Source organism: Kribbella yunnanensis, from assembly GCF_039529655.1.
GTDB classification, from domain to species: domain Bacteria; phylum Actinomycetota; class Actinomycetes; order Propionibacteriales; family Kribbellaceae; genus Kribbella; species Kribbella yunnanensis.
In genome coordinates this window covers 1-57,671 of sequence record NZ_BAAANF010000031.1, presented here as the reverse complement: position 1 = coordinate 57,671, position 57,671 = coordinate 1, and the positions used below count along the sequence as shown (strand labels likewise).

The window sequence follows — 57,671 nt, the reverse complement described above, 5'->3', positions numbered from 1 at the left end:
GCGACCCTGCTCAACAGACCAGCGAAGCACCACGCGCGACCGCTCGCAGACCTCATGATCGCGTGGAAGAAGCGAGCCGCTCAGGCGGTCGGAAGCGAAGTCCTCGCGACGATCCAGCAGTCACTCGACCACGAGAGCCAACGGCCTCTCGCAGCATCCGACCTGAGTCCGGAAACCATCGACGCGTACGGCGCCGCGACCGTCCTGACCCTGCAGAACAAGCGCGCGACCTGGACCCGGTGGAACCTCGTGGCCGAGGCAGCGCGGCAAACCCGCCTGCTGCGGATCGTGTCCTCTGACGAACGCTTCGCCCTACTCCAGTCGATCGTCGAAGCCGCCGAACAGCACTCGATCAGCCTGGCCGCACCAGATCTCGTCACCATCCCAGTGACCCGCAGCGCAGGCCAAAGCATCTTCACGATCCACAACGGACAGATCTACACCTCGCCCGTCATCCTCGGCGCAGAATCAGTTCTCCTCGACCTGGCGCGCGATCCATCGGGACCGAAGCTGAACCGCCCAAGAGTGCACGCGGACGATCTCAGCGCGGACAAGCGTCGCGCCATCCATCGGATAACGACCAGCGGACAGAAGGTCGAAGCCCTGATTGGCCCCGCCGGCACGGGCAAGACCAGCCTCCTGTCCGCCGTTGCCGCCGCCTGGCAAACCGCCCACGGCCCCGGATCGATCATCGCGCTCGCCCCGTCGTCAGCAGCCTCTGGAGTTCTCGCCGACGCGATCGGCACCCCCACCGAAAACATTGCCAAATGGATCTACGAATCAGCCGGCCTCGGTGCCGAGACACGCCGCCAGCACATCCAACAGACCGAGTACGCCGCCCAACTCGCCCACCGAAGCCGACGGCGACTCCGCCACCAACGCCTCGCCAGCCAGCTCGCCGCCCTCCGCGCCGAAGACGACCGCTGGCGCTTCCACAGAAACCAACTGGTCATCGTCGACGAAGCCTCCATGGCCAGCACCATGGAACTCGCCACCCTCTCCCGAGCCATCGACACAGCCGGCGCCAAACTCCTCCTCGTCGGCGACGACGCACAACTCAGCGCCGCCGACACCGGCGGCGCCTTCCGCCTCATCGCCAAAGACACCAACGCCGCCGAACTCAGCGACGTCTGGCGCTTCACGAACCCCTGGGAACGCGACGCCAGCCTCGCCCTCCGAGCCGGAGAGTTGAGTGTCATCGATGCCTACGACAACCACGACCGACTCGCGGCCGGTGCCGCGGACCAGATGGAAGACGCCGCGTACCAAGCCTGGCTAGCTGACACAAAGACCGGCAAGGCGAGCCTCCTGATTGCTGCCGACAACGCCACTGTCGCCCGCCTCAACGCCCGAGCCCGCCTCGACCGCATCACCACCGGCGAAGTCGAACCCGACGGCATCGAACTCCACGACAGCACCCACGTCGGCCTCGGCGACCACATCGTCACCCGCCTAAACAACCGCCGCCTCCGCTACGGCAAAACCAGCTTCGTCCAAAACGGCGACCACTGGACAGTCATCCACCGCTGGCCCGACGACTCCCTCACCGTCCAAAACCACAACAACGAAACCGTCACCCTCCCCACCACCTACGTCCAAGAATCCGTCGAACTCGCCTACGCCACCACAGCCCACCGAGCCCAAGGCGCCACCGTCCACACCGCCCACCTCGTCGTCACCGACCACCTCACCCGAGCCCTCCTCTACGTAGGCCTAACCCGCGGCCGCCACTCCAACCACGCCTACATAGCCACCCACCAACCCACCCCAGACCTCCACGAACCCCACCCCGAACAAACCATGCAAGACGTCCTCGAAACAGTCATCACCAACCCCGGCGTCGAACTCTCCGCCCACGAAATCATGCGCCAAGAACTAGACAACGCCACCCGCCTCGACCGCCTCATCCCCATCCACGAGCATCTGTGCCAGCTGGACGCCCGCACACGCTTCAGCAACGCCGTCACATCAAGCGGACTCGACGCCACTAGTCAGGCAGACCTGCTCTCTTCTCCTGGCTGCGGCGCACTTGTCACCAAGCTGCGCCACGCTGAGAGCCTCGGCCTGACCATGCCAGACCTGCTACGCCAAGCCGCCGGTCAATCATCCATAGCCGATGCCCATGACCTAGCCGCGGTCCTCCACGCCAGAGTCGAACGCCTACTCCAGAGGTCACAACGCCAAACCGGTGACCATCCCCCAACGATCGCTGGCCTCCTAGTCCCAGCGCACCAAGTAAGTGACCCGACTCTGCTCCCGCCGCTGCGCGAGATCGAGGCCCAGGTAGCCCAACGCATCGACTGGCTTGTCTCCTCGGCACTACGCGACAAGCCAACCTGGTACCACGAACTCGCGAAACTGACGGCCGGCACCTCCGACTCGGCGTGGCCCACTCTCCTCCGGCAGGTCGCCGCCTACCGCGATCGCTATGGAATCAGCGGTACGTCGCCTTTAGGTCCCGCGCCATCGAGAAACGCGATGGTACGGAGCAGCCATTACATGCGACTCCTATCGGAGTTCAGGCAAACCACAAGTGACTATCGGCCGGAAGCCGGCACCGACCTCCCTGCTACACAGAGCCGTCACACGCCGAGCATCTAGCCGTGGACCGACTTCCCACGGACTACGAGTGCTTGTCGAGGATCCGTTGCGCAGTGCGGCGTAGCTGCGAGTCCGGGTGCTCCAACGCCACGGGCCTCAATAGTCCGGCATCGGCTGGTTGCCAGGCTTTGCCGACGATGGGCACAGCGGAGTACGTGCGTGAGTCGGTCCAGCGACCGGTGTCTTCTGCGATGATGCCCCTGCAGAAGTCGGTGGCGCGAGGATCCTTGATCTTGGCAAGCGATTCGAACCAGTAGCTCTGGAAGTCCTCGCCTCCGTCCCAGTCTTCGACGAGGCTCGGCTCGTCACAGAACTGGAGTAGGAGATCTAGGTCTTCGGCTCCCGCACCGTGCCGATATGCCTGCGATACGTCGCGTAGCAACTCACGCTGGTCCGGGCTCCGGTCGCCAGCTACCCAGCGAGCGACCGTCAGGCATCCGATCTCGGAGAGTAGGTGGTGGACTGGCTTGCGGTGATACGACTGCCGAAGTGCAGTCACCAGCAACCCGAGTACGACAGGCGCAGGTTTGCCGTCGATCACGCCCTGGCAGCGCGCGATCATCCCGTCCTCGGGCGTTAGCACCCAGTCGTCACCGAAGTGCTCGCCCGGGTCGAGCTCAACGCCTAGGTCGGCAGCGAGCTGAGCCTCGACTTTGACGAACTCGGGATCAGGTTCGCCCGACATCGCGAGAAAGGCCTGGCGGTGGCCCTCATCAATACCGCGAGATTTTGACATCGCCGTCCCTTGCCATCTGTCTGAGGGTCCTACTGAGCTTGACACCATGGTTGACCCTGATGACGAACTTGTACCCGTTCTGCTTCGCCCACTTTGCCATACCTCTGATCTGACGGGTCGCCGACAGCGTCTTGCCGACCTCAAAGTGCTTGACCTCGCCGATGACCTTGGTTCTGCCACTCTTGCTCCAGAAGTCAGGCTTGAAGTTGCGCCACTTGCCATCGATCCTGACCTTGATCTTCTGATAGGCCTGCTGCTTGACGTTGGCAAGCTCCATGCCTTTCTTGCCCTTCTTGGCAGCTGCCTTTCCCCGTGCGCTCTTCTCGAGCCGATCCATCACCCGGTTGAGATGCTTGAGCCCGTAGCGATGGCCGCCTGACCGCGCCGGGGGCCCAGTTCCGGCACTTCGTCCCGCCCGTCCCCGCAAGCCGCTGGACCGGCTGGTGCCTCCGCCGATTCCGCCTCGGGATCCGACGCCACCACACATGCATCGCGCCCGTCCGTCGAGGTCGGACTGGTTGACTGGGTCGGTCGGATAGACGTAGTCGTTGCTGTTGCCGTCGGCAATCGGGTCGACCGAGGTGAAGAGGCCGGTGGCCGAGTTGTAAAGCCGGGCTCCCATGAGTTGCAGGCCTGCACCCGAGGTCGCCCGTTGCTGGGCTCCGTGCCAGCCATACTGGATCGGACCGGTGGTGGCAGTGTTTGCGGTCGAGGCAATGCCGTACTCGTCGAAGTTGCTCCAGCCGGCTATGCCCGAGGCAGTGCTAGTGGAGCTGGAGAGGTCCACGGTGGTGACGATGTCGCCGTGTGGGTTGCTCAGGGTCAATCTGCCGGTGCCATCCTGGGCAACAGTGAGGGCCAGATCGCCGATGAGCTCCGTGTATCGGTGGGTGGTAGCACCTTGAGTGATCCAGGTCGGACTGTCCGACGAGTCGGTGTAGTGCCGTGTTAGCTGGGTGGCGACACCTGCTGTCGTCTCCGTTTCGGTGATACGTCGGTCGAACGCGTCCAGAGTGAAGGCTGTGGTCTTGGCGCCTTGGGTGATCGACTGGGCGGCGTCGTTGTCGTAATACGTGATGGTGACGTCCCCGTCCTGCGGACGGGGTGCGTCTGCGGCGGGAATCGCGAGCGAGCGTCCGAGAGCGTCGTAGGCATAGTTGCCCTGGCCATTTGCGCCCGTGGTGGGTCGGTCGGCGGTGTCGAAGGCTCTGGTGAGAGTCGTGGGCTGACCAGTGGTGCAACTGCCGGTCTCGTCGGAGGTTGCGGTTGCCTTGGATACTCGGTTGTCGTTGGCGTCGAAACCATACGTCCGGGTGACACAAGCGGTCTGGCTTGGGTCGAGGATGTCGACACCGGGCGCGCCGGTGCGGTCCTGAACCTGGATAAGACGACCGCCAGCATCGTAGCTGTAAGCACGATCGTACGGGAGCGCATCGCCGACGTCGGTCGGGCCGACATCGGTGGCAGAGCCGGTGAAGGCCGCACCGTCAGGTGTCCATTCGCGTGCGAGTCTGCCGTTGACGTCGTTGTCGCGTGACCAGGCCAGCCATTTGCCATCAGGATCGACTGTGGTGGAACCGTCATCGTTGATGACAGAGGTTGGCCCGCGGTACTCAAGCCCGATCATCTCGCCTGTGTTGTCGACGTTGGTGATCTCGGAGACGCCTCCGGGCAACTTCTGCAAGATCATGTCACCGTCGACGTCATAGGCAGCGGTGGAGGTCCAGGTTCCGCCTGCCGTGTTCACGTCGACTTTGGTTACGAGTCCTCGGGTTTCTTGCTGACCCAGCGCATCAGGACCGTCGTAGGTGTATGTGGTGGTGCCGTTGCCATCCGTGATCTCCGAAACGTCCCCTGCGGCGTTGTATCGGGTAGTGCTGACGGTGTCACCCGACGCCTGGTAGCTGATCGGGCGTCCCCAGGTGTCATAACCGGTGGTGACCGTTCCTGCTGTGCTGCCGTCGCCATTCAATGCGGTGGCGACTGTGGCAGCGCCAGTGGCCGAATCGTAAGTGGTCTCTTTGTGAGTTGTCGGTGTCGAACTTGCTAGCCCAGCGACCGCGGTTGTCGCGCCCTTGATACGACCGTCCGGCAGGAAGGTTGTCGTGGTGGTGCGCGTGGCTGCGCCCGAGGTCTCCGAGACTTCGGCCGGGGCAAGTAGGTAGGTGTATCCGGTGATGGAGGTGGTCGGCATCGTGGGCGTTGTCGGCTCACCGGCGGCTGAGGTCGGCGCCCCTCCCGGAGAGGTCCTGCAGACCAGGCCGGCCCATTCGGGCTTCTGGCCGCACTGGGGAAAAGCCGCATTCGCTGCTGAGCTGTAGTAGACAGTCTTGGTCGTTCCGGCGTCGTTGCCGGTGCCGGAAGCAGACTTGGCTTGGCGAACCTCGACCGATCGTCCCTCAGCGTCGTAACGCGTGATGTAGGTCTGGTCGCCCGCGCTCAGCGTCCCGTCCAGGTCGATATCGGTGCTCGATCGGGTCTCCAGGCCGAGCGCCCAGCCATCAACGTCACCACTGAACGCCGGTGCGTACCCGGTCACGGAGCCGGCGATCCTTTCAACATCCTCACCGGTACCAGGGTCTTGCGCGGTCCCAACCTCGCTGGTCTCAAGCCGGTACGGCAACCCGGTGGCAGGGTTGATTCCGTTGTTCGGAGCAAGTTGGTCGTACGCGGTGTGGGTGTGGCTGCGCAGCCACCGAACCGTCCCGTCCTTCAGCGCGGCGAACTTAGCCGGGCCATAGGTGTCTGTTGGCAGCGTGCCAGCCGGCGTGACCACCTGGCCGGCAGCGTCATTGATGTCCTCGTTGTACTTGGTCTGCGTAGACAACTGGTCGGCCATGCCCGCCGGTAACTGTTCGTCGATCACCTTGCGAAGCGCCCGCTGATCAAGTTCGCGGATGATGTTGCCTGTGTCGTCATAGTCCGTCGATGTGTACTGCCAGCCACCTACGCCGAACCCGGCGCTGTTGACGGTGTAGCCTGCCGCGTCAGCGTAGAGCAGGTCGGCGTACCGCCAGTCAGCCTCACCCGGAGCACCATTCAACGGATGGTCGGGTCCAAACACCGCGTATCCCCGGACAGGCATCGATCTTTGGCCCCAGCGGTTCACAGAGGTGGCAGTCAGATCTGGGAGACCGGTACCGGACAGCGGCAGGTCATACACGATCTTGGCCAACGTCGCGGTGCCGCCAGTTGGGTCACCAGCTGGGCGGTCGCGCTTGACCATGTCGAGTTTCGCCTGCTGGTTGACGGTGACGTAATTCAGCTGGAATGGGATCTGGCCAGCTGGCTTTACCGACGTCAGAAGGTGTGCTGCGTTGTAGTCGTACTCGGTCGACAAGTTCGACCGAGGATCGGTGACCTTGGCCAAGCGGGCGGCTTCGTCGTAGGTGTAAGCGGCGATCTTGATGGAATCCATCGCCGCGCCGCCGGTCTTGGCCGGGTTGTAGATGTCCAACCAGGTCTCGCTCAACCGGACCTGGGCGCCGTTGACCGTTGCGTAGGTGAACCGCAACGCGCGACAACCTGGGTTCAGCGGGCCGGTGGCAGGGCAAGTCACGCCGGGTGGAGCTTCAGCCAGGATGCGCGTCACGCGCCCTGAGGCGTCGTAGGAGTAGGCGGTGCCGGACGCTGTTCCGGGCTCCGAGACGCCGGTGGGCCGGAATGTTGCCGCCGTGGCGGTCGACGGTGCTGCAGCGATGCTGAAGGTCGTCACGACCCCGTCTGCACTGGTGTGAGTGAGCCGTGTCGCTGTACCCGACCCGGTGACAACCAGTTTGCCGCCGTCGAGGGCGGTGTCCTCCTCGGCGGCGATCCAAGAGCCAGCTGAGAATTCGGCGGTGGTGCGGCGTTGCCCGTTTGGGGCTTGGAAGATTAGACCTGTCCCGTCACCAGCCAGCAAGGCGATGGTGCCATCGAGCAAGGTGGAATCGACTACCTCAAGTCCCGCAGCTCCCCCTTCATCGCTGCCGTCGAACTGCGCGACCCAACCGGGCCCAAACACGGAGTTCATGACGGTCGGTGGTCCCGCGTAGGTCGAGTGTGATCGTGAAACTGTCAGGTTTCCGGCGTAGCCGGGAACGTCGGCATCGGTCGCCGTCGTACTGAACTCTCCCGTCCACAGTGCAACCGTTCCCACTGCGGTATCGGCAGTCGGGAACCCCGCGCCGAATGCGTGCGGGACGCGCTGGATGGTGGTATCGGGGGTCTGGGACCAGGTGCACTGTGGGGTGGTGCCGTAGGTAAAGCAGACCTGGAGGTCAAGCTTCACCGGAACGCGGGGATTCAGTGCTGTGGGCTCGACAACTCCGGTGCTGGGGTCGGCGTCCAGGTTGACGTCGGTCTCAGCCCTCATCGTGTCCCACAGCGCGTCGACCGTGACGCCTGCTGCCCCGTTGTCGACGACCGGCAGCTCGATGGCGTCTTCATTCCAGCCGACGGTGTCTTGGCTGCCGCCGTAGCCTGCAACCCGCCAGCGCACCTTCGCAGTCACGGCCGATGCAACGCCTTTCGGCGGACCCGAGGCGGCGATTCTGATCACGCCGGTCGTCGTGACCCGTGGGTCGGCGGTTGGTGACGTCAGGGCCGTACCGCCCCATCCGAGTCGCTGAGTCGCCGTCGACGAGAATCTGCCCGCGGGGCTCTCGGCTTGGGCAACGATGGTGTGCAGACCCGGAGTTCCCTTGGGGATAGTCACGGTCTCCTTGGCCACGGCGGGATCGTCCGAGGGAACGATCTTGATCTGACCCGCAGCGCCGCCAGTGAAGTTCGTCGGCGGCCGCTTGCCGTCAACGATGAGGCGCAGATAACCCGGCGCGTTAAAGCCGGAGCCCACGGCGGTGACCGTGCACACCACGTCAGCAGCTGGAGCCGTGTCGTGCCAGGTGTTGTTCACGTCGAACGGTGTCGGACACGAGACGCTTGGCGCAGCCGGAGTCGCTGCGGCAATACGGAGCCGGGTGTTGTAGCTCGTCCAGGGGCCATCACGACGTCCGTCATTGGCCTTGGCACGGATGTAGAGCAGAGTGTTGTCGGGCAGGTTGTTAGCCGGCCTGCACCCCGCCGTCGTCCCCGAGGCGTACGCGGAAGAAGTACACGTGCCCTTCAAGCTGAAGGTCTCGCCTGAGCCTGTATAGAACTCAAAGATGTACTTGACCGTGTTCCCGTCCGGGTCTGTGGCCTTGGTCGTCACCCATGGCCGCTGCCCCGCCGAGTACAACGCCGACACAGATTCACCGGGTGCGGCGTAAGAAACAGCCTCAGTGGGCTGGACTGTCGCAGGCGCTTTCGGCGGCCGGTTCCATGTGAAGGACACGAACGGGTCGGTCGCCGACTCCATCGACCTGAACCGCTTCCAGTAGCTCACGTCCGACTCGCTGGCAGCCTTCAGCGCGACACCGACCGTCCCTGCCTGTGTCGTCGACCAGTACTGCGCCAGACTCGTCATCGGGATCCCCACCCGGCCTGCCGCGCACGAACTCGAGAACCCCTTCGCGAACGACGCCGTCCCCGATGCCGTCGCAGAGATCGTCGGCTGATTCGTCCATGTTGTCGGGGACGTCGGGGATGTCGAGGCGACACCAGCGCCATACAGGCTGACTGCCGTGGGCGTACATGTCATCGCGCCGTCCTGATACAGCGACAATGTCGCTGACACGATGTCCTTGCCCTGGAACGGACCCGTACCGAAGTTGAAGAAGGTTCGCTCCTGATGCGTCCCGTTCTTCCCCACCCGCAGATCTGTCGTCGACGACAGATCCGTGCCCACACTGGTCTGCACGAACGTGTCGAACGACGGCGACGCCGTACCCGCAACATATGTCGGATCCACGGTCACCGGGAACTCGCGGGCCGGGTTCATGAACCATTCGGCATCCGGCGATACAACCAACGTTGCCTTGCCTGGAGAGACCTGCTCCACTGCGACGTCGACTACTGTCTTGCTGACCGGCTCCCCCGTCACCGGGTTCGTTGCCGCGTCCCACATGTAGGCCACCGGGATCCGTGAGCGAACGACGTTCTTCGCATCTACGAACTCAATGCCTCCCGGCTTCGCCGTACGGGCGGTCAGCCCTTTTGTCCGCAAGGGGAATCGCCAGACCGGCGCAGACTCCGGTCGCGTCTTCACGACGAAGTCTGCCTCGAAGCCGGTACGCCGCGCGTCCAACGCCAGATTGACCCCCGGCTGCACCTCCGCGTACGTCGCCTTCGTGCCGTTGATAGATGGCTCCGGCAGGCGGAACGGCGCCAGCCACTCCATCAACCCGCCGTTGGCCGACGCGGCCGACGCAAACACCCCGCCCGTCCCCGCCGTACGCTTCCCCAGGCGCAGTCCCAACTTGTGTCCCTTGGGAGCGACCGTCCCGTCAGTGCCTTTAGCCAACTCCAGATCGACCGACCGCCACTGCCCGGACGCATTCCTGAAACGCACCGGTGCCATGTGCGCCTCAGTCGTCATCGTGCCGTCCGGGTTCGCCCACGTCGTCGCCGTCTCGGTGCGCATCGACTCGACTTCAACCTTGGAGCCCTGGGACCGAGCAGTCACCGCCGCAGACACAACGTCCGGCCGCGACACCACCTTCGCCGCCGACGGCACCGGACCTGCCACTGGGCCGGCCTGGGCGGACAGCTCACCTTCCAAGCCAGTCACCAACAGCGAAAGCGCCACAAAAGCAGCGATAAGGCGCGGGAAACGCTGAACGCGGGCGCGCTGAGAGCGATCCAGGACATACATGGGCAGACCCACCTCACGCTGGCCGAGGAGGGACTGACACCGGCGGAGGGACAACCGCCGGGCCGGCCAGCACCCGCAACATCGCGTCGCAGCCCTGTCGCGTTACGAAAATTGCATCAAGCTGCAACCGCGACTGGGAAAGTCAGCTCATTGCCAAGCGCAACTACATCAGCCACCAATCGACCTCGCCAATCCGTCAGATAGGCACTACCCACGGTGCACAGTTCGTGTGCAGCCAAGCATGGAGGTCCAGTCACGCAGGCGTCGCAACGCGCGTCCATACGACTTTGCAGTGGCAGGTGGAAGTACATCTCGTTGATGCCCAGTACCGGCCGCAGCGAGCGCGCCCGACAAACCCGACCGACTCGAAGTCGATGTTCTGAAGTCCGCGACTGTTCGACAGCTCCCGGATCCCGACGTGGCCAGCCGCTCCGACCCTGCCCTCGTGGGCACCAGGAGCCGGCCTACGGTCAGCCTGGATCAGCGACTAGGCAGCTGTGGAACGCCACCCCTCAGGAGGCCCAACGCTCTGAGGTCACTACACAGCCAACCTGCGGCGGTGAGGCTGGCGGGCCGGTCGTGGGCACATTCGATCACCGTCGAGACGCTCAAGCCAAAGGTGGCAAACGGTGAGGCCGAGCCACTTCGACGAATCCAATCGGATACATCTGCCCGAATCTCACCGAGCGACCTGAGTCGCGATTCACTGGAATCCCTCTCGAAGGCCACCCGGATCGCGCTTCGCCCATTTTCGGACCACACCCATCCCGAGCGCTCGCTTGCATACTTCTCGAGAACCGGCAGGGGAACGACTACGTACTCGAACCCCGGCTCTCCGTACTCGGTAAAACCCTCGTCGTAGTAGAGCTCACCGATCACCCCGAACGGCCCAGACGCATACAGGACCAGCGACCAGGTGAACTTCGAGAACAGCGTCCGGCATAGATCCTCGTACACAGCGCTCGCACAGCCGAGCATCTCTGCGCAAAACTGAGCGAGCCGGACATGCGAGTAGAGTCCCGTTACCCAGTTGGTCTCAGGCGACTCAATGTCTGGCGCCGGTAAGGGATGTACGACCTCGTCGACTTCTTGCTGTACAAGCCAGGCAACCAGGTCCTTGATCTGAAGGCTGTCAACGACGCCAGCGCTCGTCTGCCAGCCCGCTCGAACGGATCCCTCCGCCTGCTTGAGGCGAGCCTCAGCCAACTCGACAACAAAATCCCGCGCGAGTGGCGGCCGGCGAATGGCCGACGTGTTGGCCATAACACGAGCAGTCAGATAGCTCCGCTCTGCATGCCATACTCCGCCAGACGATCCGAGCAGATGCCCTCTGTTGAACATCGGCAGGGTCGATGCCGCGATCATGTCTCGCAGGTACTTCCACGGCCAGTGCTGACTTGGGATCCCGAGGCCCCAGGCTATCTGCCTCCATTCGTCCCCATGAGCTCTCCAATCCGCCTCGACAGGCAGCTCCGCTACTTCATCCGACTGCGGAACCTCCTTTGACCATCCAACAGCGACGCGCTCTTGAACAATCCGGGTGCCGATCCGCACGGGAGATTCAGCGTCTTGGACGGGGAGTACCCAGCCGGCCAGTGGGCCTAGGGCACCAGCCCATGCCCGGACTGCGCGAAGCAGTCTGCTGGAGACAGCCTCGAGATCGATCGGCCCCTCCTCGGGAGCATCCCAGGAGCGCCGGTCGACAATCTGGTCGATGAGCCAGGCGCCCGCACCGGGGTTCAGGCGGACGCACGCCGCTATGAAGTCGTCAGACCGATCGACCGGCCCGTCAAGGGCGGCGACAGCGATGGCCCATCTCCAGCGGTCGAAGGTTGCTGCACTGGACGCTGCGTCTCCGATTGAATACTGGTTGGTTCGCAATGCCTCGGCTGCGAACCACTGCTCAAAGATCGGCAGTACGAATGCGACCCCTCCTCGTGGTCCACTCGCTACGAGCCGGGTGGTGAGAGCCTGTCTGCGTTCCACAAACGAAAGCTCATCGGCAGTACCGTTGCTGCGGGTGAGCGCCACCGCCAACTTCACCAAGATCCCGAACAACTCGATCGACCCTGTCGCTACTCCGGCACGGCTGAGCGCGCTCTCTACCAGCTTCGAAATCAACTCCGCCTGTCCGCGTGGCGCCTCCCCCGCAGCTATCAGCGTGCCGGCTGCGAGAGCGAAGAACGGCCGACGGATGGTCTCGACCAGCTCGGGAGTCCAGTCCCAGGTCGCATGCGGGCCGGCGAGTACCGCAACAAGGCTGCGAGCTTGTGCTTCGGGCAGTCCATCTGCAGCGTGCTGGTCATCCGAGGCAGGGAGTACACCTGCCCGAGTCGTAATGAGAACTCTGCTGCGAGCGTCCCCAGCGGTCAGTACTCGGGCTCCGACCGCGATGCCTTCGGCCGCCAGGCCATCGACCTCGTCCAGACCGTCGATCACAGCTGACACTCCGCGTTCGCGCAGCAAGGGAGCACCAATTTGCCGTGCGATGATCTCGTCGACGGCTCCGGTACCGATCTCGCGGGCGTGCAGCCACAACGGCACAGGCACCGAGTCAGACGCTGCGAAGTCATCGATCGTTTGTAGGTGCCAAGCCTCCGCAATCTCTGACTTACCGGCGCCGAACGCGCCAACCAGGGCTCTCATGGTTCCTGATGGAACATCAGGCAGCATGCCAGTGATGCCCGCCAGAGCGACTTTCACGTCGTTGGTGTCAACGCCAAAGGCCGCCAGCCGAAGCCTGCGCCGTTCGACGGAGCGACGTCGCAGCCACACAGCCATATCAGCGCTGCCACTTGGCGCATACCCACCGGCAAGGTCTGCCAGCCGCTCGTGCACACCTACCGACACTTCATCAATGGCCCTCAGCAAATACACCAAGGCCGCGGGCTGAAAGTCTGGGAGCCTCGGTGCCAGAGTGCCGATTCGCTCAGCTGTGCGTTCGAGCAAGAACGCGAACATCGCACCTGCCTCGCCCCCAAGCGACTCGATCACGGACTCGCCGCCCTGACGCATAAGGTGCGTCAGGAGCACTCCGCCATCTCGAGTTGCGTCGACCAACCGCTGGGGATCGGCCAACTCTCGCGCCAGAAGATCATTCAGGCTCGTCAGCGCTGCTTCGCGATCATTCGGCTGCGCCTGCCTGAACTCGACCCGCAGGCACTCATCCAGTTCTTCTGCGATCTTCTGACCGACCTGTGGAAGCCGCTCTTCAGTGAGACGCCCAGCCAGCGCCGAGGCAACGCCTGTTCCGTCGTCAAGCAGGTCGGCGGCGCCGTCGCTACCGGCAAGTCGAGTAACCAGGCGCGCGATCGACAAACCCACGCCGACTAGTGCTCCGAGGTCAGCTACCACGGGCCGATCTTGCCATGTGCGGCATCTCGAACGCGAAAACGCGCCTTCCGGTCGCCTGGAACCCTTAGCATGTCGCAGTCATCCAGATCCCGGTTACCCGCGCCCCGGCATCATGTCCCGACGACCCAACGCCGAGCGTGTCTATTACTCGCCGCAGCGACGGGCCACACGAACACTCGGATAACACCGGTGACGGCCTGTTGAGGTCAGACGGCCAACCCGGCACCCCCGGCTACCACGATCTCTTGCCCGGTGACGTACCTGGCATCGTCCGATGCCAGGTACGCAACAGTCCTGGCGATGTCCTCAGGCTCAGCGAGGCGGCCGAACGGGTTCTTCGCCGCGATAGCCGCCATCGCCGCAGGCGCGTCATCCGACATCCGGCGCAGCGAAGCCCGCGTCATCGGGGTGTCGGTGAACCCAGGGCTGACCGCGTTGATCCGGATCCGCCGCGGAGCGAGCTCGTGGGCAAGCGTCGGGATCATGCCCAGGAACGCGCCGTGCGACCCGGCCGCGACACTGTTGCCGGTCAGACTGCGCGTCGCCCCTCGTGCTGCTAGCGCCGGCGCCGGTCTTCGGCCTACGGCACATCGAGGCGATCCAGAAGTTCGTCATCAACACCGGCATCCAGAGCGCGTACGACCTCGACCTCGAGTCGTGGTCCGCGGAGCCGCAGAACATCGCCGATCTGATCCGCTTCCTGATGCAGGTAACGCCGGATCCCTGCGTGATCCTGTCCGGCGACGTGCACTACGCCGCGACCGCCAGTCTCACCGTGAACCTGGACCCGGTAGGTCCGACGCCCAGACTTCCGCAACTGCTGCGGATCGCCCAATTCACCAGCAGCGCGAGCAAGAACAGCTCCGGGCCGCTCAGGTTCCTCCCGGAGGGCAGCAGATTCAGCCGCTCTGCACATCGCACCTACTGGTGGCGTGATCAGCCCGTACCTACGGTCGCCCACACCCCGACGCCGTCGAAGGGCAAGCGAGCGCCGGACTGGTCGGAGACCTACCAGGTCGCCGGTGAGAAGGACATCATGCTGGCCGAGAACAACATCGGGATGCTGGTGATCAACAGCCTCACGGTAGACAACCACTATCGGACCGCGGGCGGAAAGGAGCATTTCCGCACCAGTTGGGAGCCGACGGTCCAGTCCTGGCCATCGGGCTGACCACCCAGGCAGCGTCGGCAGTCGCCATTTACTTCACCAAGGTGATCCTGTTCGGCGCCGCCGCGAGGGTGGGCTTTTGACACACCCATAGCTTCGAAGGCCCGCAGGAGACAGACCACGACGCAGCTCTTTACGCGTGCCGACCCCGGCCCGCCCGGCTGGACTGCGAGTTCGTCCCCGAGATCCTGGCAACGGTCGTGGTGGGGATCGGGCTACTCGGATCGACCGACCAGATCCAACCGGTCAGCGTACTGCTGGATTCGCCGGAGCCGCTGGTGCACTGGGCCGCGGCGACGGCGCTCGCCAGGCTCCGCGTCGTTCACGGCATGGACGGGGCCTGGCCGCACGGGCGTTCAGCGCGCTGGCCGACGTAGCAAATGGCCCGCGACTGGAACAGCACACGAACCACAACGACGGGAACCTGTACGCATACACCGGACGCTCGCTACCGCTGTTCATCGACGATGTACCCGATCACGGGATCTCGGTCGGCGAGGTGCTGGCAGCCGTGGCCGGGTACCTGCAGCACGTCACCATCCGGCAGCGTGACACGATCGCCGGGGCGGCCATGGCGAAGGTCTTCGACATGCAGGGCACCAGTCCTGCACCGACCTTCGGCGACTTGTCGCCCGGCCGCCGGACCTTTCTGCGTGCCCTAGCCGACCACCCGGGCGCGCTGAACTACAACCAGTTCCCAGGGCTGTCGCTGGAGCGCCTGCTGCCGGCGGCACGGCTTCCAGAGATTGGCAACGCCCTACGCAGGTACACCGGCCTTCCGCCGGCGAACAAGGTCGACGATCGGCGTCAGCCGAGAGGCTGGCCGCCGCAACGCGCCGGGCGTGGCCCCACTGTTGGGGTTCGTGGGATCCTCGCCAAGGCGGGTCGGGTAGACCGACCAACCGGGAAGGATATCGGCTCGCAGGTGAGCAGGCCGATTTGAGCGGCAACGGAGGGCATGTGTGGCAGATCGGTATCGCGGTCTGATTCTCGACTTTGGCGGTGTCCTCACCACTCAGATGCGACTGAACAGTCAGGCATTCGAGCAATCGGAGGGACTCAAGCCCGGCGCGTACGTGGCGGCACTTGAGAACCATCCGGAGGGGATCGATGTCTATGCGAAGCTAGAGGTCGGTCAAGCCGCGCAAGAGGACTGGAACCGGGTGATCGGCGGCATTCTCGGAATCGACCCGACCGACCTCATGCGGCGGGCTCTTGCCAATCTGCAGCCTGAACCGCTGATCGTTGCGCTGGCAAAGCGCGCCCGTGCAGCCGGCATCAAAATCGCCTTACTGAGCAACAGTTTTGGCCTTGACCCGTACAACCCATACGAGGACAAGGGACTGTGGACCGACTTCTTCGATGCGGTAGTAGTGTCCGAACTGGAAGGCGTGCGGAAGCCGTCTCCGCTCATCTACCAGCGGGCTTTGGCCGCTCTGGACCTGACAGGTCCACAGTGCATCTACGTCGACGACATGGATACGAACTTGCCGCCTGCTGAGCTGCTGGGGATCCGCACGCTGCTCCACACCACCGATCCGACGGCAACAGCACTGCAGTTGGAGTCTCTTCTCTTCGGTTCGCGCTCAATGCCCTCACCACCCGGGGCATCCGCGGATCTCCCGGCATGTCGAAAGTCCACTGTGGCGAGCGAGAATCATGGAGAGGCGACGGAACGGTGACGCTTACGTTCGCTTCGATCCTGCACAGCGCCGGCATCGACCCCGACCAGGCTCTTGTGATCCGCCACGCCTATGTCCGCGAACATGAAGACAGCGGTCTGCCGGGCCTCCACGCTGACTCCACCGACGCAGAGATCCTTCAGTACACGAGTAAGCACTCCGCGAGACCACGCATCTTCCCGACTGCTCCGCCCCGTATCTGGGTTGTATTCATCCGCGAGGGTGGCGACCGGGCGCGCCTCTGGTCGGTGCTGGAGAACCGCGGCGAGACTTCGAACGATGGCACGCTGCGCACGTTCGATCTGGTCACCTCCGAGCAGATGGCGGACCTCAGAAACCGGCTGGTGATTGGCTGGAGATCGCCGCGCACGTGGAGGATCAACGCCACAACCGCGGCCGGCTACCCGGTCATGGAGATCGCCGACGCCGAGCCCGTGCCATTCCCCGGCTTCGACCGCCTCGTTCTGGACCACGCCCAGCTCCAGGCCGTAATGCGCGAACACCGCTACGCCTCCTGGCGCACTGCCCTCGCGTCGGTGATAGGCGTCTATCTGATCACCGACACCCGAGACGGGCGTCAGTACGTCGGCAAGGCCGACGGTGCGGAGAGCATTCGCCAGCGCTGGAGTGCCTATGCAACCAACGGTCATGGCGGTAACACCGAACTGCGCAACCTCGACCCGACGAGCTTCCGGTTCTCGCTATTGCGGGTGTTCGATCCGGCGACGCCCACCCGTCAGATCGATGCCGCCGAGAGCCACTTCAAGACCGCCCTCGACACCCGTAGGCACGGCCTAAACCGGAACTGATCGCGCCACCGGACAGAGGAACTCCGCGATCCAGCGATGGTGGGCAGCAGACACACGGGATCGCAGGCGGACTGCCGGCAATGGCTCGCGGAAGCCTGCGGATTCTGTCGCCGGGTGCCGATAGCGTGATGCCGTGACCACTGACAGTTGGAACAAGGGCACCGGGTCAGCACCGCGGCGTGCGGGTTCAGCTTGGTCGGCTGAGGACACCGCGACGCTGATCGAGGGGCTCCGGCGCGGTGTAGCGCTGCAAGCACTGGCGGGAGCGTTGCAGCGCACGCCCGGGGCGCTGCGGGCACGTTGCCAGGTGTTGCTGCCGCCGCAGCTACGTCCGGCTTCGTGGACTGACGCGGAGGCGGCGCTCCGAAGACACCTCGCTGCCAACCCGAAATTCGCCATCGCGGCAGACCGGCCCCGCGCATCGAGCCAGCGTGTGGATCATGGCCGGGCTGCAACTGGCTCGCTTCCTCCGTTGAGTGGCGAGCAGCAGCGGATGATCGACGCCGTGCGCTCAGGACAGGACGTGATCGTCGATGCAACGGTGGGATCGGGCAAGACCACGGCGATTCAAGCGCTATGTACCGAAGTGGGCCGCGACCGCAAGGTTCTCTACCTGACCTACAGCAAGCTGCTGAAAGCCGACGCGCGACGCCGAGTTAAGCACGCCAAAGTACAGAACTACCACGGGATCGTGTACCCCGCACTGGTGGAGGCGGGCATCAAATGTGGCGTCGGTGAATCCGTCCGGAGATTCAATATGGCCTTCGCCGCCCTGCGGCCTCCGCTTCCCAGGTACGACCTTCTCGTGGTCGACGAGTATCAGGACATCAATGATGAATACGCGCAACTGCTGCGCAACATCAAGTCGCTGAACCCGGCGATGCAGACCGTGCTGGTCGGCGACCTGGCTCAGAAGGTGCACTCGAACACAACCCTGGAGGTCCAGGGTTTCACCAGGGAGATCACTCGGCAGGCTGAACTGCTGCCGTTCACCCAGTCCTTCCGTGCAGGTCAAGAACTCGGCACGCTACTCAGTGAGGCGTGGAACAAGCCGGTAGTGGGCGTCAACCCGACGCAGACGATCCGGTACGTCTCCTACTATGAGGCACTCGACCTCATGAAGGAGAAGCAGCCGGGTGACCTGCTGTGCCTGGGCAGCCGAAACGGCCAGATGGCCGAAGCGTTGAATCACCTCGAACGCAATCAGGCTGAGGTCTTCAACAAAGATACCGTCTATGCCTCCATCCGCGACGGCGATACCAACGTGACCTACAACGACGACACCGCGGTGTTCACGACATTTGACTCCAGCAAGGGACTGGAGCGCCCAACCAGCGTGGTGTTCGACTACGACGAAAGCATGTGGGACCTGCGTTGCGGATTCCCGAACGTGGACACGACCGTCATGCGCAATGTGTTCCTGGTCGCAGCCTCGCGGGGAAAGGATGAGGTTGTCTTCGTGCGAAGAGAACATGCTCGCAGGCAAGCCACCAGCATCGGGTTCATCCCCGTGCAACGGTTGACGCAACTGCAGACCGACGCGCGGCCGACGTATGACCAACCGTTGCTGGCGTCGGACTGTTTCGACTTCACCTACGCCGAGAACCTCCAGGCGTGTGTCGATCTGCTCGACCGGCGACGCCTCGACGACGGCTCGGGCGAGGAGATCACCATCGACCGTGTCGACGGGTTGATCGACCTCTCCCCCGTGGTGGGCCACTATCAGGAGGCGGTGTTCTTCGACTCCTACACCCCAGCCCGAGAGGTAATGCTGAACCCCAAACCGATCGCGAAGCAGCTACGCGCCAAGCTCACCGACGATCCCTGGCACGATGCGTTGCTGCTGACCGCTGTCGACACAGACCAGATGCGTTACGCAGAACAGGTCACCCGCAAAGTCAGCACCGAGGTTCGCAACGCACTGACCAGGCGACTGGCCACCCAGCTTCCTCGCGACTGCGAAGCGCAGTCACCGATGAACCTGTCAGGAGCCGCCACTACCCCCTCGGCGGAGACACCGGTCACCTTCGTAGGCGTGGCCGACGCCATCCACAACAATCAGATCTTCGAGCTGAAGTTCGTCTCCGAACTTGACCGCGCCATGTTCCTCCAGCTGGCCCTCTACCTGGTGATGGGCGACCACCCGAGCGGCGTCCTGTGGAACACTCGCACCGACGAACGCTGGGCTGTGCAGGTGCCCGACCGCGAGAGGTTCATGCACGCTGTCATCCGGTGCGTCACCAAGCAGCACTACGAGGAATTCCGGACGACACCGCAACGGTCAGAACCGAGCGGCCGGCTCCGCAGGATCACAGACGGCCTACTCGGCCGATTGCGATGAGAGACAGTAGCCGCGGCAACGCCCTGCAGCGCGCAGCATCGGTTGTCGATCACAGCCTCTCCAGCCAGAGGTCACGCTTGAACACGAGCTAGCGTCCAGCAATCGATCTCACAACGGCTGCAGGGAAGTTCATGCGCCATGGTTCAGCAAGACTCGGGCTTTCGGTACTCAGCAACGCCTGCCTCGACCTGCATGATCGCCTCTGAAGCCACACCACCGATCTGGCGAAACCTGACGGAAGAGACCGGAAGTCTCGGATGCGTGGGTCTGAGAGTGCTCTCCAGATGAGGCGCCGTCGTGACGATGGACGGCTAGAGCCATCCCCTTCCGAAATCAGCCGGCCGAGGTCAATCCGCTCCGCAGCGATTGACGCCGTCGTCATCGTTCTCGAAGCGACTGCCGACGTGAGTGTGGTCGTCGTGGCATGCGGGTGCCGGCTCCCGGTGATATACCAGCGTGATGGCACCCAAGAGACCGGCCTTGAACGAGCAGCAGGTAGCCGTGTTGCAGTGGGTCGTTGACGGGTGTCCGGACGGTGTTTACGAGGACGGGTTTCAGCATCGGATCGTTGCGCGTGCGCTGGAGCGCCGTGGGTTGATTACCATCAAGGGTCGCGGGAAGACGTGGACGGCGAAACCTCATCCGGCAGATCAGGCAGGCGCCGCTCCGCGCCAGAAGGCGGACAAACAGGACGTCTCCAGCAACGCATCGCCGCCTCGGCGAGCGCCCAAGCCCATCGGCGCGAAGGCGCCGTCCCAGCTATCCGAGGCCGAGCAGCTCGTTACGCAGGTGCTTGCGGCCGGCGGGAGACTCCCGCTCGAACTCAAGCCGGGAGATCTCGATCGGTACCACCGGCTAGTCGCATCGAGCCTTCATGCACCGAACAGACCGCGGGGTAAGAGGCTCGAGGTGAAGAGTGTCGGCCAATGGCCCTCCGGCCAATGGGAGGTGCGCTTGACCGAGCACTTCGCCGATCTCGTCGAGTCGATTCCTGTGCCCATGCCCGACCGAGTGGCAAAGTACCACCCTGCTGTTGCGGCATTTCGACAGGACAAGGACTGGCACTACGTGTCGGCGGAGCAGCTACCTCGCGCTGCTCGCATCCTTCAAGCGCTGGTGGCTGAGGCCCCGAAACGGAGTGTCCAGGTGGAAATCCCGCCACCTGCCGACAGCCGGAGCCAGTCGTACGCAGGGCAGCGGAAGGGCCGTTGGCACTTGATGTTCCGAACTGCCATCGGTGAGTTCACCCTCCGGATCAAGGAACAGCCCGGCAAAGGAGGCAAGCAGGTAGCTCGGCGGTACTGGAATGAGCCCAAGGTCAAACCGGCTTGGATCGAGGCTCGAAACACAGAGTTCGTCCCGACCGGCAATCTCGAGTTGGTCGTCGACGGCCCCGGTATGCCGTACAAGGGCACAAGCTTCCGAGATGCCAAGACCATCAATCTCGAGGACCGGCTGCCGGAGGTGTTTCGAACCCTCGAAATTCGTCGGCACGAGCACGAGTGGCGCGAGCAGGAACGCAAGAAGTCGGAGGCGGAGCGGCAGTCCCGCTGGCAGGCCGCGATAGCGAAAGCCCGAATCGAGTACGACCACGATGCCCGGAGACGTCATTTCGACCAGGCTGAACGTGAGTGGCAACGAATCAACCGGCAGCGAGCTTTTCTGATTCAAGCAAAGTCCGTCTCGGTGACCATCGACCCGCTCCTTCGCCCCGCCCTCGAAGCACAGCTCGAACTGATCCGCAAAAGCCTCGATGCCGCAGACCCGCTGAACCATCCCGAACTTCTGATTCCTGACGTACCCGAACCTCAGCCGGACGACCTCATTCCCTATCTCGGCGGCTGGAGCCCACACGGTCCGAACCACCACCGACCTTGAACCGCGCACACTGTCAGAATCGAGCACCTGCCGACAGCAGGTCCGATGTCGCCGACCGCGGCGTCAGCCAGGTGGATGTCGAGCCGATCGATCCGCGGATGCTCGCCTTGAGCAGATTCGGGTCGGATACCAGCTCCTCGGGCTCAGATGGCGTGTAGTTCTCGTTCGGTGCGCTCACTGTTTGGAGCGACAAGTCTTGCTCAACGCTGGCGTCCAACGGCAGCGCTCTAGCTGCGAGTAAGCAGATCAGCGGCAACTTCGAGCGCTGCTCCGAGATGCCTCAATGCCTGGCACGGTAGAGCGGTGTTATGGAGTTCGATCTAGTAGATCCGGGTCGAGGTCGAGGCGTGTGGTTAAGGTGCGTGTTCGGCCTCGGACGCACCAGCGGTGCATAACTGCAACACCAGAAGTACCAAGTAAGTCGGCTAGTCACTGAGGATTGACCTGGCCAGCCCAGCACCGACGCACAGGGCACCGTCGACGTACTGAAAGCCGAGGCCGGCAACATCGGCGCTCCCGATCTGGATCGGGCCGAACAGCTGCGCAATCCACTCGCTCGGCGCATCGGCCGACCGGTCCTCTCGAACGCAGACAGTCGGCGACTGCCCGAGCTCCTCCTTAGCTCCTCGCACGAGCGTCCGCGCGGCATACCGATAGAACATCGCATGCTCGCGCGGAGCACGTTCCATCCTCCGTCCGCAGCACTCGCACGGAATCGATCCGCGGAACAGGTGTGTGGTCGTAGGCGCCACCCGAGTCCGCGGCTGCGACGCACGACTCGCCATGTCCGATCCTCGCCGAGACTGGCGCAGCTTCATCTCACCGGCGCCCCCATCAAGCAGCAGCACCGGCATGGTCTCGACTCTTTCATCAAGCCCGCACTCAGCCGCCGCGTCCGCAACCTTTGTCAGCACCCAGTGGAAGACGCGACGGAGTAGCCTTCTCCTATGGGGGAAGGGCCAGGGCAGCACACAAGCCGAGCCGTGGATCGGAACGACTTCGGGTCAGCGGCCATCGAGGCGAAGCTCGCTGAGGCACTCGCGAACGGACCCCTCGATCTCCAAGAACCGAGCGCCTACTTCAACTCGGCGGCGGTCCGTGCAGAGGCGACTCACCTCCCGCCTGACCAGGCCCGCGCATTGTGTCTCCGGGAAGTGGACCGGTGTGCGCGCTGGTTGCGCGCCATTGAGTTCGGCACCGCGGGCACTGACGCCGTCGACCGGCGCTCCTTGGAGGATGGGCTGCGCGACCATTTGCTTTATGTGGCAACCATGGCCGCTCAGCGCGGCATGCTGACCGGGGAGCCACCTGAGCAACTCGCCGCCGAGGCTGCTCAAGTGGCGGCATTCTTCGAACCCAACGACTCGGCGAGGGGCCTTGTCGCCCAAGTGCTCGCATATTGCTATGGAGATCTCGCCCGACCCGAATTGGCCTTGTCCGTAGTCGTACGTGCGCCCGTTTCGGCGGGAGCGGGTGAGCACCTGCTGCGGGTGCTCGATCTCGCTCGCCGTGCCGTAGCCCTTGGCCATCGCGAGCACGTGGCTGCTCTTCTGGCTTTGGAGGACTGGCCGGGTGACCCCACCGGGCTGCACAAGGAACTGCTGTCCCGCCTCGTGAACGAAACCACGCCGAGCGAACAGGAGTTGGCGGCACGCGGCGACGTCCGCCGAGCAGCCTTTGGCGCAGGGGACTTCGCCGCTTTGAGGGAGCTCGCACTGTTCGACGTGATGTGGCTGGAGACCGACGCCAACCTGTGGCTGGCGCTGTCCGCCATCCTGAAGGTTTACGGCGCCACCGAGCAGGCCGAGCTGGCCCGCCAAGCCGCCGCCGAGCTCGGCGGCGATGGCGGCGTGTCATGAACCCCGGGCCGCAGAAGGCGCCATCGGTCTTCGACGCGTTCTTCGCCGAGGCCAATGTCACCCAGGACGAGTTCGCCGTGCTGAACCTAGGGCAGGGAGCTCTGACCCTGCCCTTTGTCGTGGAAGAGGAGATCCTCGTCCCGCCGAGCTTCGCACGCGACGTGGTCGCGGGCTCGACCATGACGGTCGAGCTCGTCTTCGCCGCTGCTTGGGAGGCGGTCGACCCGCTCGCCCGCCACGGAGTGACCCCTGCGCTGGGGGCGCAGGTCCTGGCTGCACTCGGTGGCAACCCCCAACGCGCCGATGCCGACCCTCAACGCTATCTGCGCCTGGCGTTGTCCGCACTCGAAGCCTTCCGTGGCCGGGGGCTGCCCCGCCACGAGGGCCGAGCCTATCTAGCCTTGGGTACAGCTCTTGAGCGCTGCCGGCGCCTGCCGGACGCCCTGAAGGCGTACGAACGCGGCCGTGTGCTGCTGGAAGCAGCGGATGACGGGCATGGACTCCGCGCCGCGCACGCCCGTCTCGCCCTCGCCACGAGCCAGATCGGGCTCATCGAGCAGTCTCTTCTGCACGCCGAGACCGGACTGCGGATCGGCCAAGGCCTCGCAGCGCCGACCGCGCACACCACCCGGCCCGCCTTCGGGCAGATCTACATCACTCACACACTGCACCATCGCCGCACACGCGCCTTGATGCGGATGGGCTTCTTCGACGACGCGGAGTCCGCACTCGCCGATTGGCAACAGGAGGCGGGCGGTGGACACGAGTACTACCTCCTCGTCCTCACCGGCCAACTCCGGCTCCGGCAGAACCGGAACAACGACGCGGTCAACCTGTTCATCCGCGCCATTGACAGCCGATTCGCCACTCTCGACACGACGACCCTCCCAGGCCGCTCCTACTATCTGGAGAACAGCGCCAAAGACATCGGCGAGGCAATGGGCGCCGCCCTGTCCGTAGAACGCGCCGACCTCGCAGTCGGCATGCTCGCCGCGATGGCCACCCGCCGTCCGCAACGACCGCAAGGGCCCGCGCCCGTAGCGCTTCAGTCCCTGGACGACGAGATCCATACCCTCGCACGCACCGCAACGCGCGCTGTAGTGGCGGGCGACGTGGGGCTCCTCGGCGTCAACGAGGACCGTGCGCGGATCCTCCTGGAGGCACGGGACGCGCTTCTGCACGGCACGCGCAGCGCGACCAGGGAGCCAGTAACCGTCGCAGACTGGACGCGGACGCTCCCGCTCGCGGTTGGTCCCGGCGAAATAGCGCTGGCCTACTTGCAGTCAGATGACGGGGGCATCATCCTTGCCGTCACCAACGGAATCGTCCTGTCCCGTCCGACCTACCTGCCCACAGACCAGCTGCGACAATTCGTCGCGCTCGCCCACGACGAATGCGTACGGCGCACCGAGCCCCGAACCCTGCATCGCCTCGGCGAGGCGCTCCTCGCCCCCGTGGCAGACCTCCTCGCCGGGGCGAGCCGCGTCTTCATCACGGCGCAGGACCCCCTCGCCGATTTCCCGTTCCACGCTGTGCCTTTCCACGGCCGGCCTCTGATAGCCGGTATGCACGTGCGCTCCCTGCCGTCGCTCGCGCTACTCGCGGCAGCCGAGGAGCGACCCCGCCGGACTCCGGCAACAGGCACCGACCTCCGGGCCTGCGCCGCCGTGGTCCGTCAACCGCGCTACGAGCTCCTGCCAGAACTGCTCAACGTGCGCGCCGAAGCCGAGGCTGTCCGTGGCGCGTTCCCCGACGCCATCACGCTCTACGACGACGCAGCCACCGCCCAAGCGGTCCAAGACGCCATCGAATCCTGCGACGTGCTGCACCTCGCCGGACACGCGGCCTTCAACCCGACCCATCCGAACATGGCCCGCATCCTGCTCGCCGATCGCCCGCTGTTCGCCTTCGAAGTCGCCACTGCAACGAAAGCCCCCCACCTGGTCAACCTCAGCGGCTGCCGCGCCGCCGCAGAACGCCGCAATCTCGGTGGCGAGGGCGAGGGCCTCGCCGCGTCCTTCCTAGCAGCCGGAGCCGAGACCGTAGTTGCACCGCTGTGGCCCGTCCGTGACGACGCTGCGCTCGCCTTCAACTCCGTCCTCTACCGCGAACTCGCCAGCCCCGGAGCGGCGGTGGACACTGCCGTTCGCAACGCCCAGCTCGCCCTCCTCGCGGACCCGAACTTCTCCCACCCGGGTCTGTGGGGTGCCTTCACCACCCTGGGCGCCGTGCGAGAAGCGCAGACCTCAACGAATATCGCCGAGGCAGGCGAAGCATGAGGCGACTACCGAGTCGGGCAGACCGTATCGACCACCTCTCGGCCGCCGGACTGCAGTCAACACAGTCGATCTCGCAACTGTTGATCACCCGACGAGGAGGGGACACCGATGAGTGAGGCCCAAGACCGGCGCGAGCCAGGCGCCGCGCCCGCGGACGAGCAAACGCCCGCACCGGATCGGGACGCCTGGGATCCGTCAGGACTACCCGGACAGGCCCTCACCACATTGCTGTTCCACTGCGGGCAGCACGCCGAGGAACAGGTCGTGGACTACTACGACCCCGAGTCACCTCCGCGCTGCACTCACGGCGATCTGATGACCCGGAAGGCTCGATGAACACCCTGCTCGAAGCCGGCCTTGGGAGCGCCGAACGGATCCTGGGATCCCGCTTCCTGCTCTCCGTCCTGATGCCCGTGCTCCTCACGGCGGGAGCCTCAGGCGGCGTCGCTCTCGCCGCCACCGGGAGCACGCCGGGCGACGCAATACAGGCCTGGCAAAGGTACAGCGGATCAGGGCAGTTCCTCGCCACCTTGTGGGTCGTGCTTGGCCTGGTGGGCTCGGCCTATCTCCTGGCCGTCTGCCACCTGCCGTTCCTACGGCTCATCGAAGGCTACTGGCCGGAGATCGCCCCGCTGCGCCACCTGCGCGAGCGCCGCACAAAGAGTCACCGCCGCGTGGCCGAGTCCGGCTGGCAGCGGGTCGCGGAACTGCACGCCGCTCAAGCCCACCTCCGCGCGGCAGCTCTGGCCACCCAGCTGTCCACCCGGTATCCACCGCGGCGACGCCTCATCGATGGTTGCCTGCCGACGGCACTCGGCAATCACCTGCGCGCGGCAGAGTTCTATCCGCTGGAGCGCTACGGAATCGACGCGGTAGTCATCTGGCCCCGGCTTCTGCCGCTGCTCGCCCCCGAGGCAATCGCGCGGGTCAACGCGGCCCGCACCGCGCTCGACACGACGGTCACCCTGCTCGGCCTGGCCACCGCGTTCGGGGCGGTCTGGCCACTCGTCCTCCTCGCCAGCGGCTCCGGCGCCCTTGCCGCCCTGCCCCTGCTCGCATGGCCCATGGCCTGGTGCGCCCACCGTGCATCCCTCCAGGCCGCGACAGCCTTCGGTCAGGAGGTCGCCGTGGTCTTCGATCTGTACCGCCACAAACTGCCCCACCACCTCGAACTCGTCGTGCCCGCGGACCCCGATGAGGAGCGCCGGATGTGGGATGACCTGGGCCAGTTCTACCTGCGCAATCTGCCACTCCCGCCCGGGCTGCAGATACGCGGCGGAGGTCCCTCTGCAAGCTGAAGGTCGAGGCCCGCTCGGGTTCGCCACGACTTGCGGAGCCATCGCTCATTGAACGTCGAACTGACCGCCGCCCGTCGCGTTTCGCCTGTGGGGCCAACGGCGAAGCGGTCATCCGCAAGCTTCATGCGGTGTCTCGGCGTCGTGGTCGGACAATGCGGACCGCAGGGCCCGGATGCCGTGATGGGTTCGCGACCTGACCGTTCCGATCGGGATCCCGATCGCTTCGGCGACTTCCTCCACCGGACGGTCCAGCAGGTGTACCCGCGTGACGCTCTCTCGATGGGCCGAGCTGATTCGGCGCAGAGCGCCGATCAGCAGCTGGCGCTGGGCAACGGTGCCAGCTGGATCCGGACTGCTCGTTCGATGCCCGAGGTGCGCGTTGTCCTCGACCGGTGTCGACCTGGCTTGTGGAGGTCGTAGTTCGGCTCGGGCACTCGGACAATCTAGCGATCAGCGATGACAGAGGGAACCGTGGCTCACCGGCTCGACGTCTCATCACCGGCGTTGCCCGGCTGTGCCGGTTTAAGGCGGTGTACCGAGGCTCAAGCTAGTCGTGACCGACGTGAACCTGAGTGCGAGTGGAGGAGAAGGCTTGGAGTTTCTAGTCGCGACTGTCCTTGCCGTCGCCGGAGTGGCCGTCGCCGGGGTGACACTCCTTTGGCAGAAGCGAGGGACCGGCTTCAAGCGAGTCCACTACACAGCGGCCTGCGACCAACTTCTACTGGACCGAGACGATGAGGCGGTTGACTCGTTCCTGAGCGGACCCATCTCCGTACATCTGGAACCGAGCGGAACCAAACTCGTCTGGCCGATGGCCTTCAAGTTGAGGCTCGCTAATACCGGCATGGCTCCCATCCAACCAAGCGACTTCAGTAGCACCCTGAATATCGACTTCGGTCCTCGCTGCGAGCTTTTGGGAGGATCCATCACGGTCAGTAGGGGGCGCGCAGACGAGTTCCTCGGCTCCGAATCCGCGGTCCTCGACCACGGCTGCCTCAAGCTCACCCCCTTCCTGCTCAATCCGCGTGACGAGATCACAATCTCCGGGATGCTGAACGGAGTTCTCCCCGAAGACGGCATCGCAGTCAGCGGAAGGGTCACCGGTATGGAGACCTTCGTTCGCCTGCGAGCTCGGGAGCGTGGTCCAAGGGCCGAACTCGTCGTGAACTCACTGCTTCACGATTCTCTCGAACATCAGCCGATCGCACCTGACGTCGATGTCAAGATCTTCGTGCTGCCGAAGTTCCTCCCTTTCGAGGATCTAGGATCTGCGCCCAGGGGCGGTCGGGGAATCTCAACTCGGCTCAACGGTTCTGTCGTGGAGCGGATGCATCAAGTCTCGTTCCAGGTCACGAACCGCGGTAGGCGGGAGGTCGACCTGACACACTGGTTGAGATGCCACACGGGGGACAGGACCTTTTTGCATCTCCTCGATATCAGAAAAGCGCACGTGACGATCGCGAGCGACTCACAATCCGATTGCGTCGATTGGAACTCACGAGCAGTCGGGATCCGACCGGGACCTCTCGGCGTGGGCGAGACTTTCTCCGCAACGTTCATCGCCGAGGGCCGTCTTGACGAGGTCGAGGTCGGCGAATGCCCCGACGAAATCGAAGACGTACAGATCGCAAGGATGACCTTCCCCGACACGTCGCTGGAGCGCCACCTCGCAGAGATGAGCCCTCGAGTCATCCTCACCAGCCCAGGCATCTATCGAGGACTCCAGAAGCTCAGAGACGCACTACGCGTCTCGTCGAGGTAGTCGGTCGCTATAGGCGTCAGCGAAGCCTTCAAGACACTCGCCGAGGAGACTGAGCTGGGTCGAACAGTCCTGACTCTGCGATCAGGGCATCCATCTTGGGTCCGCAACGTAGACGTCGCCGTCGTAAACCACGTCCACCAACTCCTTCGTGAACTCGTCGAAGACAAAGATGCACCCTCGATCAATCTGCAGTTGGTATCTTTCGCCCGCACGTACTCGGGGAGTTGCCGTGCAAAGACCTCAGGTTCTGCCGTGTGGCCGGTCGACCTGCCCAGACGAGAACCCATGCGTCCTGCTCGGTAGAATCGCTGCCCGTTCTGACGCCTCTCAGCGCAATGCCCCGGCTTTACTGCGCCGTGACTCCTGTCGACGCTCGGGGCCGGCTCGCGGACAGTTCTCCGGTGCGCGCCCTCAGATGGTTGCCTGGCCAGCGCATCAGCCTCGATGTCGTGCCAGATCGGTCCCATCACCTCATCGTCGTACGCGCGCACGGTTCGAACTCCGTGACGAAACAGGGACACATCCGAATCCCTGCGCGCGTCCGGAAGCTCAAGGTGCCCACCGATCAGAGGAAGAGATGCCTGTACGTCGCTACCGTGACAGAACGATGCACGCGGAGCGGCCAGGCCAAGCCCTACCTCGCAGGAGTAGTTCGCGATTCGGTTCATCACTTCCGGCACTTGCGTGGCATCCCGTCCGCCTGAGCCCGGCTAGGAGATGAGATACCGAAACTGGGCAGCCTCGATCCGATGAAGGTTGATGTCTGGGCTGGCTCAACAACTGCCGACCTCAGCCGAGGGACGCCCCCGGCCGCGCCACCGTGCAGGTCGACTTACTCGCTCTCGAGGAAGTAGCTTGTGTTCATCTCTGGATCCGGAGCGAAGGACGTCCAGCTGACGTGGGTGATGAATCCGAGCGATCCCTCGTTCGGATCGCGGGGGTGTGATTCAGGGCGGGCCCGGTGCTCCTCGAGTCGTGTCCGAACCGCGTTGATCCGCTCGCACTGTTCGGCCGTGAGGTAAAACGCCAGGGACTCAAGGTGTCTCCAATAGCGGAAGAAGATCTCGTAGTCAGGATCATCGGTCAGCGACTCCTCCAATTGGCGCACGACCTTCTCGACAGAGTCACGAGCAACCTGTCTGGGAAGGTCCGGCAGCAGATTGATCATGCCGTCCTCGCTGACGATGATGACGAGGCACTGGCCGCTCTGGGCGTCGTGATACCGCACGGCGGAATTGAATCGCGCGCCTCGACTCGAGTCACCCTCTCCCGAGGCGTATCCGTCAAGGATAACGCCAACGGCATGGCACGTTCCGGTCGGATCGACAAGAACTGCACCATCGATGCTCGTGACGGCTGCCAAAGCCTTCGCGTCGAGTAGTTTCGGTCTTATCTGCTGCGCTTGCGGGATGAGACGCGCCGCCTCGTCGCAGGCGTTCCGGTGGACGACCAGCATCGTCCCGTGTGAAGCCTCAGATGCCGATTCGGCAAGGTCCCACAAGACATCCGCCTCACTCGCGCCGATCTCGGAGAACACGCGGCGCGCTACTGACTTGAGGTGCTGCGCATCCAACCGTGGCTGTGGCAGAGACGGCCGCGTATTCGACACCCGAAGAAGCGGCACTCGTTCATGGCTGAGCTCCCAGACACCCCGCGCCACCACGTTGAACACGAACGCGTTCTCGTCCGCAGGATCGTAGGTGTTACGCAGGCGAGCCAGTCCAACAATCTTTTCGCCGTCGCAGAGGAGGTGGTGTTCGGGATCGGCCATCTCGAGCGACTTGCGCATCGAGCGGGTCTCCGAAACTCGGATCGGCTTCACGAACTCCATGACAGGTTCTATGTGAGGGTTCGCGTCGGCCGCCAGCAACAACCCGCCTGCTCCGGAACGGCCCTCGTACGGCTGCGTGGAGATCTCGTCGAGCGCCACAAACAACTCGGACTGGAATTCGTACCCGCTGAACACCGATACCGACTGAACGAATTCGCGCGCCGCTTTCCGAATGAGCTCAGATCGGTCGGACCAATAGATCGAGAAGCTCTCCGGTGGAGTGCTGCGGCTGAGGTCAGTCGTAGCTGCACTGAGCAACTCCCACATCACCGAGTGCTGGAAGGACGGAACCACTCGATACCGGTCGATCCGTTCTTTGCTCAAAGCCGGCTTGGACTCCCACCGTGCTCTGGGGACCGCAACAACCGGATGAACCTCGTAGGCGCCATCGACCAGCACCGACGAACCTACGAAGAATGCCAGTCCGACTCCTTCCGGAGATCCAGCCAGTGCGTCCCTGACTGCCTCCCCGCGGAACGAGTCCATGAGAGCACGATGACGTCGCTCATGGAGCCGACGGCTGCTGTCCATCATCCGCGATTCGTCGCTCTCCTCGTATCGCCGTCGAGCGTCCGCGACCACCATGGACAGATCTACTGCAGCGAGCGGGTCGTGCTCAGGCTCAAAGCAAACCGGGAATTGCCGGTTCGAGTCGTCGGTGAAGCCAACAAGAAAGGCCCGCGCACCGAGACCGAACCCGATCTGATCGAACACGGCCTGCGCTGCGCGCTCGATACCGTAACGAAAGTGCGATTGGAACGCCCACATGAACTGATCAATCGTCGTTCTCACGAGTCAATCGTTCGCCCCCAAGCGCCCTGGGTCAACTCACGATTTGCGTGAGACGCCGTGCGGGGCGCAGAGGGTCGTCACCGCCCGCTCGGGGCGCATCAGACGGCCACTGTGATCGCGAAACGGATACGAGGATCAGCAGGCTCGTTCTTCGATACCGACGCAGGCTCGCCACAGCAGGGCGCTCGCGCGGTCATCTCCTGTACCAGCTGCCTGTCAGTGCCTCAAGCACCCTGCTACGCGAGGTGACTGGACAGCCTTGGCAGACTGAAGGGCATGGTGGGAATGGGCGAGCACGATGAGCTCGAAAACCGGTACATGCCGAAGTTTGAGTCGCTGCTGAGCGAGAGCGGCGTCGTGGTCGAGTATCGCCGCGACCGCGCCGGTATTGACACCGGCCTGCACCTGTTCGCGCGCGGTGAGAGGACCACGAAGAAAGGCGATGAACGGTCGTACTGGCGTCCCCTTGCCAGCCGGGTCTGGTTTCAGCTCAAGGGCGTCCACGCCTCGACCATGTCGGCAGACGAGTTCGACAACGCAGAGCACGTCGCAGTCACAGTCGGGGTCGCTCATCTGAAGTTCTGGTTCGCAGCACCCGAACCGGTCTACCTAGTTGTGTACGTCGAGTCAGTCGATAAGTTCATCGGCATCGATGTCCGCGAGCTGGTCGAGCGAGGGTGGCGCCAGACGTTCTACGCGTCCATGCGCGGCCGTAGCGGCGAGGTCACCGCGCATGTGCCGACAGCCGCCTTCATTGATCCCAGCCGCGTCGCGTCGCTGGTGAACCACCGCAGCATGCGCATCGACGGTCCCCCGTTCCGTGGCCGCCCCCTCGGGCACCGCATCGACCCGCTCCGCTCCGTCCTGTCGTGCCCGCCGGCTGACACGTGGATCGATATCGTCACCCGGGTCTTGGGGGCCCACGACTTCCGTGTGTGTCACGACATCAGGTCGGCGACCTTACGGTTCTCAAAGGCACCATCGCGCAGACGCTGCTATGGCAGTCACCAGCGTTCGCCCAGTACGGCTACAGGCACAGTCCCGAGGAGGTGCGCGACGAGCCAGCACTTGAACAGGTGCTCGGCGATGTGTGCGTCATCCTCGACGCCGCCGAGAACCGCTCTAGCTTCGCCGAAGACGAGGCGGCGGCTCTCCGGGGATTCATCGACGAGACCGCCGACAACGGCCAGACCGTCGTCGTGTTCTTCCGTGGCCTAGACCTCAGCGGAACCGGTGGAGTGTGGCGCAGCAGAGTGCGGGGGTCAGCAATAGCTGGACAGCGTGACGGCTGGCGCCAGCTAGGGCTTGAGGCGCTGAGCTACCTAGTGCTTACCGCGACTCTCGTCTACCTCGAATTCGCGCCTCACCTGGACTGGGATCACGCGAACTACATGGACTGACTGGCTCCAGGCACTGGCACTGTCCCGCCGGAGGCGCCCGATTCAGGCGGGAGGGGATCGTCTCGGCTACCGTCGTGCGACTTCAAACGATTGACGGTGAAGGCGAACCACCATGGACTGAGCCCAACGCAAGCCGTGTGGTTAAGGTGCATGTTCGGCCTGGGGCACAGACCTGATCCACACGGTCGATCAACGATCGACCTCCACGTCGCGACTTCGCTCGACGCGGTTGTAGACCAGAGCCAGTCGCAGCGACGAGTAGAGAGTTCACAAAGCTCCTCGGCTCAGCCGAATCCGCCGCCTCCGCCACATCGCCCAACTGATCGAGGTACCGCTCCAGCTCCTCGCGCCCAAGTGCGGCTTCTACCGTGCGGCGAGCGTTGCGTAGTGATGGACAAGGGCCCTCTTGCCGAGCCCCTCGCGACCGAGGAACCTCTCCGCCAGCACCTCCACGGTGATCCCGCCGAGCCCGGTGGCAATCAAGCGCCAGTCGTGGATCGTGAGTCCGATGGCACCGACACCCCAGTTCAGGTACTTCGGCATCGCCGTGACCAACGCGTCCTTCTTCCGCACGTGGGCGCCGAGCTCGTCGGCCGCGACCTTCATCTCTTCCCTGAACAGGCCGGCCGTCTCGGCATCGGTACCAGGGCCAACGGACTGCAGGGCCTGGCGCTGCCTCGTCCTGAACTCCTCGAACATATCGGCGCGCCTCAGGTCCAGCATTTGTTGCGGACTCAGCCGCCCGGCCGACGGCAGGGAGAGCGTCGCGATCCGTCGGAGGCGGGCTAGCTCCTGCGTAAGAATCTCCTCCGCGAACAGTCCCGACTCCGAGGCGAAGGCAGCCTCCTCGCTGTCCGAACCGAACAGCGGTACATACCGGCCACCACTCGCCAACCACAGCCGCAAAGAGCGCCGCGCCAGCTCACTGCTCGCCAGTGTCTCAGGAGACCCGCTGCCGAGATCCCACGCGTTACTAGCGAACACACCCGCCAACCTGGCGTCCATCGCCAGCCGACGAGGGGCGAACGCGAGTACGCCGTCACGCGCCAGCGGCGCGAGCGGCAGCAACCCGCGGACCGTGTCCACGAAGTGCTCGGGATCAGGAGCGATCGTGATGGTGGTCTCCGGCATCACCTCGTGGACGGATGCCGCGAAGTCCGCGAGCACCTGCTCCTCATCGAACGGATCCTCGAGCAGAATGTCGTGCGCGTAGCAAAGAGCCGCCTTGAGCTCGGCTGACCCAACGCCGGCATGCGGCAGCCGCTCGTTGCTGAGATGCTCTCCGTCGATCAGCATCGAGCGCCTCCGGTGCGCATGAGTCTCAGCGAGCTCCCGGCCGACCAGTGAGGCCCGAAGTACTCCGGCCTCCAGATCGAGCGACCCTAACCAGCTCTCGACTGTGCCCGACTGCACCTGCTCCAGGTAAGTGGCCAGGAAATCACCGCACCGCAGCCGCGCGAGGACCTCTTCGGTGGAGAGATCCAGCGCCCGGGCCGCGGTCAGGCCACGATCCAGCTCACCCGAGAGATCCTCGATACTCATCGCATAGAACGCCTCGAGCGCATCCACCACCGGCGTACCGCGAGTCACCACGGGCCTAGTATGCGGCTCCTCCGGCGTCGCCGTCAGGGCGCCGCGTCGAGCAGACCTCAGATGCTCTCTTCGTAACCGTCGAGGTGAAGCGCGACATCGCACAGCCGGGTCAACCAATCCGTGACGACGACGTCCGACGGCTCCCCCGCAGGTGCAGCAACCGCGTAGGCGTCGTACCACTGCGAGGACCCAGAAGCGTCGACCTGCTTCAGCCCTCGGACATCAATCAACTGAGTGAGCTTCGCTGATGATGATGTCGCCAGCCAGAAGCCGATCATCGGGAGCGGCTCCTCGCTAAGTTCAAGACCTACCTGGTCGACCAGGTATCGCGCGATCGCCGCAGGTACGCCGAGAGCCTGGTTCATCAGTTCGCGCCATTGCACAAGCTGAACCGGTGGAGCGGCTGTCGTCGATCCAGTCGTCGTCCAGTCGACATGCAGCAGGAAGTACGTGCAGCGATCGTCAAGCACACTCGACCGACGACCCGGCTCGGCAAGCAGCAACCGCGACCAGGCGGCCGGCGGACCAGCAATCCCTTCAATGGACCGAATCGCAGCGTAGTGCGCACGACCGACTTCATTGTGGCTGTGCCACCGCGCGGCTTCTGCCCCAGGCGCCAGTGTCTCCAGGAACTTCGAGATCGGGGAGTCGCTCAGAAGGTTGAGAAACTCTTGCCGAACTCGGGAAGTCGACGGCACGCGAGACAGCAGCGGCGAGGTGGGTATGGACACACCAATGGTCACCGAGGGAGGAGTATCCGACTGCCACACGGCCGGCGACCCCACATACGGGCTGCTGTGGTCCTTCAGGTTCATCAGGCCGAAAGCAGTCAAGTCCCCCGGCAGCACCGACTGCCAAGACGCGAAGCTCGGGGGGCCGCTCGGCGACGTAAGAGCGGGCACTTCCGCCAACGCCTCGCTACGTTCCGGCGCAACACAGAATGCTTTTGCGGTGGCCTCTCCGAAGTAGGTGGTAACAATCTTGATCTGGTCTCGCAGCATCACGGACAGCCGTTCACCGTCCCAGACCTCGAACCGGATCCGCTGGGCACGCAAGCGAACTGCCTCCGCTTCCACCGCCTCTCTGAGCTTAGTCCGTCTCACAGATGCCCGAGTGGCATATACGAAGAGGTCGCTCCGCTCCGCCCACAGACCAGCGAGGAACTGATCCACTGCGCCGCCGAGACCGGCGACCGTAACTCCGTCGACGTTGCGACACTGCACAGTTACATAGCGAGGATCCGACGTTCCCGAGGACACCAAGCGGCCGAACAGGTCGATCCCGTGTTGCTTCTGGCCACGAACCCCGTACTGCCCCGCATCCTCGACCTCATACCTCGTCTCGGTGACGGCCAGGACGAGGCGCTCGAACGCGTCTGGCTCGAGCTGCTCGAACGGGAGGTGCGCGGGTGCGGTAGTAGGTATCGGGTCGGGCGTGCTGCTCGGCGGCTCGGCGAGCCAGGCGAGGAGCTCATGACCCTCCAGGCGACCAGGATCTTCGTTCACCTGGCTATCTTGGGCGATCGGTGCGCGCCGAGTCGAACGACGCACCCGCCTCACGGTCGTTCATGACCCGCGGTCGTCCGCTCGCCGACGATCCTGCGGCGCATCCCGCATCCCGCATCCCGCATCGCGCTCGCCTCCTGGTCGGTCATCCGGTCCACGAACCGGAGCAGTGGCGACCTCGTCGCCACTCCCGGCGAGGACCTGGCGCATCAGTTCTGCGCTGTGCTCCTGCCGTGACAACACAGGTTGGTAGCGGTACGCCTTCCCGTCGAGCTCCCTGGTCAACCGGCCCCTGCGGTGCAGGTTGTTCATGACGGTCACCGTCGTGCACGCCAGGCAGCGACGCGAGCGATCTCCTCGCGGAGACGTTCTGCGGTGGTCTCCGCCCATTGCTTCAGTACGACGGGGTCTGTGTCAGTGACACGCTGCACGAACACCTCCAGTTCGGCCTTAAGCTCCGCAGCCTCTTCCTCGATCCATCGTCCGGCGACCAGCGAGTCGGCCATCATCGAAGTGACGTCGGCATCGTGCCCGAATCGCGTGATGAGGAATCGGGCAACTGGCCCGAACTGGGTACGGAGGTCGGTGACCGCGGCCAGCGCTCGCGCCTTTCCGACATCGTCACCAACCCAGCCTTCGGCCGTCTCTACGTCTGCGGCTTCACCGAGCCAGCGCCCGGCTTCCCGAACGTAGTGATGGGATTCTGCTGCCACCCCGTTCATGAGTCGCAGCCAGGCACCGGGTTGAGTGGCGGCCACACAGGCCGGCAGGAGTTTGTGATCGTCCGGGCCCCGGACGCCGATCTGGAACCGGCCGGCCTCGATCAGTTCGATCAAGAGGTCGGCGAGTACGCCAGGTTGCTTGGTCAACTGCCGCAGCGCAAGGCGATTCCAGTCCCATTCTTCGTGGAAGAGCTTGGGGAACTGGCGGCACCGTGACACCAGATCGGCGACAACTGGGTCAACGGTTTCGATCCAGGGCGGGCGCGCGTAGAGCATCTGGTGGACGCAATCGACGACGGCGTTGTAGTCCTCCTGTGTGCTGAGCCGGGGGAGCCAGTCTTCCAGGAGCTTCTTGAGGTCCTCGTCACTGACCTTCCAGGCAAGCATGGTTCGTGCACCGTGGGCTGGTTCGAGATCGGCGCTGAGGTGGAGAACTCGAGCCGCTGCCTTCGGGCAGTGTGGACCACGGACGGTTATATACAGCCGACGGCTGGCGTCCAGCCCAGCGCCTGCGCGGGCGTCGAGGAAGCGATCGTAAGCTCCGGATTGACGCTGCTCGAGGGCGTAGAGGTAGCCAAGCAATGGGGCCGCATCCGTTCGCGCGAGCTCGACCAGTGTGGCTTCGACCGTCTCGTCTTCTCCGGTGACTTCGCCGAGGATTCGGCCAATAGCAAACAGGCCTCGCGGCTGACGCCGCAGGATGCTGAGCAGCAGGTTGACACGGCCGGCTTGGTCGACGCATCCGACGGCCGCCTGGAGCTGCGGGTAGTAGTGCTCGCCGTCGATGTCGTGTGATGGGTTGACGTCGGCGAGGTACTCGACGGTCTCCTCCGGGGTGGGGGCCGGCAGGCTGGTCTCGAGGGTTTCGAGATTCTTGAGGATGCGTTGGTCCTGGCTGTCGCGGTGGAGCAAGCGCAGCTCCGAGATCGCCGTCCGTATCGGCCGAAGTTGTGTCACTGTCAGCCTTGCTAGGACCGGGACGAGAGCGGCTGTGAGGACGTCGGTTTCCAGCAGTTCGCCGGCTGCCTGCGCAAGGCAGGTCACGGCCGAGTTGGCAGTTGCCGGATCAATGTCGTTGGCGAGCGCGCCGAGAATGGCGATGGCTTCGGCTTTGTAGTCCCAGACTGCACCCCAGGTGGTGGGCATACCACGGCTCTCGATCAGCATCGTGCCTTGACTGTGCAAGGATCCGAAGGCTGTTTCGTCTGGCTGTACCGCTCGGCTCGCGGCGAGGACGGTAAGACGGCGATCCCTTAGGTCGGTGGAGACCTGGGTTGCACGCAGATACCTGAGGCGCGCCTCGGGCGGCGCCGCCGTGTTGGGCAGGATCGTTCCAAAGAGGTTCGTGAATCTAATGACGAACGGGTCTTGACCTTCGAGGTCCTCCAGACCGACAACGGCGGGGCTGGGCTTGTTGGGATCCTCGATAGGCGCCGTTCGGGCGATGCGACGGACAAGGTCCGCGGCTCTCCGGAATGTAGTGGTGCTCCACGCGAGGCGGTCGAGCGCGCCTTGTGCGGCCTCCCATTGCTCCAACAGGTCGAGTAACTCGTCCTCAGGGCTGGCGTTTATCTCCTGCTCTACGAGGTCGCAGACAGCGTCAGGGGCAATGGCGGCCAGGTTGGACAGCAAGGTCCCGTACTCATGGCTGCCATTGGGTCGGAGGTCTTCGAGCAGTTCCTCAGAACGAAGAATGTGGCGGATCGCAGCGCCGGTCACATCTGAGGAACCGAGCTCAGCAACTCGTTGCACGAGGGCATCGAGGAGGTCGCCGCTGGCGGCCGCCGGCAGCAGGTCATTCAGAATTTCGGTCGTCAGGGTATCCCAGGCGCGTCGGGCCAGATGTACAGCCAGTGGGTGAGGTGTGATCCTGCAGATACGGAAGTCGGGGCGCTCGATCGAACTCACGCTTGAGACCAGCCCGAGTTCGTCAAGATGGGCGAGGGCTTGCCTCAGCTCGATCTCGGTGACCGGGAGTGCGGATGCGAGTTCGCCAAGAACGTTTGCGTCGCCACCGATCGAAACGGAGGGGACGAGCGCGACGACGTAGTAGGCCAGGCGGTTGTTGGCCTTGGGAAGGTCTGCGGTGATGTAGGTCTCGATGATGTCTTGGTTGATCAGCTCATCGACCGTGGCCTTCGGGTTCTGGCTGAAGGCATCCGCGAAGACCTGCGCCAGCCGGGGGTTGCCGGCCGAGGATGCTGCAGCGAAGGCTCGGTGTTCTGCGGACAGGTTCGGTCGCGCAGTCTTGATGACGCTGGCGACGGCATGTTCTTCTAGCGCTTCGATCACCAGAGGCTCAGAGCGTCCTCGGTATCCGGTGGGATGTCCGATGGTGATGAGGCGGACGGGCGACTTCGCTGTCAGCATCCCGGCGAGTTGTTCGTGCTGTCGAGCCTCACATTCGTCGATCACTAGGATGGTCGGCCGCTGCTGGAACTGAAGCTGGTGAAGGAGTCCTTCCGGGGCTGAGCTGTGGGCGGGCAGATAGGCGACAAGTTTCGCGTAGGGTCGGCTGCGGAGTGCCTCAAGCACTGCTCGGGTCTTGCCGATGCCGCTGACTCCCTCCAGCCGCAGATCAGGAACGCGTCGACCGCTCACAAATTTGTCGAGTTGGGTTGCTATCTCTGCGCGTGAGGATGACATCTGCCAGGTGTTGCTGAGCCGGTCGGCGCGACTCCACTGGTCAAGCGGCATCGCGCCATTACCGATCCCACCCAGCAGAGGCGATACCGCTATGGCTGGGTGTTCTTCTGCCCAGGAAGCCAACACGTTGGCAGGGAGAACCTCGAACATCCCGGGAGTTGCTGTGATCCCCTTGCTTGCCGCCGCCTCCTCCAGCGCTTTGCGTCGCTTGGTTACCTTGGCGGGCGTCAAGTCGGCGCCCAGAACGAGGCGATAGGAGCCGCCGGCACGGACGGTGTCGAGGGCCGCTGACGGTTCTTTTAGATCAGGCCTGAGCAGCTCCTTCTTACACTTTGCCGGTTCCAGGTCTCCTGCTTTGAACTGCCAGGCGCTGTCGCCAGCTGGAATGTGGCGGGTCTTGATGGCTCTGCGGATGCCGGCGTCGATGCCCAGGTCGCCGATGTTCTCGCGGTATGTCGTGCTCAGCTGCCAGCCATCCAGCCCCGCTGCGGCAGCTTCGGCATCCAGCAGCGCGTTGACGAAAGCCACGAAGCTGGTGCCGAGCGCCTCCACCTGGTGAGTCGCGACCGAGAACGGTCCACCAAAGTCGCGTGCAGTCACCGTTGTCCCCTTCGTTCAGCACGTTATGCCTCGCCCTGAGGACAAACCGCGTTCCAGCCGAAGAGCTAGCGGCAATCCCCGTCTGTCTTCAGCTTTCCTGCCCGTATCCAGAGGCAGTGATTACGTCTCAACTCTTTGGAGCTGTCGTCGCCAACCAACCGGCCCAGCCGACTGCTGGGCCCTAGCGGTGGTCGGCCGCGATGGATGTCAGGTATCCGTTCTGGTCGAGCGCGAGGAGTTTGCGTGCCGCTGGGCCGGCCCTCCCTAGCGGATCACGATCGAGTACGACGCGCAGCAACTCGCCACGGCCCCCCAGCGTCCAGTTCGGGGCCAGCTCGGACAGCTCCATGTAGCTCGCGATGCGGGCCGCAGTCAATCGGCTGAAGATATCCTGAACGTAGCGAGACTCCTCGCCCGCCGGACTCACCTTCCGAAGAATGTGGTCCACGTAGTCTCGCGCCCTGGCCTGCCAGACTGGCTGATCCTGCCGCCAAGCCATCTGTTTGACCAGCAGGAGGGCATCCCTTCGAAGGCCGACGTCGGCGGGCGGCTGCAACGAAATCGCGCTGGTCCGCTCTGCCAGCAGAGCGCCCGCCCGACCTCCGTCGTCACCGGGAGCTGCTACCCGCAACCAGCCGTTGCAACAGGAAAGTAGCCTCGACTCGAGGTCCAGCGCCCGATGGGTCGCTGTCTCTTCCGATCGCACCCAACTGCCCTCAGGCGGATCATGTCGAGCGAGCGCATCACGGATGAGATCGTCGGCGTTGAGGTCACCGCCGGGCGGCGGATCGGTGAGAACATCGCGCAGCAGTTCGAGACCGCCTATGCACAGACCCAGGTCCGAGTTGAGGACCAGGGTCCGCAGATGCTCCGGGCGCAGCCAGGTCCTGGCTGCCTGGGTTTCCCACAACTGAGCGATTACCTGTTTCGGCACGGTAGCCCGATGATCTGTCATCAGCTCGATGAGCTGGGAGCGCGCCGAAGGCTCGTAGACCGCGGCCATCGCCAGCAGGCGAACAAGGGCGACGCCGTCCCCCGGAGCATAATGTTCCACGGCATACGTCAGCTCCTCCAGCAGCGCGACCGCAATGACGTCCGAGGCGATCTGCAGAAGATTCGTCAGGCACCGGCGTCGGCGGTCTTCGGGAAGCCGGGGCAGGAGCGCCAGCACCGTGCGCCAACTAGCGATGCTGTCATCCGAGACAGCTGCGAGAGCGCCGAGAATTCTGTCGTTCGGTCTGCGCAGCGCCTCAGCCCCGAGTGCTTCGCGCAGATCGTCCCTCGCCGGCCCGGCAAGGGACGACGCAAGTTCGTCGATGACAAGGCTCACGCCTTGGGACACGGCCTGCGGGGTCAGCCGACCACCGGCGAACTCCGCGGCGAGCGCTTGCGCGACCTCGACGTTCGCCCCGGCCTGGCAGGCAGATCGCAGCGCCATGAGGCTGACGGCCGCCTCGGCGGCGTCGTCGCGGGCCCACACCCCGACCAATGAATCCAGCACTCCGGGCGAGACCGGGACCAAAGCACCGACCGCGCTCGCCCGCAAGCTCCTGACCTTGGTGTCCACATCCTGAGCTCGCAGGTACTCCAGCATGGCCTGACCGTCGTCGGTGTCGTCGTCACGCCGCCACGGCCGAGATAGCCTGATCACGGCCACCTCGGCATCGCGTGGATACGCTCCCGACCTGCCGAGCTTGACGATCCGTCCAAGTTCTCTGCGCGCGGGCTCCGGGACGTTCGGTGATTGGTGCGCGAGTACCGCGGCTCGAAACGCCGTGCCACCCCAACTCGCCAGGAATCGCCGGAGTTCGACGCACAACAGCTCGTCATAGCCTCCTGTAGCGGCTCCGAAGACCTCGAGGAAACGCGCAATAGTGTCGTCGACCAGGGTGTCCCTGGTGTCCCTCGGATTGCGGCGCGCGCTGAATACCTCAAGCGCCCAGCCGAACTGCGCTACACGGTCCGGTTCCGAAGGAATCGTGGCGATCACCTGCGCCGCCGCCGTTGCACTGGCCGGCAGTTCCGGCAACGACGCACGCTCACACAGTTGCACGGCCAGCACTGCCACCGCCGTCGCGACGTCCGGGGCCACTAGACCGAAGGTCTCGCGCAGGGCTTCACGCCGTAGACGTGTCGCCGGGGACTCCGCCGCTTCCAAAGTCTGTGCCACGAGTCGCCCGAGAAGATCGGCATCACCACGGACCGCGGCGAACGCGAGCGCCCGGAACGACGCAAGGTCGTCGTCTGGCAACAAGGCCGCCACCTGCCCGAGAGAGCCCTGCGCGACCTTGATCGCGAACGTCTCCCGCAGTACCGGCCACCAGTGCAACAGATCGTGCGAGCGGCTGACGATCTCCTGGAGAGTGCTCCTGAGAATTGGCCAGACCGCCAGTTCTCCGAGGTACCTCGCCATCGCGAACTCGGCGAACGTCTGGTGCATGAAGCGGAGCACCTTGTCGTCCAGCGGCGATGGCACGATCACGCCCTCGCTGACGAGGTTTCGTAACGCCTGCCTGTCGGCTCCCGACTCGGCAACCTGCATAGCATCGGCAGAGTCAACGATGGCCGCCCCCGATTGCGACCACATCTGCTCGGCCATCCGGCGACACAGGCGTTCCTTGGCGGCGATCAGCGAATCGGTCTCGTCGGCGCGGCCGCCGCTGATCTTCACGTTCCAGTAACGGCGGTACAGACGACCCACGTCCAGGTCGGGCGGCAGGGCGCCGGTTCTCCCGAAGAGTTCGCAGACCATGCCGAGGAGCAGAGGCGAGCGGATGATGTCGATCAGCGGCCGCCGGCTGGTGGCGAGCTCGGTCATGGAGTGCGCGAACGCCTCAGCTCCCCCTGGAGGTACGACGCCGAGACCTCGGAGGTACTCGACCACGAGCTCGACGATCTCCTCGTTCGTCAGTACTGGAACGTCGACCCGCTCGGGTCTGAGAGCCAGCGACGGCAGCTTCTGGTCGAATGGCTCGAGGTACTCGCGGTACTCCTGCGGTCTGCAGGTCACGACGACCGGCGACCCCGCACCGACAAGGGCGCCGAGCAACCGGTCGAAGAACCGGGCGGACGACGGTGACAGCACAATGTCTGCCGTGTCGATCAACACCACCGGGGCACCGTCGGAGGGCACCGGCGGCGGTACCAGCGGTCCCGCGAGGCCAGCCCCCAAGGTCCCGAGAAGCCGACTGAAGTCGTCATCGGATTTCGCGGTCCTCGCCTCGGGAGCGAGGCTGCACGCGACCAATACGTAGGGCCGACCGATCCCGCCGAGACCTGCAGCCAACTGCCCCAAGGTCACAGACTTTCCGGAGCCGGCGTTGGCGACGATGAAAACCACGCCCGGGCGATCGAGCGCGGTCATCAGGTTCCCGTCGACAAAAGCACGCCGGAGTTCGGGCAACCGTTGCGGCAGCAGCATCCTGAGTAGTCGTGCCCTCGCATCCTCGGACTGCTCCAGTGCGGGCGGAGCGTTCGATGCCGTACTGCGGGACTCCGGTACCAGCGCCGTAGAGGTGCGGAACGCGGCCGCCGATACGATTTCGATCGGCGCCGGCATGATCTCTTGCAAGGCCAGCGCGGCCACTTCGAGATAGAACCAGCGGTCCTCGTCGCTGAAGTCCGCCCGCGCCACTGTCCGCAGCGCCGCGGCACATAGCGTCAGGCGATGCTGCCGCATCCAGTCCTCGGCGAGACCGCGCTTCATTCCCCACGACGCGGCCGCCTGCACGATCTTGTGTGCGACCCCGATGTACCCGAGGATCTCTGGCGATTGGCGCACGCTGTCCGGGGAAACGATCGCCTCCGCCAGGGCAGACCGGATGGACGAGTTCTCCCGCAGGGATGGGAGCCAGGCGGCTGCTGTAGACAACAGCAGCTTGGCCGGATCGCGGGAGATCGGTGTGTCCGCGGCGTAGCGGCCGAGGTCAATCAGCTGGAACTCGTCCGGGCGGATGGTTCCGTCCGTCTGTGGCAGCAGTACGTTGCCGAGGTTCAGGTCGCCGTGGCCCTTCCCTCGGAACACCAGGACCTCCCCCTGCGCATCCGGGCCGTTGAGCACGGCCAGCGGATTGGGTAATGACCCGCGCCCGCCCGGGCAGACCAGCGCGGCCGGCGGCTGGTCCACGTTCATCCCGGCGTCGGCCAGGAACTGCCGTACGCCGTCGACTTTCGGTCCCAGATCCTGCAGCAGATAGGCCTGCGGCGACATATCCAGCGGCGAAGGGTCGTCAGCGCCATCGTTCCAGGACTGCATGAGCTCGGTGATTATGATCCCGCAGTACTCCGCGAAGCGCTGGTCCTTGGTCAGATCCTTCAAGGACACCATCGTGCCGGTGCCGGACTGTGCGACATCCTGGAGGTGCACCCAGATCCCGCTCGTACCCGGCAACGGAGAAACCAGACGGGTCCTGGTCAGATGGACTTCGGAGAACCCTGCCGGGCTCTGCTGCTGAGCCAGCATCGCCCCTTGAGATTCCGCGATTGCCAGTTCCCGGGGCAGCAGTTTCAGGATGGCGCCGGTGATCATGCCCGTGATCGGCTCGAGCATCACTGAGGCGACGTAGGAGCCGCTCGCGCCTTCGGTCTGCCACTTCCTCAGCCGCACTGCGAACGTCTGCCCCGCCGCCCAGCTCTCCAGGTCGTGGAGCAGCTGCTCGGGCAGGGCTTTCGACCACGCTTGAGGGTTCGCGAGGCGCCCGGCCTTCTCTTCCGACACAGTCCGCTCCGCCCCTCTATCCTGTTGTTCCACAGTAGCTGAGGGGGTTCGAATGAAGGTATCGGCTACGCCGCCCGCCGATCTACCGATGTCGTCCGAGGCCCGGCTCGCTCTGGCTCGCTGGCATCTCGATCGTTACGACAGGTTGCGTGCCTCCACGGCGAGCCGCGCAGCGGTGATCCTCAGTGCGAGCGCGCTGCTGTCGGCGGCAAACGCGCTGATCATCACGCAGATCCTGGGTGACGGCTCGCGGCGCGTGCCGATCGGGCTCACCGCCTTGTGTGCCGGCGTCGCGTTCGGCGGCACGGTCCTGGTTCTACTCGCCGTATTACGCGCAGCCGCTGTCCTCGTCACGCGGCAGGGATCCCGCGATCTCTTCACGGCCGGCAGCGCGGTGCCGCCGGCGCTGGTCTTCAACGGCACCGACACCATCCGCCGCTTGCACTCCGTGGATGAGTTCACCGCTGCCATCAGTACCCAAACGATGGAAGAGGCGGTCACCGCCGCCGAGATCGAGCTTTGGTTCTGCATCAATCAGCACCGCGCCCGCTACGAGAAGCTCCGCAGCGCTGCCCGGGCACTGCGCCCGGCCGCCATCGCGGTACCGGTAGCTCTCGCTGTTCTACTGATCGTCCGCCTCTGGTACCACGCCTGAAAAGCGCTGGGTGATCCGATGGCCTGGCGGCCTGGCGGATCTCTTGTTCGTGAACTGATTCGCTGAGGCGGTCGGAGGGGCAACGGATTGGATCGCTGCCATGACTGAGCCAGCGGGGCTCGGATGCGATAAGCCCGGGCATGGCGGCACCCAAGAGCCGTGGCGACGCACTCAACGATGGGCGATCCTCGTCGAAGAGCGTCGACACCGCGATCTGTACACCGCGCGGCCCAGATCGCCACCGACCGAACTGGTGACCGACCCCGCTTCACCCCAAGCGCGCGGCGCCGACGAGACCGGCACCACGGGGCCCGTCCACCGACTCCCGAGCAATCGCGCCGATCCGCTTATTGGCGCGGCTGTCAGATCACTAGCGATGACTCAGGTCGACCGGCCGACCCAAAATGCATCGCCGTCACGCAAAACGCCTCGAGCGATCGACGGACTAACGGCCTCACGCAGCATGTCCGCAGCCAGGCTCGGCTTCCCAAGATGCGCCTCGACAGTAACTCGGCCGGCGGACGCAGCCAGATCAGCTAGCTGGATCGAAGGATGATCTTTCGACCGCCCGAGACAGAAATCGGCAAGAACAGGCGGCGGGCCCTCTCCTCCGAAAGCGACATGACTCGCGGCAACACCTATGAGGACGGTTTCAACGAACGGCCGCGTTAGAAGGTTCTGCTCGTCGTGCAAGAACCGCACACGGCCATACCGGTTGTGGGCGAACGCGATCTGGTCCCCGACGAGGAAGCTCATTGGATCCATCGTTGATACGACGGTCTCTTCATCCGCAACGAAGCTCACAAGGTCTTCTGCATGTTCGTGGCTCGCGAGGAGCACGTCGAGCACTCGACCGACGTCGCGCAGCCAGCATTGCCGTCGTGCCTCGCGAAGTCGGACATAGAACGAGGCAACGGACTCCTTGGCGCCCCTCCGCTGCTTAGCCCGGGCGAGCGAGACGAACGCGGCCAACAACTGGTCCCACTGATCGCCGAGAACGCGAGGCCCCTTCTGACTCAATGTCAATGCCATCTGTCGCGCAGTACCACCGGCATAGAGATTGATCCCGCGATCGTGGGCCCATTCTTCGACGATCAGATCAACAATCTTGGCGACGATGACGAACGGCTTGTCTGCGACCATAATGCTCACCCGGCCGCTGAGGTGACCACCCGAACCGAAGGCCTCGGCGAGCGCTCTCAAGCCCGCATCCTTGGCAAACTGGGAGAACTTGGCCTCGGCTGCCTGCGTTGCGCCGGCCTTCGCGCGCAGCTCAGCCAGGACCGACGCCGCCTCCACATCATCCATACACACGGTGGCGTGGGCGACGACGAAGTCGCGGTCGGCCAGGTTCTCGCCCGACGTACCCGACTCGTCAGCCGCGACCCACACAGCGTCCCCGTCATCCGTCGTCAATTCCGATACGCACCGAGGCCAGTCGGCACCGACGATCGCGTTCTTGTCCAACTCCACCCACACGAGTATGGGCGCAACAAGCCACTCGAAAGTACTGTCCTTCCTCGGGGCTGCGGTCGACACGACTGCAGGGAAGGGACCGCCCGACCGCCAATCCCCACATGCGGCTCTACCAACTGCTTCGAGACGTCATGGCCCAACGCACACTCGAACTGGTGCCGTACACAGATTAGGAGTCAGCCGAACCGGGGCAGTCCCAACTGGAAGCCGCCGGTCGTGGCATCCGGTGCGTCCTCGCTGACTACACCGCGCCAACCCCGCGCGGACTAGGACGTCCAGGGCAGCCCTGAGCCGGGAGCTAGCGAAGAAGCGACAGCCCTTCTTTCAACGGCCATTGGAGACGGACATGATCCGCTATGAGCCCGTAGAATCGAACCGTTTGATTCTCAAGCAACTCGCGGATCGAGACCGCAACGACTCGTCGTCGCTCGGGCCAAGTCGCTGCTGCCCTCGGCAAGGTCGTAGGGAAGGCCTCAAGCTGCCGAGGGCTTGAGCGGATCGACTCTGTTGATGCGATGTCGCTCGGACTGTCCGGTCCCAGCGACCTTCCCCAAGGAGCCGACATCGTGGGGCCGACCGTCGCGCAACAGCTTGCGGCACAACGTCTTCGCGACCACGCCGGTCCCGGTCATCAACCGCTGGATTGCCGACAGCAACTCCGGCGTCCGCCACGTACTACAAATCGTCACCCGGGGCTGCGTGTTCAGTTCTGCATTAACTTCGAACCTCGCCCACGTGGCTCAACAGGCTCGCCGCGGTGGTGAAGTACGATTTGTCCCATGGATTTCGCGGCGGACCTGTCCCAGGATGGAATGGCACGTGCTGCCGTTCTGTCGCTGGCGGCCGGCCGCGACGTTGATCTGGATCTCAACTTCCGGCCTTCCGGCCACCGGATTGTCCGCCGAACCATCCTCGTCGAGGACCTCGAACTGCTCCTGCATCCCGGTTCGGGCAAGACAATCTTGTACCTCACACATCTTGCCGAGCAGCGTGTCCGACACGGAGCGGACGAGGGCCTGGAGGCTCAACGCATCCGCTCTGTAATCGCGCACGAGACCGCTTGGGCTCTGCTGACCGAACCTGAGCTGGGACGCAGACTCGATATTTACCAGCAAGCACTCAGATCCCTGGTTGAGCTGATTCGTTCCACGGAGAGGCCGTTCGCAGGACCGTCACCTCACGAGAACGAGACTCCGTCATTGGCGCGAGTCCGAGTCCTCACGCTCACCAACGCGCCCTGTGCACCTCCGGCCAACAAGTCCCGTCTCAGCAGGATTCTTGAGGGGTTTCAGACCGCAGCTTGAACCGCGGCTACTCCTCTGTCAGACCGGACCAGGAGTGGCCATGCCGCAGACTAACAACATCCTTTCCTCGATTGCCAGCGTTGCCGTGCCCGGCGCTGGTGGACTTGCAATGAACCTCGTGACGGGATCTGCCGCGTGGGCCTTCGCCGTGGTGGTCGCGTGCGCGTTGCCCACCTGCGCTATCCAAATGCGGCTCGCCTTCAGGGACCTTCTTCATTATAGAATCGCCACCAATCTGGCTGCGAAGGCCGCTACCAATCGTGCTGCGGCCCGCAAGTTCGGGGAGCTGAGCGATGAGCCGCCTTAGCCTGTTCCGGGCGCGCCGACCAGCTTTAGTCGGCCCATTGGAACTGCCATGCGATAGCGCACCGCGTACTCTTGGGCCCGCCGAAGCAGACCTTGTCGCCGAGTGTCCGCAGGGCCCCGGGCCATCCGCCAGCGGATCGCGAGCGACACTGGCGCACGGCAACAGAGGCACAGTCTCGGGTTTGTTCAAGCTCACAGCTTGACGGCCGACCAAGAGCGGAGCGACAGCGCAGACGTCTCGCATGGCCGAATTTTGTCCGGGCCACACCCGCTGCTCAGGCTCGAGCCGACTACTTGATCCGAATTCTGACCGCCTGATTTGAATCACGCGCGGCGGTCGACGCTCCCTAATACAGCAGGGCGAACGCGCGCCGTCCAGGAGCGGTCTAAATCATGTCAGGCTCTGCAGACTTGTGCGGTGTACGAAGTAGCTCGTAGGCAGAGGGAGGGTGCGCGTGATCTCTGGAGCCGCGTTGGGTGGTTATCTACTTGAGGAAGCACTGGCCAACCTTCTCAGACGCAACGGCTATCGACTTTTACAGCAGGTATCAGACGATCCGCAAGCACTGCGCAAAGCTGGTCACGGCCTGCTGGTACGCGGCCGGGGCGCCGACCATCAGGCCGACGCTCTAGGCGACCTGATAGTGCCCGCGCCGTTCTCCCTGCCCGTCCGCCTGTTCGTGGAGGGAAAGACTGAAGGTCTACTCGCCACCGACACTCCGGATCCGTTGAACGCCACATACCGGCGGGGCGTCAGAGCCAGCCACTTCAAGATTCCGCCGGAGATCGCCATCTACCTTGCGTGACCTCCACGACACGCGATTCGCGCTGCGCCCACGCTTCTATCTTCCCGACGTTCACTCCCGCTGCTTGGCAGCCAAAGTGCGGCGGTGCCAGGACATCGCTCGGATTGGACTGCCGCGAGCTTCCTCAGGTCGGTGACCTACATCGGTCGGATGTCCGTCGAAGCACCTCTTTACGCACCTCGATCAGCGCGAGAGGATGGTTAGAGATGAGCGCCGTCGAGCTATGCATGAGCACTCAATCCCTTACCAGCAAGCGATTTCGCGCATCAGCGACAATCGATGAGCAGCCTCGGCTGCTGCTCAGAACTTACGGGGTTCGGGCCGGGTGATCGGGGTCCAGATCCAGGCGTGTGGTTAAGGTGCGTGTCCGGCCTCGGACACCAGAAAGGCTCCGGAAGCACCAGCTTCCGGAGCCTTGTTCTTTCCCCCGCGCCGGACACGCGCGCTCCTCCGTCGCGTGCTCCGTCCACCGCCCGCCCCACCCACCCCTTCACGCGGCTACCGCCGCTTCCTTCAAACGCAGTCCCGCCGACCGTCGATTCGCCACCGCCGCTCCAGCGCACTCCTACGTCGCGCAACGCGGCTTGCTGAACTTGGCGGCGTCGCCCACAGCCGTTCGCGGTCAAAGTAGTTGATGGTGCCTGTGACACCACCCACAGCCTCTGTGCTACCCGAGACTGGCGGTGACCATCGGGGCGACCTCTTCGCCGAAGCGGCGGACCTGCATCTCGTCCCCCTTCTCGGGCCAGAAGACAAACACAGTGAACGGCTGTTCGGTGGCAAGTCGTACCAGCGTCTCGGCCCAGCCGCGTGCGTCGGTGCGGATCGGCGCGGCGCCGACCAGGTCGGGACTCCGGTGTGTAGTGCTGTGCGTGGTGGGGTTGATCGTGCCGACGAGCTGTACGACGCGGGTCACCGCCGCCGGCAGCCGCCCGGTCTCTTCTGCTGCGCGGTCGATGATCGCGTTGGCTGGAGCGTACTGCGTACGGAAGATAGGACGGAATCGGAGCCGCCCAGCCGTCGCCGAGCCGGCCGGTGACAGCTAGGGTGCGCGGGCCTTGGGCACCGATCCAGATGGGTACGGCCGGGCCCTGCCCAGCGAGCCCGGACACTGAAGCAAACTCGCCGTTACGGGTCACTTTCGCACCTGGCTGCCACAGTTCCCGCATCAGCTGGACCGCCTCGGCGAGCGCCCTCCGTCCCTCGGCCGAGGATCGCCGTGGCATTCCCATCGAGGTGATCGCGTCCCAGTAACCGCCCGCGCCAAGACCCAGGACGAACCGCCCTCCTGAGACGCGGGAGAGTGCCGACGCTGTACGGGCGAGCATGGCCGGCGGCCGCAATGGCAGGTCCGCTACATCGGACAACACACTCAGGCTCCGCGTACGCGCCAGCAGCTGGCCGATGAAGACGAACGCGTCGATGTAGTTGTCGACGTACGGATGATCCTGCACACCGATCAGGCTCAGGCCCGAATGCTCAGCTGCAGCTGCCAGCCGATACCCGTTCTCGAGATCGAGCGTCGGATTGATCGAGACACCGAACTGGACAGTCATGACGCACCTTTCAACAGGCCGAGAATCACGACAGGAGCGACATCATCGGCTGCCGCACCCATCCCTCGAGGTGTTCGAACACCTTGAAATAGGCCGTGGTCTGGTGCTGGATCTTCCAGCCGTCCGAGGTCCGGGCGTACTGCACGTCGTAGCGGCCGAACTGCCATGCCGCGACCCGATCCCCGTTCGCCCTCTTGACCGTGCACGGAGCTATCCAGTTCCATCGGCCGCTGGCCGAGTCACCATCGATCTCGATGATTGGCGAAACCGTGTAGTGGATGACCATCTCCAGCCGGGGCAGTGAGTCCTCGTCACGAAGCCGGTGGCAGAAGTCGAGGATCTCCTGCCTTCCCGAGAAACCGGGAGCGAAGGGGTGATATCGGCCCGTGGCGTTCTCGGTGAAACAGTTGGCGAAGTCGTCGAAGCGATCCTCGTCGAAGGCGAACCCGTACTCGTACATCAAATCCCGAATCGCTTCCAGGTCGCTGTGGTGTGCGAGTTTCGCCTCCACAGCGACGAGTCGGGCTTCCAGGTCGTTGGCTGACACCGTTGATTCCCTTCTACGGCTCGGTACGCCGTGCCTCAGTTCTGGATCGCGTCGTCGAGCAGCCGGGGCACTTCGCCGTTGAAGTCGACCCACGGATTCGTGCCCAGCAACTCCGCGCCTTCCGCTTCGACGTTCGGGTGCTCGTAGCGCATCACGAACTTCTCTGGGCCGTGCGCGAAAGCTACGACCAGGCCGTACTCGGCGTCGAGGAAGCCGCCGTGTGGCTGGAGGCCGGGGTAGCTCAGGCGCCAGGCCGGATCGCCGATCTCCACAGCGGGAAGTGACACCTTGGCGACTCCGCCGTCGGCGAGCTGGAAGAACCACGTCAGCGGTCCGGCGTACACCACCGTCATCACCTCGTCGATGCCGAGACCCTCGTCGGTGCTGTTGATATGGAGTCTGCCGAAGCGGCGCAGGGTGGCGGTCCGTGCAGCGGAGTCCATCGCCCTCATGTCGTACACCTTGGGATAGGGAGCTACTCCATGTTCCGAGGTGCTCAACAGGCCACCGCGGTGGGTCGCGGCCTCGCGGCCGGCCAACTCGATCTGCTCCAGCAACTGGTCTCTGTCGAGGTTGAAGGTCGAGATGAGTTCCGGGTGCTGCGATTCCGGAACAGCCTGCTCTTGGGACGTCTTGAGGATCGGGTGTGCCACGGTGGGGACGGGTACCTGGGAAATGCGTACGCCCACGGGGCGCAGTATCCGGTTGACGGCCTCGATGCCGATCGCATCCGGCTTGCCATCACTGTGGGAGAGCGTCAGTTCCTGCTTCTCAATCATTGTTCCTACCTCCTGATATGGGTGTGATCTGTTGGGCAGCGGACGGCGTGGTGCCCGCGCGCTGCTTCTTGAAAGTCGGAGAAATCTGCCCGGCGAGGATCGCGGCCAGGGCGAGCGCGAATCCCGTCAGCTCGACCGGTCCGAGCGACTGGCCCAGCAGCGCGGCGCCGAGGACGGCGGCGACGATCGGCGAGAGCAGGCCGAGTACGGCGACGGAAGTGACCGGCAGCTTCGTGATGCCGCGGAACCACAGGACGTAGGCGAGGAGTCCACCGACCAGGCCGAGCCAGAGATAGCCGAGCGCGGCGCGGCCGTCGATCGCGGGCGGCATCCCCTCGAACAGCAACGTCACCGGGAGCAGAAACAGGCCGCCTGCGGTCAGTTGCCAGCCCGCGAACGCTGTCGGACTGACGCCTTCCGGGCGCCCCCACCGCTTCGTGAGCGTCACCCCGAGCGCCATCGTGACCGCGCCGGCAAGACCGGCCACGATCCCGACGACGTCGAACCCCGCATCGGGGCCGATCACTACCAGACCGACGCCGACCACGCCGACCACACCCCAGGCGAACCGCCAGCCCGACGGGCGCTGCTTCAGGATCGTCACCGCCAGCACCGCGACGAGAATCGGCTGCGCCGCTCCGAGTGTGGCGGCGACCCCACCCGGAAGGCGTTCGGCGGCAACGAAGAGCAGCGGAAAGAACAGCCCGATGTTCAGCACACCAAGGGCCGCGCCCTTCGCCAGTCAGGTCCCGTGCGGCAACGTGCGGGTGACCGCCACCGCGATCAGCCCGGCCGGCAGTGCCCGGAGCAGCGCCGCGAACAGCGGATGACCTGCTGGCAGGAGCTCGGTCGTGACCACATACGTCGTACCCCAGACGATCGGTGCGAGGGAGGTGACCGCGATGACGCCGATCAACCGGGGCTGTAGTGCGGCGATGTTCTTCACCTACTCAGCGTGCGGCCCGGTCGATCAATGAGTCCAACACATGTTTGTCACTTCATCCATCGTGATTCACGATAGATCTATGGAGCTTCGACAGTTGCAGTACTTCGTCACCGTCGCGGAGACGAAGAGCTTCACCCGCGCCGCCGAACGATGCCTCGTCGTCCAATCCGCCCTCAGCCACCAGATCGCCCGGCTGGAGCGGGAACTGGGCGCCCGCCTCTTCGACCGCACCAGCCGGCGGGTCCGGCTGACGGCAGCCGGCGATGCATTCCTCCCCGACGCGCAGCAGTGCCTCGACGCCGCCGAACGCGGGGCGGCCGAAGTGGCGGCCGCTGTCGGAGAAGTCCGCGGCAAGCTCACCGTCGGCGTGATCCCGACGGTGGCGGCGGTCGACGTACCCGCCGTCCTGCGCGCCTTCCACGAGCGCTATCCACAGGTCCGGATCGGTCTTCGGGTCGGTACCAGTGAGTCATTGGTGGCCAAGGTCAAGGACGGGACGATCGATGTCGCCTTCCTCGGCCTGCCCACCACTGCGCGCCCGGACGGCGTCCGTTCCCGCAAGCTCGCTCACGACCGGCATGTGGCCGTCGTCGCTCCCGACCACCCGCTCGCAGGCGAGGCCGACGTCGACCTGCTTCGGCTGTCGACCGAGGTGTTCGTGGACTTCCCTGCGGGCAGCGCCGGGCGTGACCAATCCGACCAGGCCTTCGCGTCCGCCGGCCTGCACCGCGAGGTCCCCTTCGAGGTGACCTCCCCGGAGTTCCTCGCAAGGCTGGTTCACCTGCGCCTCGGCATCGCCATGGTGCCGTCGAACTACGCCCCGCACCTGTCCGGCGTGGTGACGATCCCAGTGCTGGACGCCCCCGTCCGCATCGAACACCTCATCTGGAGCAGGTTCGGGCTCACCCCCGCAGCGGCGGCCTTCCTCGCGGTACTCGACGTCAACCCTTCGGAGCCCGAGCCTCGCAAGTGACCCGCAGCCTCCGGGTGTAGTCGCCCAAACCAAGGCAAACTCAGCCACCACGCCACTCGGGTAGACCCGGGCGGTTCTTGGCCCCCGGCGTCGCTACTACCAACTCACCGGGCTCGGCGAGCAGGCGGCAACGGCTGAGCTTGCCGTATTCTCGGCGAGCCAACGGCGGGCACCGTCGACACCGTCCGCACGACCGGCTTGGGGGCAGGCGTGAGCCTCGTATTCGCGCTCCTCGGCGCACTGGCGGTCAGCGTTGTCGCCGATGAGTTCCTCGGCTGGGTGACGCCCATTTGCTGCTTGCTCCTCCGCGCAGGCGCCCGGCGGCTACCCCCGTCATGGCGTGAGCGGTACGCAGAGGAGTGGCAAGCAGAGCTTCTAGAACTCCCCAACGCGCCCTACCACACCGACGTCGTCTTCTCCCAAACCTGAGCCACCGGGCCGGTCCGTGCGCGACTCAGGCGGCACCTAACGGCTGCTTCAGTCCTCAAGGTCGATGCTGATGGCAACTACTTGTCGCGCACCGGACGGCGAGGGACAAGCGGGGGTGAACCGGGCCGACGCCGGTCGATGCTAATAGTCGCGGTTTACACTCATCTGCTCACCACCTCGGCCGGTTCTGATGCGCCATCTTCATGATGGCCAAGGACAAAGAAATGATTTCAACAGCCGATCGCGAAGGGCGTGTCGACCTGTCAGCCGGCCCGTTGCAGTGACTCTGTGGCGCGATTGATGACAGTGCCGAGCAGTTTGCTGTCGCTTGTGGCACCTGCGACGGCGATCTCTATCTGCGCCATCTTGGAACCGAACTGACCGACGTACCGCGTGGCAACCCAGCGAATGGTGTCGCCGCTGCGGTAGGTGTAGACGAGGGTGCTGATCGTCAACAGCCCCTGCCCCTTGGTCGATCTCGTCGTCACCGTCGAGGTTCCGACGACCCTCAGCCCTCGGGTTCCACGCAGGGCGGCTACCTTCTGCCGGAGCGCAGTCGCGGTGCTGATCCGAGAGTTGTACTCAGTGTCGAACCGGATCATCCGGTTCTTCGCCGGATCGGCAAATCGCGTCTGCCAAGACCCGAGAACCACCATCCGCCAGGAATTCGGCAGCTCCGCGGACGAGTGGTAGCCGAGCTCACTGCGGTCGAAGTACCGCCGGACAAACACCGCAGAAGCCGCCTGAGTGTTGCTCGCAGCAACCACCGTCTGAGACGCCGGCAAGCTCGCCGCACCACTTTGCACTGTCGCCGGGAAAAGAAGACCACAAGTTCCCACCGCAAACGCCGTACCGGCGCCACTTCCGAACCGATTCATCACGTTCCCTTCCGTACGGCGCACCCACCGTGGCTGCGCACCAACACAGACGAGCACGGGAACACATGAGTTCGGCCGAGCCGCACACTTCGACCGTGGTCCAACTGAATATGCCGTTGTGGAGGCCGTCCCTAACGGCCGGCTCAACGAAAGCCGAGCACTCTCCTCGCCGTGTGAAGGCTCTGGTTGATGAGCTGAGACGCCGGCGGACCGTGCCGCTCGGCGAACTCGGCGGTATGCAGCAAGTAGGTCGGCGCCGACGGAGTCAGCAGGTGCTTCGCACGCTCGTTCACCTGACCACGAATCGCCAACAGGCCTGCAGCGACCGCCGAGGTCCCGGCAAACACCGAGCCTTCGGCCAGCAGAGCACCGCCGCCCGCGATCGCGGCCGCCGCCGGCACCTCGAACTTCGCATTCAGGGTCAGGGTCGTGGCGCTCAGACCAAGACCGCGGAGCTGGCGACGCAGCTCATTGAGCGGCAGGCGGAACCTGTTGGTGATTTCCACGTCGAGATAAGCGGCCAGGACCTCGGGCTGATGGATCTCCTGGATCGCGCCCGCCAGTTCGGTAGCAGCTCGATCGACCTCCGCGCGGAATGCGACGAAGTCTGCGCCATACCGGGTCCGTACCTTGACGACATCTTCCGCCGTCCACCGGCGATCGGGTGCCGGCACCTGCAGAGCGAGCATGCCGATCACCGATCCCAACTCCCCCGTACTCGGACCCACCGCGTTGAGCTGCTCGGCGCCAGGTTCGGGGAACCGCAACACGGCCTCAGCCAACTCTGCCGCGGTTCGCTCCATGAGAAACGCCTGTGCCTCCGACGCATCAGTGATCGGAGTGAGCCTTCCCGCCCGAGCGATCTCGCTCGCGAGTGCGCACATGTACGCCCAGGCAATCTGATCCCGCATCCCGATCCAGTCAGGATCCGGATCGAACCACGTCACGGCCGGCCAGACCGCGAGGCCGAGTTCACACAACCGGTCCCGCACCGAAGGATGAACCTGGTCGGCGTGCACACCGACAATCTCGTCAGTCTCCGGTGCCCAGGTCGGCGGTGCGGGAGGGTCGATGCGCGCGAGCTCCGGATGCCGGCTCGGCCCGTTGTCGATGCGGACCGCCCGCGGGTACTCGGGGTCGGGACTGGGCTCGGGGAGGCCGAAGAGGTCGTGCAGCCGACCGCCGTACTCGTCCAGCATCTCCAGGAAAGCCGGCGCCAGAGAGGCCGCGGCCGGCGCAGGCCGAACGTTCACCATCAGGTCGAGGTCGCTGGTCAGCGCACGGACTGCGGTCGAGTCAGTCGGACCGAAACCGGCTGGAACTATCCGGCCGATCTTCTGCCAGTACAACGCCGCCCCGAACAGCCAGTCCTGATCCCGGACGTGGATATACGGGTAATAGAGGCCGATCGCCGACATTGTCTCTCCCCTCAGGCATGGAACACCAGTCTCGCGTGCAGGCTCCGACCATTCCACTCCCGGGCTAGCCGACGCGCCGGAGAGCTCGCGCTGACCAAGCGAAACAGATTCGCTCAAGACGGATGTGCTCGTCCGCACCCCGTTTCGCTGCTGGTCTCGCGGCCATGACTACCTGTATCTCGCAGGCATACGACGAGGCTTGCACGGTGATCCGTACGCCGTTCGAGTTGACCATCCAGTACTCGCCCGCTGCGAGCTCTACCACCGTCGGGACTCCTTCCGTCGCAGCCAAGCGCAGGGTCGGACGTTGGGCCTAGGGAGATCTGCGTGCTCAAGGTTGTATGTCAAGACTTCCGGGGTGGTCGCGAATAGTTGCTAACAGCAACGGATTGCGGAGGGTGGGGCCTGGTTCCGGGGAGATTGCGGGTGTCGATCAGGTCCTGAGCCACGGCGCGCAGCTTTGTGTTCGTGTCTTGGGAGCAGTGCTGCAGGATGGCGAAGGCCCGATCGGAGTCGATGCCGAACCGTTCCATCAGGATTCCTGCTGCTTGGCCGATGAGTCTGCGGGACTCGACAGTCTGGGTGATTGTCTGGTCGTGTACGGCGGTGGCTACGGCAACACCAGCGTGTTGCGCGAGGATGGCGGCGGCGGTCTCATCGTCGTCGCCGTACGCGTCGGGCTCTGTGTAGTACAGCGACAGGACACCGATCGCTCGCTCCTGGTAGGTGATCGGAAGGTGCAGGTCGCTTCCGATGCCGAGCTCGGCGGCTTCCTTCCGGAAGCGTGGCCACTCGGACTTGCTGACGCTGTCGTGATCCACGACGGCGGACCGCTCGGCGAGCGCCGACAGCACCGGTCCTTCGCCGCTGTCGGCTTGAACTTGGTAGAGCGTTTCCACGACGGGCGCGGTGGCGGCACCGATCTCGAACGGCCCATCGTGAGCGGCCAAGGCGATGCCGGAGAAGCTGCAGCCAACCGCTTCGACTGCGAAGTCGGCGACCGTCCCGGCCGTATCGATGACGCCGTCGGCGTCGTACAACTTCAGGGCAAGCTGCGCGAAGGACTCCACCGCGTCACGGCTCTGTGGGTCCACAGCTGTCATCCCCAGAACGACGTCAAGTACGCGTCAACACTACGCCAGCTGGTCAGAGTGATCCTGATAGCCAGGACCACGCGAGCTCGAACTTCCTCTGCAGCCTGAGCTGAATCGCCTCCATCACGACGCGCTCCAGCTGCTTGCCCACGACCGGTACGGCGACTGTCGCGTTGACGTGGAGGTCGAACGACTGGG

General features: G+C 64.5%; 43 protein-coding genes and 1 pseudogene (1 of these 44 running past the window's edge). 19 read left to right on the top strand and 25 right to left on the bottom strand.

Annotated elements, in window-relative coordinates; genetic code table 11:
• Window positions 1-2,601, top strand: partial view of a MobF family relaxase gene (gene mobF / locus ABD231_RS39990; RefSeq protein ID WP_344164969.1) — the 3' portion only. Its footprint begins 1,038 nt before the window's first position; only the last 2,601 of its 3,639 coding nucleotides appear in the window; its start codon lies beyond the left edge, outside the window; the stop codon is at window positions 2,599-2,601.
• Between the two features lie 22 nt (window positions 2,602-2,623).
• Here the strand turns inward: mobF and ABD231_RS39985 are convergent, their stop codons facing one another.
• The 4 genes from ABD231_RS39985 to ABD231_RS39970 all read right to left on the bottom strand — a co-directional run bounded on the left by ABD231_RS39985 (window position 2,624) and on the right by ABD231_RS39970 (window position 13,957).
• Window positions 2,624-3,337: a hypothetical protein gene (locus ABD231_RS39985; RefSeq protein WP_344164966.1), complete on the bottom strand. Its 714-nt coding sequence runs from the start codon at window positions 3,335-3,337 to the stop codon at window positions 2,624-2,626.
• Window positions 3,315-9,986 carry a DNRLRE domain-containing protein gene (locus ABD231_RS39980; protein ID WP_344164963.1) on the bottom strand — a complete coding sequence of 2,224 codons (6,672 nt, stop codon included), beginning with the start codon at window positions 9,984-9,986 and terminating at the stop codon, window positions 3,315-3,317. Before ABD231_RS39980 ends, ABD231_RS39985 begins: the two co-directional genes overlap by 23 nt.
• Window positions 9,987-10,550: 564 nt before the next feature.
• Window positions 10,551-13,394 (bottom strand): NACHT N-terminal Helical domain 1-containing protein, encoded by a 2,844-nt coding sequence (locus ABD231_RS39975; protein WP_344164960.1) that lies wholly within the window; start codon window positions 13,392-13,394, stop codon window positions 10,551-10,553.
• Window positions 13,395-13,630: 236 nt separating this feature from the next.
• Window positions 13,631-13,957: an SDR family NAD(P)-dependent oxidoreductase gene (locus ABD231_RS39970; protein ID WP_344165061.1), complete on the bottom strand. Its 327-nt coding sequence runs from the start codon at window positions 13,955-13,957 to the stop codon at window positions 13,631-13,633.
• 17 nt (window positions 13,958-13,974) lie between these two features.
• On the opposite strand from ABD231_RS39970, the gene ABD231_RS39965 reads away from it, so the two are divergent.
• The 6 genes from ABD231_RS39965 to ABD231_RS39940 all read left to right on the top strand — a co-directional run bounded on the left by ABD231_RS39965 (window position 13,975) and on the right by ABD231_RS39940 (window position 21,302).
• A complete protein-coding gene (locus tag ABD231_RS39965) occupies window positions 13,975-14,595 on the top strand; it encodes a metallophosphoesterase family protein (RefSeq protein WP_344164957.1) in 621 nt (206 codons plus the stop codon).
• A 136-nt stretch (window positions 14,596-14,731) separates the two neighbouring features.
• Window positions 14,732-15,535, top strand: a complete 804-nt coding sequence (locus ABD231_RS39960) for a hypothetical protein (protein ID WP_344164954.1) — start codon at window positions 14,732-14,734, stop codon at window positions 15,533-15,535.
• A gap of 19 nt (window positions 15,536-15,554) precedes the next feature.
• Window positions 15,555-16,274, top strand: a complete 720-nt coding sequence (locus ABD231_RS39955; RefSeq protein WP_344164951.1) for an HAD-IA family hydrolase — start codon at window positions 15,555-15,557, stop codon at window positions 16,272-16,274.
• Window positions 16,271-17,083, top strand: a complete 813-nt coding sequence (locus ABD231_RS39950) for a GIY-YIG nuclease family protein (RefSeq protein WP_344164948.1) — start codon at window positions 16,271-16,273, stop codon at window positions 17,081-17,083. Before ABD231_RS39955 ends, ABD231_RS39950 begins: the two co-directional genes overlap by 4 nt.
• Window positions 17,084-17,216: 133 nt before the next feature.
• Window positions 17,217-19,424, top strand: coding sequence for an AAA family ATPase (locus tag ABD231_RS39945; protein ID WP_344164945.1), 2,208 nt, complete (start codon window positions 17,217-17,219; stop codon window positions 19,422-19,424).
• 480 nt (window positions 19,425-19,904) lie between these two features.
• Window positions 19,905-21,302, top strand: coding sequence for a hypothetical protein (locus tag ABD231_RS39940; RefSeq protein ID WP_344164942.1), 1,398 nt, complete (start codon window positions 19,905-19,907; stop codon window positions 21,300-21,302).
• 13 nt (window positions 21,303-21,315) lie between these two features.
• Here ABD231_RS39940 and ABD231_RS39935 read toward each other — a convergent pair whose 3' ends face one another.
• Together ABD231_RS39935 and ABD231_RS39930 are read right to left on the bottom strand one after the other, a co-directional pair.
• Window positions 21,316-21,480, bottom strand: coding sequence for a hypothetical protein (locus tag ABD231_RS39935; RefSeq protein ID WP_344164940.1), 165 nt, complete (start codon window positions 21,478-21,480; stop codon window positions 21,316-21,318).
• A gap of 247 nt (window positions 21,481-21,727) precedes the next feature.
• A complete protein-coding gene (locus ABD231_RS39930) occupies window positions 21,728-21,991 on the bottom strand; it encodes a hypothetical protein (protein WP_344164938.1) in 264 nt (87 codons plus the stop codon).
• A gap of 294 nt (window positions 21,992-22,285) precedes the next feature.
• Here ABD231_RS39930 and ABD231_RS39925 point away from each other — a divergent pair, with 294 nt between their 5' ends.
• The 4 genes from ABD231_RS39925 (at window position 22,286) to ABD231_RS39910 (ending at window position 26,738) form a co-directional block, all read left to right on the top strand.
• Complete coding sequence (locus tag ABD231_RS39925; protein ID WP_344164935.1) at window positions 22,286-23,161, top strand: hypothetical protein; 876 nt, start codon at window positions 22,286-22,288, stop codon at window positions 23,159-23,161.
• The gene (locus tag ABD231_RS39920; RefSeq protein ID WP_344164932.1) at window positions 23,158-25,440 is read left to right on the top strand and encodes a CHAT domain-containing protein; all 2,283 of its coding nucleotides are present in this window, start codon (window positions 23,158-23,160) and stop codon (window positions 25,438-25,440) included. Before ABD231_RS39925 ends, ABD231_RS39920 begins: the two co-directional genes overlap by 4 nt.
• A 108-nt stretch (window positions 25,441-25,548) precedes the next feature.
• Window positions 25,549-25,776, top strand: coding sequence for a hypothetical protein (locus ABD231_RS39915; protein WP_344164929.1), 228 nt, complete (start codon window positions 25,549-25,551; stop codon window positions 25,774-25,776).
• Window positions 25,773-26,738, top strand: a complete 966-nt coding sequence (locus tag ABD231_RS39910) for a hypothetical protein (protein WP_344164926.1) — start codon at window positions 25,773-25,775, stop codon at window positions 26,736-26,738. The genes ABD231_RS39915 and ABD231_RS39910 overlap by 4 nt, the downstream gene beginning before the upstream one ends.
• Window positions 26,739-26,846: 108 nt before the next feature.
• On the opposite strand, the gene ABD231_RS39905 is transcribed toward ABD231_RS39910, so the two are convergent.
• Window positions 26,847-27,050 carry a sigma factor-like helix-turn-helix DNA-binding protein gene (locus ABD231_RS39905; protein ID WP_344165058.1) on the bottom strand — a complete coding sequence of 68 codons (204 nt, stop codon included), beginning with the start codon at window positions 27,048-27,050 and terminating at the stop codon, window positions 26,847-26,849.
• A gap of 241 nt (window positions 27,051-27,291) precedes the next feature.
• On the opposite strand from ABD231_RS39905, the gene ABD231_RS39900 reads away from it, so the two are divergent.
• Window positions 27,292-28,500 (top strand): hypothetical protein, encoded by a 1,209-nt coding sequence (locus tag ABD231_RS39900; protein WP_344164923.1) that lies wholly within the window; start codon window positions 27,292-27,294, stop codon window positions 28,498-28,500.
• Between the two features lie 832 nt (window positions 28,501-29,332).
• On the opposite strand, the gene ABD231_RS39895 is transcribed toward ABD231_RS39900, so the two are convergent.
• Window positions 29,333-31,123, bottom strand: a complete 1,791-nt coding sequence (locus tag ABD231_RS39895; RefSeq protein WP_344164920.1) for a DNA integrity scanning protein DisA nucleotide-binding domain protein — start codon at window positions 31,121-31,123, stop codon at window positions 29,333-29,335.
• 935 nt (window positions 31,124-32,058) lie between these two features.
• Here ABD231_RS39895 and ABD231_RS39890 point away from each other — a divergent pair.
• The gene (locus tag ABD231_RS39890) at window positions 32,059-32,523 is read left to right on the top strand and encodes a hypothetical protein (protein WP_344164918.1); all 465 of its coding nucleotides are present in this window, start codon (window positions 32,059-32,061) and stop codon (window positions 32,521-32,523) included.
• Between the two features lie 363 nt (window positions 32,524-32,886).
• On the opposite strand, the gene ABD231_RS39885 is transcribed toward ABD231_RS39890, so the two are convergent.
• The 5 genes from ABD231_RS39885 to ABD231_RS39865 all read right to left on the bottom strand — a co-directional run bounded on the left by ABD231_RS39885 (window position 32,887) and on the right by ABD231_RS39865 (window position 44,306).
• Window positions 32,887-34,116, bottom strand: coding sequence for a hypothetical protein (locus ABD231_RS39885; RefSeq protein WP_344164915.1), 1,230 nt, complete (start codon window positions 34,114-34,116; stop codon window positions 32,887-32,889).
• A gap of 56 nt (window positions 34,117-34,172) precedes the next feature.
• Window positions 34,173-35,621 carry a hypothetical protein gene (locus ABD231_RS39880; RefSeq protein WP_344164912.1) on the bottom strand — a complete coding sequence of 483 codons (1,449 nt, stop codon included), beginning with the start codon at window positions 35,619-35,621 and terminating at the stop codon, window positions 34,173-34,175.
• A 60-nt stretch (window positions 35,622-35,681) separates the two neighbouring features.
• Window positions 35,682-35,933, bottom strand: coding sequence for a BlaI/MecI/CopY family transcriptional regulator (locus ABD231_RS39875; RefSeq protein ID WP_344164909.1), 252 nt, complete (start codon window positions 35,931-35,933; stop codon window positions 35,682-35,684).
• Between the two features lie 5 nt (window positions 35,934-35,938).
• Complete coding sequence (locus ABD231_RS39870) at window positions 35,939-39,589, bottom strand: hypothetical protein (protein WP_344164906.1); 3,651 nt, start codon at window positions 39,587-39,589, stop codon at window positions 35,939-35,941.
• A 181-nt stretch (window positions 39,590-39,770) separates the two neighbouring features.
• Window positions 39,771-44,306, bottom strand: coding sequence for a hypothetical protein (locus tag ABD231_RS39865; protein WP_344164903.1), 4,536 nt, complete (start codon window positions 44,304-44,306; stop codon window positions 39,771-39,773).
• 52 nt (window positions 44,307-44,358) lie between these two features.
• Between ABD231_RS39865 and ABD231_RS39860 the strand changes: the two genes are divergently transcribed.
• Window positions 44,359-44,961, top strand: a complete 603-nt coding sequence (locus ABD231_RS39860; protein ID WP_344164900.1) for a hypothetical protein — start codon at window positions 44,359-44,361, stop codon at window positions 44,959-44,961.
• 381 nt (window positions 44,962-45,342) lie between these two features.
• On the opposite strand, the gene ABD231_RS39855 is transcribed toward ABD231_RS39860, so the two are convergent.
• A complete protein-coding gene (locus ABD231_RS39855) occupies window positions 45,343-46,434 on the bottom strand; it encodes a hypothetical protein (protein ID WP_344164897.1) in 1,092 nt (363 codons plus the stop codon).
• A gap of 476 nt (window positions 46,435-46,910) precedes the next feature.
• Window positions 46,911-47,126 carry a hypothetical protein gene (locus tag ABD231_RS39850; RefSeq protein ID WP_344164894.1) on the bottom strand — a complete coding sequence of 72 codons (216 nt, stop codon included), beginning with the start codon at window positions 47,124-47,126 and terminating at the stop codon, window positions 46,911-46,913.
• 90 nt (window positions 47,127-47,216) lie between these two features.
• Between ABD231_RS39850 and ABD231_RS39845 the strand changes: the two genes are divergently transcribed.
• The 3 genes from ABD231_RS39845 (at window position 47,217) to ABD231_RS39835 (ending at window position 48,853) form a co-directional block, all read left to right on the top strand.
• Complete coding sequence (locus ABD231_RS39845) at window positions 47,217-47,741, top strand: hypothetical protein (protein WP_344164891.1); 525 nt, start codon at window positions 47,217-47,219, stop codon at window positions 47,739-47,741.
• 40 nt (window positions 47,742-47,781) lie between these two features.
• Complete coding sequence (locus tag ABD231_RS39840; protein ID WP_344164888.1) at window positions 47,782-48,048, top strand: hypothetical protein; 267 nt, start codon at window positions 47,782-47,784, stop codon at window positions 48,046-48,048.
• A 454-nt stretch (window positions 48,049-48,502) separates the two neighbouring features.
• Entirely contained in the window at window positions 48,503-48,853 is a 351-nt protein-coding gene (locus ABD231_RS39835) for a hypothetical protein (protein WP_344164885.1), read from the top strand.
• A gap of 667 nt (window positions 48,854-49,520) precedes the next feature.
• On the opposite strand, the gene ABD231_RS39830 is transcribed toward ABD231_RS39835, so the two are convergent.
• The 6 genes and pseudogenes from ABD231_RS39830 to ABD231_RS39810 form a co-directional block, all read right to left on the bottom strand.
• Entirely contained in the window at window positions 49,521-49,769 is a 249-nt protein-coding gene (locus tag ABD231_RS39830) for a hypothetical protein (protein ID WP_344164882.1), read from the bottom strand.
• 103 nt (window positions 49,770-49,872) lie between these two features.
• Window positions 49,873-50,409, bottom strand: a pseudogene (locus ABD231_RS42305) (LLM class flavin-dependent oxidoreductase); the annotation flags it as partial.
• Window positions 50,410-50,434: 25 nt separating this feature from the next.
• Window positions 50,435-50,956 (bottom strand): nuclear transport factor 2 family protein, encoded by a 522-nt coding sequence (locus ABD231_RS39825; RefSeq protein WP_344164880.1) that lies wholly within the window; start codon window positions 50,954-50,956, stop codon window positions 50,435-50,437.
• A gap of 35 nt (window positions 50,957-50,991) precedes the next feature.
• Entirely contained in the window at window positions 50,992-51,735 is a 744-nt protein-coding gene (locus ABD231_RS39820) for a hypothetical protein (protein ID WP_344164877.1), read from the bottom strand.
• On the bottom strand, window positions 51,728-52,453 hold the full coding sequence (locus ABD231_RS39815; protein ID WP_344164873.1) for an EamA family transporter: 726 nt from the start codon (window positions 52,451-52,453) through the stop codon (window positions 51,728-51,730). The genes ABD231_RS39820 and ABD231_RS39815 overlap by 8 nt, the downstream gene beginning before the upstream one ends.
• A 24-nt stretch (window positions 52,454-52,477) precedes the next feature.
• Window positions 52,478-52,681, bottom strand: a complete 204-nt coding sequence (locus tag ABD231_RS39810; protein WP_344164871.1) for a hypothetical protein — start codon at window positions 52,679-52,681, stop codon at window positions 52,478-52,480.
• Window positions 52,682-52,760: 79 nt separating this feature from the next.
• Between ABD231_RS39810 and ABD231_RS39805 the strand changes: the two genes are divergently transcribed.
• Window positions 52,761-53,654 carry a LysR family transcriptional regulator gene (locus ABD231_RS39805; protein WP_344164869.1) on the top strand — a complete coding sequence of 298 codons (894 nt, stop codon included), beginning with the start codon at window positions 52,761-52,763 and terminating at the stop codon, window positions 53,652-53,654.
• 40 nt (window positions 53,655-53,694) lie between these two features.
• Here ABD231_RS39805 and ABD231_RS39800 read toward each other — a convergent pair whose 3' ends face one another.
• Entirely contained in the window at window positions 53,695-53,817 is a 123-nt protein-coding gene (locus ABD231_RS39800) for a hypothetical protein (RefSeq protein ID WP_344164867.1), read from the bottom strand.
• 47 nt (window positions 53,818-53,864) lie between these two features.
• On the opposite strand from ABD231_RS39800, the gene ABD231_RS39795 reads away from it, so the two are divergent.
• The gene (locus ABD231_RS39795; RefSeq protein ID WP_344164864.1) at window positions 53,865-54,083 is read left to right on the top strand and encodes a hypothetical protein; all 219 of its coding nucleotides are present in this window, start codon (window positions 53,865-53,867) and stop codon (window positions 54,081-54,083) included.
• Between the two features lie 263 nt (window positions 54,084-54,346).
• Here the strand turns inward: ABD231_RS39795 and ABD231_RS39790 are convergent, their stop codons facing one another.
• From ABD231_RS39790 to ABD231_RS39780, 3 genes are all read right to left on the bottom strand, one after another.
• Window positions 54,347-54,868: a hypothetical protein gene (locus tag ABD231_RS39790; RefSeq protein WP_344164861.1), complete on the bottom strand. Its 522-nt coding sequence runs from the start codon at window positions 54,866-54,868 to the stop codon at window positions 54,347-54,349.
• A gap of 236 nt (window positions 54,869-55,104) precedes the next feature.
• Window positions 55,105-56,379: a DUF6236 family protein gene (locus tag ABD231_RS39785; RefSeq protein ID WP_344164858.1), complete on the bottom strand. Its 1,275-nt coding sequence runs from the start codon at window positions 56,377-56,379 to the stop codon at window positions 55,105-55,107.
• 344 nt (window positions 56,380-56,723) lie between these two features.
• The gene (locus ABD231_RS39780; protein ID WP_344164856.1) at window positions 56,724-57,482 is read right to left on the bottom strand and encodes a GAF and ANTAR domain-containing protein; all 759 of its coding nucleotides are present in this window, start codon (window positions 57,480-57,482) and stop codon (window positions 56,724-56,726) included.
• Window positions 57,483-57,671 lie beyond the last annotated feature (189 nt).

What these genes read in the sequence shown, in the direction of transcription:
- ABD231_RS39985 (WP_344164966.1), bottom strand. Translation starts at nt 3,337, where the DNA reads ATGTCAAAATCTCGCGGTATTGATGAGGGCCACCGCCAGGCCTTTCTC.
- ABD231_RS39930 (WP_344164938.1), bottom strand. Translation starts at nt 21,991, where the DNA reads ATGGAACGTGCTCCGCGCGAGCATGCGATGTTCTATCGGTATGCCGCG.
- ABD231_RS39920 (WP_344164932.1), top strand. Translation starts at nt 23,158, where the DNA reads ATGAACCCCGGGCCGCAGAAGGCGCCATCGGTCTTCGACGCGTTCTTC.
- ABD231_RS39915 (WP_344164929.1), top strand. Translation starts at nt 25,549, where the DNA reads ATGAGTGAGGCCCAAGACCGGCGCGAGCCAGGCGCCGCGCCCGCGGAC.
- ABD231_RS39910 (WP_344164926.1), top strand. Translation starts at nt 25,773, where the DNA reads ATGAACACCCTGCTCGAAGCCGGCCTTGGGAGCGCCGAACGGATCCTG.
- ABD231_RS39875 (WP_344164909.1), bottom strand. Translation starts at nt 35,933, where the DNA reads ATGAACAACCTGCACCGCAGGGGCCGGTTGACCAGGGAGCTCGACGGG.
- ABD231_RS39860 (WP_344164900.1), top strand. Translation starts at nt 44,359, where the DNA reads ATGAAGGTATCGGCTACGCCGCCCGCCGATCTACCGATGTCGTCCGAG.
- ABD231_RS39845 (WP_344164891.1), top strand. Translation starts at nt 47,217, where the DNA reads ATGGATTTCGCGGCGGACCTGTCCCAGGATGGAATGGCACGTGCTGCC.
- ABD231_RS39840 (WP_344164888.1), top strand. Translation starts at nt 47,782, where the DNA reads ATGCCGCAGACTAACAACATCCTTTCCTCGATTGCCAGCGTTGCCGTG.
- ABD231_RS39820 (WP_344164877.1), bottom strand. Translation starts at nt 51,735, where the DNA reads ATGATTGAGAAGCAGGAACTGACGCTCTCCCACAGTGATGGCAAGCCG.
- ABD231_RS39805 (WP_344164869.1), top strand. Translation starts at nt 52,761, where the DNA reads ATGGAGCTTCGACAGTTGCAGTACTTCGTCACCGTCGCGGAGACGAAG.
- ABD231_RS39785 (WP_344164858.1), bottom strand. Translation starts at nt 56,379, where the DNA reads ATGTCGGCGATCGGCCTCTATTACCCGTATATCCACGTCCGGGATCAG.
- ABD231_RS39780 (WP_344164856.1), bottom strand. Translation starts at nt 57,482, where the DNA reads ATGACAGCTGTGGACCCACAGAGCCGTGACGCGGTGGAGTCCTTCGCG.